Annotated in this window: 59 protein-coding genes (1 of these 59 running past the window's edge); 32 read left to right on the top strand and 27 right to left on the bottom strand. The window is 47.8% G+C overall.

Annotated elements, in window-relative coordinates; genetic code table 11:
• Positions 1–104 precede the first annotated feature (104 nt).
• The 7 genes from guaC to KNO86_RS09635 form a co-directional block, all read right to left on the bottom strand.
• A complete protein-coding gene (gene guaC / locus KNO86_RS09605; protein ID WP_074036799.1) occupies positions 105–1,088 on the bottom strand; it encodes a GMP reductase in 984 nt (327 codons plus the stop codon).
• 203 nt (positions 1,089–1,291) lie between these two features.
• Positions 1,292–3,349 carry a PAS domain S-box protein gene (locus KNO86_RS09610; RefSeq protein ID WP_214695630.1) on the bottom strand — a complete coding sequence of 686 codons (2,058 nt, stop codon included), beginning with the start codon at positions 3,347–3,349 and terminating at the stop codon, positions 1,292–1,294.
• Positions 3,350–3,461: 112 nt separating this feature from the next.
• Positions 3,462–4,646, bottom strand: coding sequence for an MFS transporter (locus KNO86_RS09615; protein WP_214695632.1), 1,185 nt, complete (start codon positions 4,644–4,646; stop codon positions 3,462–3,464).
• Positions 4,647–4,800: 154 nt separating this feature from the next.
• On the bottom strand, positions 4,801–6,810 hold the full coding sequence (locus tag KNO86_RS09620; RefSeq protein WP_214695634.1) for a catalase: 2,010 nt from the start codon (positions 6,808–6,810) through the stop codon (positions 4,801–4,803).
• Positions 6,811–6,943: 133 nt separating this feature from the next.
• On the bottom strand, positions 6,944–7,597 hold the full coding sequence (locus KNO86_RS09625; protein ID WP_214695636.1) for a hypothetical protein: 654 nt from the start codon (positions 7,595–7,597) through the stop codon (positions 6,944–6,946).
• 46 nt (positions 7,598–7,643) lie between these two features.
• Positions 7,644–8,846, bottom strand: a complete 1,203-nt coding sequence (locus tag KNO86_RS09630) for an NAD(P)/FAD-dependent oxidoreductase (RefSeq protein ID WP_214695638.1) — start codon at positions 8,844–8,846, stop codon at positions 7,644–7,646.
• A gap of 99 nt (positions 8,847–8,945) precedes the next feature.
• Positions 8,946–12,452 carry a lamin tail domain-containing protein gene (locus KNO86_RS09635; RefSeq protein WP_214695640.1) on the bottom strand — a complete coding sequence of 1,169 codons (3,507 nt, stop codon included), beginning with the start codon at positions 12,450–12,452 and terminating at the stop codon, positions 8,946–8,948.
• A gap of 376 nt (positions 12,453–12,828) precedes the next feature.
• Between KNO86_RS09635 and KNO86_RS09640 the strand changes: the two genes are divergently transcribed.
• The 6 genes from KNO86_RS09640 (at position 12,829) to KNO86_RS09665 (ending at position 17,939) form a co-directional block, all read left to right on the top strand.
• Positions 12,829–13,590: an alpha/beta hydrolase gene (locus KNO86_RS09640; RefSeq protein ID WP_214695648.1), complete on the top strand. Its 762-nt coding sequence runs from the start codon at positions 12,829–12,831 to the stop codon at positions 13,588–13,590.
• A gap of 130 nt (positions 13,591–13,720) precedes the next feature.
• On the top strand, positions 13,721–15,376 hold the full coding sequence (locus KNO86_RS09645) for a glycoside hydrolase family 13 protein (RefSeq protein WP_214696035.1): 1,656 nt from the start codon (positions 13,721–13,723) through the stop codon (positions 15,374–15,376).
• Between the two features lie 54 nt (positions 15,377–15,430).
• Complete coding sequence (locus KNO86_RS09650) at positions 15,431–15,769, top strand: hypothetical protein (protein WP_214695649.1); 339 nt, start codon at positions 15,431–15,433, stop codon at positions 15,767–15,769.
• 57 nt (positions 15,770–15,826) lie between these two features.
• On the top strand, positions 15,827–16,030 hold the full coding sequence (locus KNO86_RS09655) for a YwbE family protein (RefSeq protein ID WP_015880320.1): 204 nt from the start codon (positions 15,827–15,829) through the stop codon (positions 16,028–16,030).
• A 1-nt stretch (position 16,031) separates the two neighbouring features.
• Positions 16,032–16,199: a hypothetical protein gene (locus tag KNO86_RS09660; protein ID WP_015880321.1), complete on the top strand. Its 168-nt coding sequence runs from the start codon at positions 16,032–16,034 to the stop codon at positions 16,197–16,199.
• 267 nt (positions 16,200–16,466) lie between these two features.
• On the top strand, positions 16,467–17,939 hold the full coding sequence (locus tag KNO86_RS09665; RefSeq protein ID WP_214695651.1) for an alanine/glycine:cation symporter family protein: 1,473 nt from the start codon (positions 16,467–16,469) through the stop codon (positions 17,937–17,939).
• A 50-nt stretch (positions 17,940–17,989) separates the two neighbouring features.
• On the opposite strand, the gene KNO86_RS09670 is transcribed toward KNO86_RS09665, so the two are convergent.
• Complete coding sequence (locus tag KNO86_RS09670) at positions 17,990–18,790, bottom strand: formate/nitrite transporter family protein (RefSeq protein WP_214695653.1); 801 nt, start codon at positions 18,788–18,790, stop codon at positions 17,990–17,992.
• A gap of 93 nt (positions 18,791–18,883) precedes the next feature.
• Positions 18,884–19,273: a VOC family protein gene (locus KNO86_RS09675; RefSeq protein ID WP_214695655.1), complete on the bottom strand. Its 390-nt coding sequence runs from the start codon at positions 19,271–19,273 to the stop codon at positions 18,884–18,886.
• An 80-nt stretch (positions 19,274–19,353) separates the two neighbouring features.
• Between KNO86_RS09675 and KNO86_RS09680 the strand changes: the two genes are divergently transcribed.
• The 3 genes from KNO86_RS09680 to KNO86_RS09690 are packed head-to-tail and all read left to right on the top strand — an operon-like array spanning position 19,354 to position 22,640.
• Positions 19,354–20,472 carry a GTPase gene (locus KNO86_RS09680; RefSeq protein ID WP_214695657.1) on the top strand — a complete coding sequence of 373 codons (1,119 nt, stop codon included), beginning with the start codon at positions 19,354–19,356 and terminating at the stop codon, positions 20,470–20,472.
• A gap of 14 nt (positions 20,473–20,486) precedes the next feature.
• Positions 20,487–21,629, top strand: a complete 1,143-nt coding sequence (locus KNO86_RS09685; RefSeq protein ID WP_214695659.1) for a YcjF family protein — start codon at positions 20,487–20,489, stop codon at positions 21,627–21,629.
• Positions 21,630–21,677: 48 nt separating this feature from the next.
• Positions 21,678–22,640, top strand: a complete 963-nt coding sequence (locus KNO86_RS09690) for a 2-hydroxyacid dehydrogenase (RefSeq protein WP_214695661.1) — start codon at positions 21,678–21,680, stop codon at positions 22,638–22,640.
• A gap of 37 nt (positions 22,641–22,677) precedes the next feature.
• Here the strand turns inward: KNO86_RS09690 and KNO86_RS09695 are convergent, their stop codons facing one another.
• From KNO86_RS09695 to KNO86_RS09710, 4 genes are all read right to left on the bottom strand, one after another.
• Positions 22,678–23,283, bottom strand: a complete 606-nt coding sequence (locus KNO86_RS09695; protein WP_214695663.1) for a YflT domain-containing protein — start codon at positions 23,281–23,283, stop codon at positions 22,678–22,680.
• A 12-nt stretch (positions 23,284–23,295) separates the two neighbouring features.
• Positions 23,296–23,811: a YflT domain-containing protein gene (locus KNO86_RS09700; RefSeq protein ID WP_214695665.1), complete on the bottom strand. Its 516-nt coding sequence runs from the start codon at positions 23,809–23,811 to the stop codon at positions 23,296–23,298.
• 112 nt (positions 23,812–23,923) lie between these two features.
• The gene (locus KNO86_RS09705) at positions 23,924–24,832 is read right to left on the bottom strand and encodes a hypothetical protein (protein WP_353047395.1); all 909 of its coding nucleotides are present in this window, start codon (positions 24,830–24,832) and stop codon (positions 23,924–23,926) included.
• Positions 24,829–25,242 carry a methylglyoxal synthase gene (locus tag KNO86_RS09710; RefSeq protein ID WP_026824646.1) on the bottom strand — a complete coding sequence of 138 codons (414 nt, stop codon included), beginning with the start codon at positions 25,240–25,242 and terminating at the stop codon, positions 24,829–24,831. The genes KNO86_RS09705 and KNO86_RS09710 overlap by 4 nt, the downstream gene beginning before the upstream one ends.
• 223 nt (positions 25,243–25,465) lie before the next feature.
• Here KNO86_RS09710 and KNO86_RS09715 point away from each other — a divergent pair, with 223 nt between their 5' ends.
• Positions 25,466–27,217 (top strand): mechanosensitive ion channel, encoded by a 1,752-nt coding sequence (locus tag KNO86_RS09715; RefSeq protein ID WP_214695667.1) that lies wholly within the window; start codon positions 25,466–25,468, stop codon positions 27,215–27,217.
• A gap of 103 nt (positions 27,218–27,320) precedes the next feature.
• Positions 27,321–28,799: an HD-GYP domain-containing protein gene (locus tag KNO86_RS09720; RefSeq protein WP_214695669.1), complete on the top strand. Its 1,479-nt coding sequence runs from the start codon at positions 27,321–27,323 to the stop codon at positions 28,797–28,799.
• A 31-nt stretch (positions 28,800–28,830) separates the two neighbouring features.
• Here KNO86_RS09720 and KNO86_RS09725 read toward each other — a convergent pair whose 3' ends face one another.
• The gene (locus KNO86_RS09725; protein WP_214695671.1) at positions 28,831–29,133 is read right to left on the bottom strand and encodes an AzlD domain-containing protein; all 303 of its coding nucleotides are present in this window, start codon (positions 29,131–29,133) and stop codon (positions 28,831–28,833) included.
• Entirely contained in the window at positions 29,130–29,861 is a 732-nt protein-coding gene (locus KNO86_RS09730) for an AzlC family ABC transporter permease (protein ID WP_214695673.1), read from the bottom strand. Before KNO86_RS09730 ends, KNO86_RS09725 begins: the two co-directional genes overlap by 4 nt.
• A gap of 114 nt (positions 29,862–29,975) precedes the next feature.
• Between KNO86_RS09730 and KNO86_RS09735 the strand changes: the two genes are divergently transcribed.
• Positions 29,976–30,677: a CBS domain-containing protein gene (locus KNO86_RS09735; protein ID WP_214695680.1), complete on the top strand. Its 702-nt coding sequence runs from the start codon at positions 29,976–29,978 to the stop codon at positions 30,675–30,677.
• Here the strand turns inward: KNO86_RS09735 and KNO86_RS09740 are convergent.
• Positions 30,660–30,995, bottom strand: coding sequence for an antibiotic biosynthesis monooxygenase (locus KNO86_RS09740; protein WP_074036751.1), 336 nt, complete (start codon positions 30,993–30,995; stop codon positions 30,660–30,662). The genes KNO86_RS09735 and KNO86_RS09740 overlap by 18 nt on opposite strands.
• A 76-nt stretch (positions 30,996–31,071) precedes the next feature.
• A complete protein-coding gene (locus tag KNO86_RS09745; protein ID WP_214695682.1) occupies positions 31,072–31,911 on the bottom strand; it encodes a M15 family metallopeptidase in 840 nt (279 codons plus the stop codon).
• A 165-nt stretch (positions 31,912–32,076) separates the two neighbouring features.
• Between KNO86_RS09745 and KNO86_RS09750 the strand changes: the two genes are divergently transcribed.
• Positions 32,077–32,295, top strand: coding sequence for a hypothetical protein (locus tag KNO86_RS09750; protein WP_074036747.1), 219 nt, complete (start codon positions 32,077–32,079; stop codon positions 32,293–32,295).
• Positions 32,296–32,350: 55 nt separating this feature from the next.
• Positions 32,351–32,818, top strand: coding sequence for a hypothetical protein (locus KNO86_RS09755; RefSeq protein ID WP_214695684.1), 468 nt, complete (start codon positions 32,351–32,353; stop codon positions 32,816–32,818).
• A 17-nt stretch (positions 32,819–32,835) separates the two neighbouring features.
• On the opposite strand, the gene KNO86_RS09760 is transcribed toward KNO86_RS09755, so the two are convergent.
• Positions 32,836–33,939 (bottom strand): glycerol dehydrogenase, encoded by a 1,104-nt coding sequence (locus tag KNO86_RS09760; protein WP_214695686.1) that lies wholly within the window; start codon positions 33,937–33,939, stop codon positions 32,836–32,838.
• 373 nt (positions 33,940–34,312) lie between these two features.
• On the opposite strand from KNO86_RS09760, the gene KNO86_RS09765 reads away from it, so the two are divergent.
• From KNO86_RS09765 to KNO86_RS09780, 4 genes are all read left to right on the top strand, one after another.
• Positions 34,313–34,972 carry a type 1 glutamine amidotransferase domain-containing protein gene (locus KNO86_RS09765; RefSeq protein WP_214695688.1) on the top strand — a complete coding sequence of 220 codons (660 nt, stop codon included), beginning with the start codon at positions 34,313–34,315 and terminating at the stop codon, positions 34,970–34,972.
• 109 nt (positions 34,973–35,081) lie between these two features.
• Entirely contained in the window at positions 35,082–35,507 is a 426-nt protein-coding gene (locus KNO86_RS09770) for a DMT family transporter (protein WP_214695690.1), read from the top strand.
• A gap of 14 nt (positions 35,508–35,521) precedes the next feature.
• Entirely contained in the window at positions 35,522–36,196 is a 675-nt protein-coding gene (locus tag KNO86_RS09775) for a Crp/Fnr family transcriptional regulator (RefSeq protein WP_214695695.1), read from the top strand.
• A gap of 11 nt (positions 36,197–36,207) precedes the next feature.
• Positions 36,208–36,681, top strand: coding sequence for a DMT family transporter (locus tag KNO86_RS09780; RefSeq protein WP_214695697.1), 474 nt, complete (start codon positions 36,208–36,210; stop codon positions 36,679–36,681).
• A gap of 197 nt (positions 36,682–36,878) precedes the next feature.
• On the opposite strand, the gene tnpB is transcribed toward KNO86_RS09780, so the two are convergent.
• Entirely contained in the window at positions 36,879–37,961 is a 1,083-nt protein-coding gene (tnpB, locus tag KNO86_RS09785; protein ID WP_214695699.1) for an IS200/IS605 family element RNA-guided endonuclease TnpB, read from the bottom strand.
• Positions 37,962–38,188: 227 nt separating this feature from the next.
• On the opposite strand from tnpB, the gene KNO86_RS09790 reads away from it, so the two are divergent.
• The gene (locus KNO86_RS09790; RefSeq protein ID WP_214695701.1) at positions 38,189–39,517 is read left to right on the top strand and encodes a hemolysin family protein; all 1,329 of its coding nucleotides are present in this window, start codon (positions 38,189–38,191) and stop codon (positions 39,515–39,517) included.
• A 309-nt stretch (positions 39,518–39,826) separates the two neighbouring features.
• A complete protein-coding gene (locus tag KNO86_RS09795) occupies positions 39,827–40,519 on the top strand; it encodes a hypothetical protein (RefSeq protein WP_214695703.1) in 693 nt (230 codons plus the stop codon).
• A 163-nt stretch (positions 40,520–40,682) separates the two neighbouring features.
• Here the strand turns inward: KNO86_RS09795 and KNO86_RS09800 are convergent, their stop codons facing one another.
• Positions 40,683–41,867, bottom strand: a complete 1,185-nt coding sequence (locus tag KNO86_RS09800; RefSeq protein WP_214695705.1) for an amidohydrolase — start codon at positions 41,865–41,867, stop codon at positions 40,683–40,685.
• A 128-nt stretch (positions 41,868–41,995) separates the two neighbouring features.
• Between KNO86_RS09800 and KNO86_RS09805 the strand changes: the two genes are divergently transcribed.
• Both KNO86_RS09805 and htpX read left to right on the top strand, forming a co-directional pair.
• Positions 41,996–42,544, top strand: a complete 549-nt coding sequence (locus KNO86_RS09805) for a LemA family protein (protein WP_015880351.1) — start codon at positions 41,996–41,998, stop codon at positions 42,542–42,544.
• Between the two features lie 18 nt (positions 42,545–42,562).
• Complete coding sequence (gene htpX / locus KNO86_RS09810) at positions 42,563–43,450, top strand: zinc metalloprotease HtpX (protein ID WP_214695707.1); 888 nt, start codon at positions 42,563–42,565, stop codon at positions 43,448–43,450.
• Positions 43,451–43,735: 285 nt separating this feature from the next.
• On the opposite strand, the gene nagE is transcribed toward htpX, so the two are convergent.
• The 3 genes from nagE to KNO86_RS09825 are packed head-to-tail and all read right to left on the bottom strand — an operon-like array spanning position 43,736 to position 46,580.
• Positions 43,736–45,226, bottom strand: a complete 1,491-nt coding sequence (nagE, locus tag KNO86_RS09815; protein ID WP_214695709.1) for an N-acetylglucosamine-specific PTS transporter subunit IIBC — start codon at positions 45,224–45,226, stop codon at positions 43,736–43,738.
• Complete coding sequence (locus KNO86_RS09820) at positions 45,223–46,071, bottom strand: PRD domain-containing protein (RefSeq protein ID WP_251126982.1); 849 nt, start codon at positions 46,069–46,071, stop codon at positions 45,223–45,225. The genes nagE and KNO86_RS09820 overlap by 4 nt, the downstream gene beginning before the upstream one ends.
• Positions 46,072–46,091: 20 nt before the next feature.
• A complete protein-coding gene (locus tag KNO86_RS09825) occupies positions 46,092–46,580 on the bottom strand; it encodes a PTS sugar transporter subunit IIA (RefSeq protein WP_214695711.1) in 489 nt (162 codons plus the stop codon).
• Between the two features lie 458 nt (positions 46,581–47,038).
• Between KNO86_RS09825 and KNO86_RS09830 the strand changes: the two genes are divergently transcribed.
• Together KNO86_RS09830 and KNO86_RS09835 are read left to right on the top strand one after the other, a co-directional pair.
• On the top strand, positions 47,039–48,955 hold the full coding sequence (locus KNO86_RS09830; RefSeq protein ID WP_214695718.1) for an endonuclease MutS2: 1,917 nt from the start codon (positions 47,039–47,041) through the stop codon (positions 48,953–48,955).
• Between the two features lie 63 nt (positions 48,956–49,018).
• Positions 49,019–49,726 (top strand): hypothetical protein, encoded by a 708-nt coding sequence (locus tag KNO86_RS09835; RefSeq protein WP_214695720.1) that lies wholly within the window; start codon positions 49,019–49,021, stop codon positions 49,724–49,726.
• Between the two features lie 33 nt (positions 49,727–49,759).
• Here KNO86_RS09835 and KNO86_RS09840 read toward each other — a convergent pair whose 3' ends face one another.
• On the bottom strand, positions 49,760–50,332 hold the full coding sequence (locus KNO86_RS09840; RefSeq protein WP_214695722.1) for a hypothetical protein: 573 nt from the start codon (positions 50,330–50,332) through the stop codon (positions 49,760–49,762).
• Positions 50,333–50,475: 143 nt separating this feature from the next.
• Here KNO86_RS09840 and KNO86_RS09845 point away from each other — a divergent pair, with 143 nt between their 5' ends.
• The 4 genes from KNO86_RS09845 (at position 50,476) to KNO86_RS14830 (ending at position 53,123) form a co-directional block, all read left to right on the top strand.
• Positions 50,476–51,126, top strand: a complete 651-nt coding sequence (locus KNO86_RS09845) for a response regulator transcription factor (RefSeq protein ID WP_214695724.1) — start codon at positions 50,476–50,478, stop codon at positions 51,124–51,126.
• On the top strand, positions 51,123–52,391 hold the full coding sequence (locus KNO86_RS09850; protein ID WP_214695726.1) for a HAMP domain-containing sensor histidine kinase: 1,269 nt from the start codon (positions 51,123–51,125) through the stop codon (positions 52,389–52,391). The genes KNO86_RS09845 and KNO86_RS09850 overlap by 4 nt, the downstream gene beginning before the upstream one ends.
• Positions 52,382–52,762, top strand: a complete 381-nt coding sequence (locus KNO86_RS14825; RefSeq protein WP_353047693.1) for an AAA family ATPase — start codon at positions 52,382–52,384, stop codon at positions 52,760–52,762. Before KNO86_RS09850 ends, KNO86_RS14825 begins: the two co-directional genes overlap by 10 nt.
• Before the next feature lie 70 nt (positions 52,763–52,832).
• Positions 52,833–53,123 carry an AAA family ATPase gene (locus KNO86_RS14830; RefSeq protein ID WP_353047692.1) on the top strand — a complete coding sequence of 97 codons (291 nt, stop codon included), beginning with the start codon at positions 52,833–52,835 and terminating at the stop codon, positions 53,121–53,123.
• 112 nt (positions 53,124–53,235) lie between these two features.
• On the opposite strand, the gene KNO86_RS09860 is transcribed toward KNO86_RS14830, so the two are convergent.
• On the bottom strand, positions 53,236–53,673 hold the full coding sequence (locus tag KNO86_RS09860; protein ID WP_214695728.1) for a hypothetical protein: 438 nt from the start codon (positions 53,671–53,673) through the stop codon (positions 53,236–53,238).
• A gap of 218 nt (positions 53,674–53,891) precedes the next feature.
• On the opposite strand from KNO86_RS09860, the gene KNO86_RS09865 reads away from it, so the two are divergent.
• Genes KNO86_RS09865 through KNO86_RS09880 form a run of 4 tightly spaced genes read left to right on the top strand, consistent with a single transcriptional unit; the run spans position 53,892 to position 56,857 of the window.
• Complete coding sequence (locus tag KNO86_RS09865) at positions 53,892–54,566, top strand: ABC transporter ATP-binding protein (RefSeq protein WP_214695730.1); 675 nt, start codon at positions 53,892–53,894, stop codon at positions 54,564–54,566.
• Entirely contained in the window at positions 54,563–55,570 is a 1,008-nt protein-coding gene (locus KNO86_RS09870) for an ABC transporter permease (protein WP_214695732.1), read from the top strand. Before KNO86_RS09865 ends, KNO86_RS09870 begins: the two co-directional genes overlap by 4 nt.
• Positions 55,567–56,178 carry an SAM-dependent methyltransferase gene (locus KNO86_RS09875; RefSeq protein WP_214695734.1) on the top strand — a complete coding sequence of 204 codons (612 nt, stop codon included), beginning with the start codon at positions 55,567–55,569 and terminating at the stop codon, positions 56,176–56,178. The genes KNO86_RS09870 and KNO86_RS09875 overlap by 4 nt, the downstream gene beginning before the upstream one ends.
• A gap of 16 nt (positions 56,179–56,194) precedes the next feature.
• Positions 56,195–56,857, top strand: a complete 663-nt coding sequence (locus KNO86_RS09880) for an NAD(P)H-dependent oxidoreductase (RefSeq protein WP_015880376.1) — start codon at positions 56,195–56,197, stop codon at positions 56,855–56,857.
• A 39-nt stretch (positions 56,858–56,896) separates the two neighbouring features.
• Here KNO86_RS09880 and KNO86_RS09885 read toward each other — a convergent pair whose 3' ends face one another.
• Both KNO86_RS09885 and KNO86_RS09890 read right to left on the bottom strand, forming a co-directional pair.
• Positions 56,897–57,532, bottom strand: coding sequence for a nitroreductase family protein (locus tag KNO86_RS09885; protein WP_074036693.1), 636 nt, complete (start codon positions 57,530–57,532; stop codon positions 56,897–56,899).
• Positions 57,529–57,671, bottom strand: the end of a protein-coding gene (locus tag KNO86_RS09890) for a MarR family winged helix-turn-helix transcriptional regulator (protein ID WP_078146066.1). It continues 304 nt past the right edge of the window; only the last 143 of its 447 coding nucleotides appear in the window; its start codon lies off the right edge, out of view — the gene reads right to left on this strand; the stop codon is at positions 57,529–57,531. The genes KNO86_RS09885 and KNO86_RS09890 overlap by 4 nt, the downstream gene beginning before the upstream one ends.

Genomic DNA, 57,671 nt, shown 5'->3' on the forward strand with positions numbered 1-57,671 from the left:
TCTGGACTTTCAATGCCTTTGAATATTTGGTCATAAAAAACACCCCATAAAAGTTGGATTTTCGTGTCCAACTTTTATGGGGCAGTTCACGAGGTCGCCTTTTTTTAGTATACTTTATCCCCATTGAAGATTGAGTTTTTCACCATGACATAGTCTACCGTGCGCAATGCTTCGAGACTGTCGCCACCCGCGTAAGAAATCGCCGACTGGAGATCTTGCTCCATCTCGGTCAATGTATCTTGTAGTGCCCCTTTGTGTTCGACAAACATCTTTTTCCCCTCGACGTTTTTTCGCTCACCTTTTTGGAACTCGGAAGCAGAGCCGAAATACTCTTTTAGTTGCTTGCCGTCTTGCTCGAATGTTTCCCCTGGAGATTCGTCATGGCCAGCGAACAATGAACCGATCATGACCATCGAAGCGCCAAAACGAATCGACTTGGCGATATCCCCATGTGTACGGATTCCCCCATCCGCGATGATCGGCTTCGTCGCTGCCTTGGCACACCAGCGGAGCGCCGCCAATTGCCAGCCGCCCGTGCCGAATCCCGTTTTGATTTTCGTGATGCATACTTTCCCTGGTCCGATTCCGACTTTCGTCGCATCCGCTCCGGCATGTTCCAATTCACGAACGGCCTCTGGCGTCCCGACGTTCCCCGCGATGACAAATGAACCAGGAAGATGGTGCTTGATATGTTGAATCATTCGGATGACCGCGTTCGAGTGTCCATGTGCGATATCGATCGTAATAAATTCTGGTGTATGACCAGTCGACTGAAGCATCTCGATAAATGCATACTCCTCTTCTTTCACCCCGACGCTGATTGAGGCATAGAGACCTTTCTCATGCATGTCCTGGATAAACGCGAGACGCGTCTCAGGATTGAAGCGATGCATGATGTAAAAGTAACCGTTCTCGGCCAACATGAGCGCCACTTTCTCATCAATAATCGTTTGCATGTTAGCCGGAACGACCGGTAAACGGAACGTGAAGCCCCCGAGCTCGACGGTCGGGTCACATTCCGAACGACTGTCGACAATACATTTTGCAGGAATTAATTGAATATCTTCATAATCAAACACTTTATCCATAAGTTGCACCCCTATTCACGAACATTAACATCTTGAACTATGAAAAAACTTCGCCCATTCGGTAATATAACGTGAACAGCTCTCAAAGTCAAAGGGAAACTTCGTAAAAATAGTCTAAAAATGAATGTATTTAAATTTATGAGTATTTAATGTTCGTGTTTAGGCGTTCTACATATGTTTCACGTGAAAAAAAGGACCTTGATTCACAGGTCCTTTGCGAGTACATATTGGTTTCGACCGTCTGCTTTCGCCTCATATAAAGCGAGGTCGGCGCGTTTCAACAGCTGTTTAGTCGACAATCCTTTTGTATAACGAGCGCCACCGACGCTCGAAGTTGTGATGAATGTATGCTGGTCGATTTCCCAAGGTCGTTGTAACGCTTGGATAATCTTTTCGGCGACACGATGGAGAGAAGAAGGATCGGTGAATCGGATGAGGACGGCGAATTCATCGCCCCCGAGTCTTGCCACCATATCTTGTTTTCGGAGTACCGACGTCAATCGGCGCGCCAATTGACGCAAGAGCTCATCCCCGACATCATGGCCGAACGTGTCGTTGATTTGTTTGAAACGGTCGACATCGAGCGCGAGAACGCCTAATTGCTCTTTCTCATATCTCGTCTCTTCGATGGCTTCTTCAAGATAGGCGAGGAAGTAGCGTCGGTTCGGCAAATCAGTCAGCGTGTCGTGATATGCCAAGTGCTTTAAGCGCTTCTCAAGCGCTTTTCGCTGCATGATTTCTCGGCTGACCGTCAAGTAGTGCAGAAGATGCCCTGATTCGTCATAGATAGCTTGAATTTTTGTCTCGAGCCAGATCCAGCGTTGGTCCGCGTGAAAGTGTCGGAATTCAAGAGTCAGCGAGACGTCTTGCTCTTTCAAGTCCTTCAATTGTGAACGGACGATTTGAATGTCATCTGGATGAATATAGTCGAGCGTATTCTTCCCTTCATAGTAATCGGCTGCAAAGCCGAGAACCGTACGATGAGAAGGGGAGGCGTAACGAACCGTCCCATCCCGTTCTAATATGCAAACGAGATCACTCATGTTTTCCGTAATCAGTCTGTATTGTAACTCACTTTGTCTCAAGGCCTGTTCCATTTCTCGTTTTTCCGTGACATCGCGCAAAATCGTCAATATGGCCAGCTGTCCTTCATAGTCGATGAGGAGACTGCTTATGTCCATATGAAGCCGGTCCCCGCTAGGCGTCACAACGACCATCTCGGTATCTTGAACAGGTCCACCTAGTTCAAGGGTAGCGAGACGTGTCCGAGTGGATTGGTGATATTCTTCTGCAATGAAAGAAAAGATGGATTCACTCTCGAGATAAGTCTCTCCAATCGTTTCGAGCGCCATTGCGTTCGCATATAAAATCTTCCCATCTTGGTGAACGATGATGCCTTCCGGAATCGTTTCGATCAGTTGGCGATAGCGACGTTCACTTTCGATTGTGGCCCGTTCAGCGTTCTTCTCAGGCGTTAAATCGATGATGATGGCAAACAATCCGGTGATGTTGCCACCGACTTCGATCGGGATGTTCAATACGGACAAATCAAGCCGCTCCCCAGACTCATGAGTGGCGTAAACCGAATACTTGTGCGGAATGCCGGATAACGTGAACTGCAACCCTTTCCGTACACGAGAACGTTCGTCCTCGGGAAGCCAGTAAAGGAACGGTTGATGGAGCATCTCCTGCTCGGCATATCCAGTGATGCTCATGACGGCCGGATTGACCGATTTGATATTCAGATGATGATCAAGTACAAAAATGCCATGGGGCGAGTAACGTCTTAATGACTCATGATGATCTTTCAAAATGGACAATTCCAGTTCGCGACGCTTTCGTTCCGTCACTTCGCGGACGACCGAGACGATATGTGTACATTGTCCCTCGTCATTAAAAATAGGAGTCACCTCTGACTCGAAGTAATGAAGGGGAAGCGTCAATACATCATTTGCTTCTACCGTATCGGTGTAGAACGAGTCAGCAAGACGATAGTCTTCATAGACGACACTTTTTTTCGTTCGAATCGCTTCATCGTAATATGTTGTGATGAGCGCGGCCGTTTCAGCGGGGACGAGTTCGTCAATCTGCTTTCCGACATCTGCGTCCGACCAGTTGATCGCGCGTTTTGCGGGTTCATTCACAAAGACGTATCGATAAGCTGAACCATCGACTTCCATAAAGAACACATAGTCTGAAATTTTATCGAACGTCCGTAATAAAATCGATGCGTTGTATTGAAGTGTTTGGTCAGCTTTCATCTCGTCTCCCTCATTTCGTACATTCTATTTTTTACACGTCATTTTTATCTTAACGTATCCTTCGATAAAATGTGTGAACTTTCAAAAAAAGACAGGATGTAAGAACATCCTGTCAGGCAGCTTCTTTCAGTTGTTTCTGTTCGCTCCGGCCGTTCATGAGGTAATACAAGAAAATGGTAAAGAGAACGACGCCGGAAAGCATCAAGTATAGCGTCGAAAATCCAGTCAACGGAATGAGTAGACCGATGAAATACGGACCAAACCCGAGACCTGCATCAAGTGCGATGAAGAACGTCGAAGTAGCCATACCCATCCGGTGGGGTGGGGAAGCCTTGACGGCAATCGCTTGTGTACCCGATTGGATATTTCCAAATCCGAGCCCGATTAGAGCACCTGCGAGTAACAGCATCCAGCCGCTATTCGCTTGACTGAGCACGAGAAGACCGACGGCGAAAATCGCGATTGCTGGATACATGACGACATTCGCCCCACGCGCGTCCATCAACTTCCCGGTAATCGGACGAGACAACAGGACGGCGACGGAGTAGACGAGGAAAAAGATACTCGCCGCTTCAATCAAGTCAAGTTCACTCGCGTAAAAGTTAATATAGGACAAAACGCTCGAATAGCTGAGCGCGGCCATCCCGATGATGAGTGCGATCGGTAACGCCTTCGGTTCAACGAATGATTTCAATGAGAAACCACGAACGACTTCCGGTGCGTCTACTTCTGGTACGTTCACGAAAAACGTACTCGCCAAACTGATCAGTCCGATCACGAAACAAAGTCCGAAAATGACGGTGAAGCTCGTATATTGGCTAAGGAGCAACCCAACGAATGGCCCGATGGCTGTCGCCAAGGTAGAGCTCATACTGTAGTAGCCAATCCCTTCGCCTTTTCGTGTCGCAGGAATGACCTGTGCCACGATTGTTCCGGTTGCGGTACTCGATAATCCCATCCCGAGACCGTGTACGAAACGAGTGAGCAATAAGAACCCGACGCCCCAATGGACGAAGTACAACAAGATGGTGGCGGTGAAAAAGACGAGCCCGATATAAAGCGTCTTTTTCCGGCCGATCGAATCGATGAGTCGACCGATGAACAATCGTCCGGTCAACGTCCCGATGATAAAGATGCCGGTGACGAGCCCTGCTTGACTCGTCGTCGCCCCGTACGACTCGACGGCATGTACCCCGATGGTGACCATCAATAAGAAAAAGATGAGCGTCAGGAAGAAGTTGATGAGCGAGATAATCAAAAAGTCTCTCGTCCACAGTTTTTGGATAGGTTGTTGCATCGAACACGACGCCTCCTTTTCTTCAAATTCGAATAGTTAATAAACATAACTAAAAGAGTATACCAAATCAAAATAGGATTGTCTGAGATGATGCATTCAGTGAGTTTATGAAGCAAATAAAAACTCGACTCGTGAATCGAGTCGAGTGGTATCGTTAAGCGCGGTCCCAGAAGCGGGCGGTCGCGATTCCGTCGATGAACGTATCGAATCCATCGAGGTTATGCGTATCAAACGTGAAGACGCCAGGCTGGTCTGTCTTCACGCGACATGTTGCGAGTGCTTCTTGATGATGCACGTGCAGGGCGAGCGGTTTATAGTGCTTATACGTGTTCTCGATGAACTCGAGGACGTCATCTTCGACCGAGGTTGCGGCACTCACCAAGAAGGCGGCGTCGAAGAGGCTCGAGTCGACCGTGTCATACGTCTCTTTTACTTTCAAATCACCGAGCATATAGGCTTTCTTACCGACGAGACTATAGTTGACGTTGTGGTCGGCGAGTTGCTTCACCCATTGCTTTACTTGATTCGCATCCACGTCACCGGCGAGGAGAAGGGCGACGCTCTTCGTGTCTGGTTTTTTGATCGTGTTCGCCATCGAGAGGGCGGGGGACGTCTTGTCTGACTGGACTTCATTGTTTTCTTCAGGTACTTGCACGCCTAAATTATCCGCGACGGCCTCAGCGAGATGGCGGTCAATCCGATTTAATAAATCGACGGCGTTCTCTTTCACCATATCCGACTCACATTTCCCGAGCTCGAAACTGCAGGCGTCTTGAATGTGCTGCTTTTCGACATCGGTCATGCTGTTATAGAAGAGTTTCGCCTGTGAATAGAAGTCTAGGAAGCTGTCGCTGCGTCCTCGAATCTTATGTCCATCGACTTTCTCTTGATAATGCTCAAATCCGCCTTGGTCAGCTGGTACGGGTTCAGGCTGATTGTTATTGAGCGCATTTTTATGATAACTCGTCTGTCCTTTGTGGACGGCCATTTGATGCATGCCGTCACGCTGATTGTTGTGGAACGGACAAACGGGTTTGTTGATCGGAATCTGGTGGAAGTTTGGTCCACCGAGACGCGAGAGTTGCGTATCTGTATAAGAGAACAAGCGCCCTTGTAAGAGCGGGTCGTTTGAGAAATCGATTCCTGGAACGAGGTGTCCCGGATGGAAGGCGACTTGCTCGGTTTCAGCGAAGAAGTTATCGACGTTTCGGTTGAGTGTCATCTTCCCGACAAGTTTCACAGGGATTTCTTCCTCGGGCCACAGTTTAGTCGGGTCTAAAATGTCGAAGTCATAGTTGAACTCATCTTCTTCAGGGATGAGTTGGAGTCCGAGCTCCCATTCCGGATAATCGCCTTTGTTGATGGCTTCATACAAATCGACACGGTGGAAGTCCGCATTTTTCCCGACTGCTTTTTGAGCTTCGTCCCATACTTGTGAATGGACACCGAGCTTCGGTTTCCAATGGAATTTAACGAAATGTGCCTTTCCTTCCGCATTCACGAGACGGAACGTATGGACCCCGAACCCTTCCATCATGCGTAAACTACGTGGAATTCCCCGGTCACTCATCGCCCACATGACCATATGAGCGGTCTCATGGTTTTGTCCGACGAAGTCCCAGAACGTATCGTGCGCGCTTCCCCCTTGCGGCACTTCCGTATGCGGTTCAGGTTTTACAGCATGGACAAGGTCTGGGAATTTGATGGCATCCTGAATAAAGAAGACAGGGATGTTGTTTCCGACTAGGTCGTAGTTCCCTTCGTCTGTATAAAACTTCGTCGCAAAACCGCGTACGTCACGGACTGTATCCGCAGACCCACGCGAGCCTTGGACAGTCGAGAAACGGACAAATACCGGTGTCGTCTTTGAAGGGTCGTTCAAGAAATCAGCCTTTGTGATGTCGGCGAGTGGTTCATATACGTGAAACTCTCCGTGTGCACCAACGCCGCGAGCGTGGACAATCCGTTCTGGAATCCGCTCATGGTCAAAGTGGGTCATCTTCTCCCGGAAATGAAAATCTTCAATCAAGGTCGGACCGCGACGCCCTGCCTTCAGTGAGAATTCATCTTCCGCCATCTTCAATCCTTGGTTCGTCGTCAAGCCTGCTTGTTGTTCGTTATCAATCGTATGTTGTTTTAACTGCTCTTCTTTCTTGTTCCCCATGTGATTGCCTCCCTTAAGTATGACTGACCGTTGTAAGTCACGTTTTGACCTACTGTATCGGTGTTCCCTAACCCAAATAAAAAAATCCCTCTTTTTTCAAAAAAGAGAGATTTCACACAAATGGGCAATCGACTTATAGTGCAGCCCATACATGCTGTTTCAAGACGATTTGTTGCACCATTTTTGGGTCAAGATCATATTCACTAGAGACGATTCGCGTCACTTTTGATTTCACGTCCGGGTCGTCTGGATCCTGTTTCGTATATTGTTCCTGCCACAACGCCCAGATTTGAATCTCTTTTCCAGTCAGTTTCGTCGACCACTCTTTCTCACGAAGCTGCCAGCCGAACATCATCTCGTCTGTTTGACCAGGTTCGACCCAGTCGGCAAGCGCATAGTCGCCTTCAGGAGCGAATACGGCCTCACCGAGTGGGGGTTCTGTCCCGATATAGGCGGCGTCATCATAAAATCGTAACAAGGCGGCCTGGAATTGGTCGGACTGTTGGACGTTCTCGATGACGTCATGGCTAATGGATTGAAGTTCATCCGTACTTGGTTCACCATGCACCACAACATCATATTCATATCGAGTCACATCTTCTTCTACAATGGGTGAACGCTTTTCGATCGTGTATATTTCCTCGGAAATAGAGACTTGTTCAGACTTTAACTGCGTAGTGGGTGTCGATTCGTTTGGCCAAAACCAGATGGCGCAGCCGAGTGGAACGATAAACACGATCAGTCGGCGAAACGTGTACACCCATCTTGCTTTTCTTTTTTTCTTCAATCCAAAAACACTCCTTCAATATGTAACAACCCCCAAGATGAAGGGGTTACGTTCGGTCTAGACGAACGAGATCAGCGTCTGGATGATGCTGACCACGAACGAGGGCGCTCAGGATGCGAGAGCCGAGCATGCTGTACACCGTCCCATTTCCCCCATATCCGAGCAAATAAAACAAATTCGGTCGATTCGGGTGCTCTCCGATGAACGGGAGTTGGTCCACCGATTCTCCAAACAAGGCGACCCAGGCATAATCGACTTCGAGGTCATACATCGGGAAGAGTTCTGCAATTTTCTCCTTCACCCGTTCAGCCCGGTCGTTCATGAGTGCCTCATCGTGAGGCGTCTCTGCCTTGTCTTCGTCGAGACCACCAGCGATAATCCGACCGTCCGGAGTCGTACGTAAATATAGGTATGGTCGTTTCGTCTCCCAAATGAGTGCGCGTCCTTCCCATTCGCTGAACGCTGCAATCGGATTCGTTGCGATGGCGTATGAACGGTTCAAATCGATTCGATGAGAATCAAGTAGGGGAGCAGGACCGTAACCTGTCGCAAAAATGACTTTGTTCGCTTTGAATGTACCGTTTGAAGTGAGGACAATCCATCCTTCGCCGTCTGAAACGACTTCATCTACTGATGTTTCTTCAAAAATCGGGACGTTTTGTTTCGATAAGTGACGAATGATTTGACGGCTGAGCGTGAGCGGATTGACTTCGGCATCACCTTTTGTGATCAAGGCCGCCGGTTTGTCGAATGGGAAACGTTCACGCAATGCATCGCGATCAAGCCATTCCACTTCAAAACCATGCTTCGAAAGCATCTCATACTCAAGTTTCAATTTGGCAACATCGGCCTCTTCACTCGCAAAACAAAGGCTATCCCGGCGAATATAAATATCGGATGCCCCGACATCTTCCGCTACCTGATCAAGTGATTCGACGGCATCGAGACAAAGACGATAGAAGCGTACCGCCGCGTCTTCTCCGATTTTTTCGACGAGTTCATGTAACATAATGTCATTTGAATATTGAATAAGACCGGTGTTGGCCGACGTGCTGCCTGTTCCGACTTTTCGTCCGTCGAGCACCGCAAAATCCACACCATCCTGTTGCAACGTATAAGCTGTCAGTGTTCCAGACATTCCGGCTCCGATGACGAGCACGTCATACTGCTCTTTTTTCTCAGGTTGTTGCAACACCACGTCATCTGATTCGGTCGTTGGCCAATATAAATCTCCGTTATACAATTCCATCAGTTTCATCCTCCATGATTCAGCATCTTCCTTTTTATCCCCGCTTCAAGGGAGCTGAAACCAAAAAAAACGCAGACGATGTGTCTGCGTTTCAACATGTTATTTCTTGATGATGATGGATGATGGAGAAGCACCTTTCGCATACGTGATGCGCTGGACATTTTTCGCCCCGCGAATCTCGGCAAGGTTTTTTCCGTCAACGATCACTTCTTTCACTGTTGCGCCTTTGAAGTCGATGATGGAACCGGCTTCTTTCGGTTTCACTTGAACGACGACATTTTTCAACGCATCACCCGTCAATTCCGTGTAAGCGCCACGGACAAAGATTCCGTTTTTAAAGTTTGTTCCTTTTCCAATCGTCACACCGATAAAGTCCTCTTGAAGGACGAGACGAGCGGCTGGATGATTTTCTACCGTGTAACGCGTCAATTCCACTTCAGGTTCTGGAGTGAAGTCGATTTGTGCGAGAACCGGATCATGGTCACTCGCGCGACCTGACATCTCGGTGAAGTCCGCATTGACGTGAATCATGTCAATCTTCGTAGAAGCGGCCAAGCGGTTCGACACAAGGATGTGGTCGAGTACTTGTGAGTTTCCTTGATAGACATATGAGTAGCGGTCAACAGCAGGGACTTTCTCGACCATGTTCGTCATCAAGTCACCTTTAAAGATTTGAAGTGCATCCGAGAATTCGAAATCGTTAAAGTCTCCGAGTGCGACAACGTTCGCTTCAGGGTTCTTCGTCTTCACGTCCGCCACGAAGTTGTGGACGACTTGTGCAATCTTCTTACGTTGTACTTCACTTCCGAGCACGACCGGCTGTTGTGAACCGAAGAATCCAGTATCGCCGCCTTTTGAGTTCCAGTGGTTCGCGATGACAATCACGTTCTCACCTTGGAAATCAAATTGAGCTGCCAACGGTTTACGTGAGCGATTGAACGCTTCGTTCGTCGGGTCGATACGTCCCGGGTTGTGCGTCAACTTCCCGTCAACGTATCCGACTGCCGTCGTCGCGTCACCAGCAGGCATTCCATCCGTCAACGATACACGCGCAGGGTCATACAAGAAACCGACACGAATGTTAGCATCCGGTGCACCACCGTCTTGGTTGTTCTCAGGGTCGATGTTGACGTATTTATACGTTTTCCCGCCGACAGCAACGATGTTGTCGATCAAGCGTTGATAGCTTTGATCAGCGGCAGAACCCGCACCTTTGTCTTGTCCATCGTTGTCTTGTACTTCTGTTACGCCGATGATGTCAGGACTGTTCAATTCATTGACGAATGCTTTTGCCAATTTGAGCGCCTTCTCATCTGATGTTTCTTTAATGTTGTTCGAGAAGTTTTCTAAGTTGTAAGACGCAATCGTCAATTGATCTTCTTCTGCTTCGATGAACGTCTTCTCACGCTGCGCATCCCCTTTGACGAAGGCAGCTTTCATGTCTTCGAGCGACGCTTGAATCTTGTAGTTTCCGAATGAGTAGCCGACGACACCAACGATTGGTCCGTTGAAACGGTCGCCTGTCGCCACATCGAAGTCACGCGCTTCTGCGTTCGGTTCGAGACGGAATTGAATGCGCTCCGGGTTTGCGTCGTTCTTTTTCAATAAGACACCACCATTGTAAGTCTCCGTTGGCGTATCTTCGAGCACGGTCACGAGGTCACCGTATTCTTGTGGTCCGACTGATTTCAAGTTGTTCGTTTGAACGCGCATGCCTTCGAGGCTTTCCCAGAAGTCAATCGCATCTTTCTCCGGGTTGAAGACAGCGAGGTTATCACTATCGATAAACTCTGTCGGTAGGTTTGAAGCATCGATTGTAATCGGAGTCGGGAGTGTCACACCGCTCGCGACGACTTCTACTTTTCCGTTACGTGTATCGATTTGCGTCATTTTCATGTCTGTCTGTTGACGATCGCTATATCCTTCAATCGCGTATTCGCTCACTTTTCCATTCACCTTGACGAGATCACCGACTTGAATGCCAGCGATTGAACGTCCGCCGTAAAGGACGATTCCTTCAGATGTGCGTGCATCGTCGTCGGCTTCAGCATCCGGTGTCTGGATGAAGTAATATGTCGTCCCGCTCGAGATGAAAGTAGACGTGACGATTCCTTCGATGCCCTCAACCGTCTGTCCGTTCATTGGAGCCGTATGGTTCGCTCCTTGGATGTCGTGAATGCGAATCTTATCTGTGATCTTGTATGAGAACGTCGAGACCGCGCTGAACGTGTCACCTGTTTTCACGACCGTCTTCAACGGAGTCGAGTTTTCGATACGAATCGAACCTTCGTAACGAGTCCCGTTCTCTTTCGGATCTGAACCGTCGAGCGTATAGAAAATTTCAGCATCTGCCGTCGTCGTTGAGAGTGTGACGTCTTGCGGTCCGACAAACGTGCCGGCACCTGGTTTTGCGACGGCCGGGCGAAGGACCGACGTATCGATGACCGTGTCCGCTGGGTCACGCGGGATGATTTGATAAGCATCGTCAAACTGCTGAACGATTCCTGTGATGGATGAATAGTTCACATCCGTCTGTAAATCGAGGATGCCCCGTTCGTCACGAACGATGAACTCTTTCGTTCCGTCTGTTGCCGTCAAGTTTTGACCGCTCCCTGTGAGCGTGACATTGTTGACGGTTACGAGTTCTGATTCGACGTTTTCATTGATTTGTTCTCCCGTCACTACTTGTGCAGTAGGAAGCGTCGCTGCTTGTTTCGAGACGACGACCGCGCTGTTCAATTGCAAGAGTTCACGATACGAACCGACGACGCCTGTGACGACGACTTCATCTCCAACGTTGACCGCAAGTGACGTCGGGCGGATAGAAAGACCGCCTGTCGCATCTTGAATCGAGATCGTGTTCGCGAGTTTTCCAGTGACGACTCCTTTTACAGTGACCGTCTCATTTTCTGCTTTTGTCCGTGCGTCTGCGATTGAAATCGGTGTGACCGGTGCAGGTGGTTCTGTCGTACCGCCATCGCCGTACTCGACGCCTTGGAACGTATGCACCCCGAGGTTATCGAATGAGTCTTGTGGTGTCGATGTCCATTCGACAGCAGGATCGAAAGCATCGCTTCCGTCACTGTCGCCACGCGTGACCGTATCTTTTCGGATGAGTGACTGGTCGGCAGTCGCGACGGTCGTTCCCCATTTCGTACCTGGGTCGACACCGAGTTGACCGAAGACGTCGAGAACAGTGTCTCCTTTTTTCAAGACAATCGTGTCATCTCCGTTGAAGTTCGTCACAGCGCTCGTCGTATCCGATTTCGCTTTCAATGCGTCTGACGCACTACCGTTCACAATGACATATGTAGCTCCTGGTGCGAGTGTTCCCGTCAAATTCAATGTGTTTCCGGCAGTCGTGCCACCGTTTGAATAGAGTTCAATCTTGTAGGCAGAAAGGTCAATCGTCGCGTTCGTTCCGTTAAACAACTCGATGGCTTTATTGTTGCTTGAGCCTTCTACATACTCTGAGATGAAAAGGTCTGAAGCATTCAACGTCTCGGCATGTACATTTGCCGCGATCGGCGTCATGCTACTGACGATGAGTCCTGCCGATAAAGCGAGGCCAGTGACTGTCTTAAATGATTGTGTTGGTTTCCCCATGTGTAAGTCTCCCTTGGATGTAATTATGTAACCCGATTTCCCCATCGTGCGCCATCATAAATTGAGTATAAATTACCCTCCTTTATGTCAAAAAACAACATGATAGCGCTTACATTACTTCCCTTTTAACGAATCACTTGAAAAATTATTCGTGTATTGTCAAAAGTGACAAACACATTTCCCAAGTTTTTAACTACATGTTAAACATAACCAAGCAGACGTCAGAACTCAATCCACTAAATACGAAGTTATGATTACAGTTTGATGACAAGGTAAACGAAACATGAAGAACTTGACGGTTGGGTCGATAACTTTTACACTCTTCTAATACGAATTAATTGTATCGGTTAAGTGGGAATTAAAAAAGGAGGCAGTAATGAGAACGATCAACTATCCAGTCATTCCTGGAGCAGGCGCATTTTATTATGAAGGAAACGAAATTGGTATTTTGCTTTGTCACGGATTCAATGGAACGCCTCAGAGTGTGCAAGACGTCGGGATCGAGCTGATGAAACAAGGGTTTACGGTGTATGCTCCACGTTTGAAAGGGCATGGGACAGATCCAGAAGATTTTCGATGTTCAACGCATCGATGTTGGTACAAAAGTGTCATCGAAGGCATCGAACGATTGCGCGAGTCGTGTCGGACGGTCATCGTCGTCGGTCAGTCGATGGGTGGGACGCTAGCGCTCAAAGCTGCACTTGAGGAAAAGGCAGATGCAGTTGTCACAATCAATGCAGCCTTATCCGTACCTGGGTATGCGTGTCATGCGTCAGGTACCGAATGTCGATTCATCGATGAAGACGCTCCCGATATTTTAGCAGAGGGTGTATATGAGATTGTCTATGACCGTGTGCCGACAAAGGCGATTCGGGAATTGCTGGCGTTAATTGACGAGGTACGCCCGCACGTCGGGTCGGTTGATGTGCCGACATATGTCATCCATTCGGCAGTCGACAACGTCGTGCCACCAATCGATTCGATTTGGTTGTTCGATCAATTGCAAGGTACAAAAGAATATGCGGTGCTCCCGAACTCGTATCACGTCGCGACGATGGATCATGATTGGAAACATTTATCGAAGCTCATCTCCACTTTTTGTGAACAAGTTGGGACGCTTCATTCGAATGCAGTGTAAACTGCATTTTTTTTGCGAGTTGATTCTTTGCAAACGCTTGCACTAGTGCTATGGTAGATGTGAATCATACCTTATTGTAGGAGGCACGTGCCGTATGGAGACGTTGTTCAGCCAAACAAAACAAACAGAAGTGAGTCGCGTATGGTGGAAAGAGGCGATTGCCTATCAAATCTATCCACGAAGTTTCAAAGATTCGAATGGGGATGGAATCGGAGATTTACGTGGGATTATCGAAAAGCTCGATTACTTAGAAGACCTTGGCATTGACGTGATTTGGATTTGTCCGATGTATAAGTCGCCAAACGATGACAACGGATATGATATTAGTGACTATCAAGACATTATGGAAGAGTTCGGAACAATGGAAGATTTCGATGCGCTATTAGCGGCCGTACATGCACGTGGCATGAAACTGTTGCTCGACCTCGTCGTCAACCATACATCGGATGAGCATCCGTGGTTCCTCGAGTCGAAAAGCTCAACAGACAACCCAAAACGGGATTGGTACATTTGGCGAGACGGAAAAGATGGCGCGCCACCGAGCAACTGGGCAAGTATCTTTGGCGGCTCTGCTTGGGAATACGATCAACAGACCGATCAATACTACTTACACGTCTTTTCGAAGAAGCAACCGGACTTGAACTGGGAGAACCGTGAAGTTCGGACGGCCATCTATGACATGATCAACTGGTGGCTCGATAAAGGGGTGGACGGATTCCGCGTCGATGCGATCAGTCACATTAAAAAGATGCCAACGGGAACGATGCTCCCATCGCCGGACGGCAAACCGGTCGTCACGGCGTTCTCGATGTACTCGAACATCGACGGCATTCATGACTATCTTCAAGAGATGAAACGGGAAACATTCTCGAAATACGATATTATGACGGTTGGTGAAACGAACGGGATAGAGCCGGAAGCAGCGGATCTTTGGATGGGTCCAGAAAACGGCGCGATGAATATGGCGTTTCATTTTGACCATGTCGACATTATGCGGCGGTCACGTCTGGCCCCACTCGATGTCGTCGAATTGAAACGAATCTTCGATAAGTGGCAACAAGGTTTACGTGAGACGGGTTGGAACGCGCTATATATTGAAAACCATGACATGGTGCGGGCGGTCTCGCTCGTTGGGGATGAGCATCATTATTGGCGGGAGAGTGCGACCGCGCTCGCGATGATGTACTTCTTTATGCACGGGACACCGTTTATTTACCAGGGACAAGAGATTGGGATGAAGAACGTACCGCTTCCATCCATCCATGATTACGATGACGTCGCGACGAAGAATGAATACTTCGAACGGATTGCGAACGGGATGAGTGAAGTCGACTCGATGCAGCAAGTATGGGGCACATCCCGTGATAACGTGCGAACGCCGATTCAATGGGATGCGTCACCGCATGCCGGTTTCTCGACGACAACCCCATGGATGCCGATTCACGAAGAGTATGAGACACTCAACGTCGAGGCACAGCGAAACGATCAGCACTCGATTCTCTCGTTCTACAAGGAAATGATTCGTCTTCGCCGGGCCGAAGATACGTTTACGTACGGTCGTTATCGTGATGTCTTGCCAGAGCATAAGCAGGCTTTCGTCTATGAACGTACATTTGAGAACAATCGATTCTACGTGGTTGTCAACTTGACCGCGAATCCGGCAGAAGTGACCATCCCGGAGATTGCGGGTGCGACGCTTGTCATGACGAATGAAATCGATCCGGAGACGATTGATACCGAGACATTCATGCTGCGACCATTCGCAGCGCGGTTATATCGTTTATGATAGAGGGGTACCTTCCTAGGAGGGTACCTTTTTTGAATGAGAGGTGGAGTGAGGATGCATACGATTGAATTTTCGGATGGGAATGATACCGTACACGTCGTAATCGAAAGTGCCACTCGTGAACGATTAACCTTAAAGATTGATCAAAGCCGTATGGCGACATCCGTGACAGCATATCTCAGCTTTGCGGAAGCGTTCGCGGAAGCTTTTCATGCTCTTCGAGGAACAGCGACACTTTGCGATATAGACGGAAACGAGGTCATTGATGTCATCTTCTCACATCGGGGAGTACGTATTGTGTTTCATGATTCTCTTCCAGAGAAGGTGCTACAGACCGATCAAAGTTATATGACGGAGCCGATGCGACAAATCGGGATCTGGAATAGGCTGTGACAAATAAGGGAAAAGAGCATATGATAGAGATTGACTAAATGGAAAGGGGTGTCGGGTATGGATGGAACGAAACGTGCTGACATTCGCCCAGGGCTCCATGTCCAAATCGTTTTGAAACAAGATCAACGAAGCGGGAAGCTGACGAAAGGCGTCGTTCAAGATATATTGACGAACTCGCCACGTCATCCGCACGGAATCAAAGTGCGTTTGAGCGATGGACAGGTCGGTCGTGTGAAAGTGATCGAAGCTGGAGGTGAGTAAGATGAGTGAGAAAAAACTATCTTTTCAAGAAGCGATGAAACAAAAGCTGGCAGAAAAGAAACAGAACCAGACAAAGGTTCCGACAGGTTTACATGGTACAAAACAAAAACCGTTGACGAGCCAATTGACGAAAAAACCAAATAACCAGAAGAAACGTACTGGTATTTAAGACGGCAGCTACTCGAAAAGAGTGGCTGTTTTTTTGAATATGCGTTTCATCATCAATGAATATAATCATGATTTAATATTTCTAAACATTTTTATGTAAGCGCTTTAATTACTTATAAATAAGGAATCTTGCTTAAAACATGTGAAAAAATAGTGAAATCACCTATAAAAAAATTATTGCTAATTGTCAGAATCTTTGTATAATTCAGAACTAAGACATCATAAAAATTCTCAACTTCAGATTCACACAACAGGGAGGAACTTATTCATGGAAGCGATTCAAGGTATGTTACAGGGAAGCGTCGACTTTTTGAACAACATCTTATGGTCGTACGTATTGATCGCCGTGCTCGTCGGAGCCGGGATCTACTTCACGGTCAGAACACGATTTATGCAGTTCCGTTACTTAAAAGAAATGTTCCGTACGATTACAGATAAATCGGACGTGACGCCAGCAAAAGATGGAAAGAGTATCACACCAATGAAATCATTCTTCATCGGTGCTGCGACTCGTATCGGTACAGGTAACCTTGCAGGGGTTACGGTAGCCGTCACACTCGGTGGACCGGGAGCGGTCTTCTGGATGTGGATCGTTGCCCTTCTCGGTGGAGCAACGGCTATGATCGAAAGTACATTGGCTCAAGTATACAAAGTGAAAGACGATGTTGCGTACCGCGGTGGTCCGGCTTACTACATCGAAAAAGGATTGAACAACCGTGCACTCGGAATCGTATTCGCGGTTCTCATCGCCGTCACATTTGGTCTCATCTTCAACTCAGTTCAATCGAACACAATCGCTGCAGCATTCGATAACGCGTTCGGCGTCGATGCAGTCATCGGTGGAGCTGTCTTAGTTGTCCTTACAGGTCTCGTTATTTTTGGTGGTGTACAACGTGTCGCGAACTTCTCAGCAATCGTCGTACCTGTCATGGCTGTCTTGTACCTTGCAATCGCACTTTACGTTGTTGTTGTAAACTTCGCTGAACTTCCAGCTGTGTTCGCGATGATCTTCCAAAGCGCATTCGGTTTAGACGAAGCGGTCGGTGGTTCAATCGGTGCTGCAATCTCAATGGGTGTCCGTCGTGGACTCTTCTCGAACGAAGCTGGTATGGGTTCTGCACCAAACGCAGCAGCAGCTGCTGAAGTATCGCACCCAGCGAAACAAGGTTTCCTTCAAGCTCTCGGTGTATTCTTGGATACATTGATCGTTTGTACGGCAACTGCAGCAATCATCCTTCTCTCAGACAGCTATGCTTCAGGGAACGGTGAAGGGATCGTCCTTCTTCAAAACGCTTTGACTGAACAAATCGGGGCACTTGCTCCAGCATTCATCGCCGTCAGCGTCTTCTTGTTCGCGTTCAGTTCAATCGCAGGAAGCTACTACTACGGTGAAACGAACATCGAATTCATCAAGAAGAGCAAAGGTGCAGTCCTCGGATTCCGTCTTGCAACAATGGCATTCGTCTTCATCGGAGCGGTCGCAAGCCTTGGATTCGTATGGAGCCTCGCTGACCTCTTCATGGCAGGAATGACATTGATCAACATCGCGGCCATCACATTGCTCGGTGGCGTTGCCTTCAAAGTTCTTAAAGACTACGAAGAGCAACGTGCTCAAGGTCTCAACCCACGCTTCTCTGCTCGTAAACTCGGCATCGAGAACACAGAGTGCTGGGACGTGGAAGAAGACGAAGTGGCACAAGGTTCTGTTCAAGCAGCCGCTGCTGACTCTTCAAAATCTTAATAAACATGACAAAACAAACAGGGACCCTGCTGATCGGGGTCCCTGTCTTTTTATGCGCGTTGGCGAATCGGTTTGACGGCTTGCTCTGTTTCTGATTTGTTCAAATATAAGTAACTTCCGGCAACGAACAATGCACCACCGACAATATTACCTAGTGTAGCGAAGAACAGATTGTAAAGGGCACCGCTAAAGTTAATGAGGTCCGATGGTACATAATGTAGCGCAAGCGCGAAGACGCCCATGTTCGCAATCGAGTGTTCGAACCCAGCAGCAAAGAATACGACGACGGGAATCATCGTCAGCATGATCTTCGCAACATCGTTGTTCGTTTTGAGCGGCATAAAGATGGCCAAACAGACGAGTACGTTACATAAGATACCTTTCAGGAAAATCGCAAAGGCATCTCCACCGATTTTTTTCGCTGCGACGACAGCGAGTAAATGGTCACCCGTCACTTCTCCCATGCTGTGGGCACCGATGACGAGCAGCGACAAAATGATGGCACCGATCAAGTTACCGAACCAACTGAGTCCCCATATTTTTGCTAAGTCTAACCAGTCGACACGACCCCGTTTCGCCCCGGTGTAGAGATACATCGTGTTACTCGTAAATAGTTCTCCACCCATCCAGACGATGAAGACGAGCGCGACCGAGAAGCTCGCACCGGCGATGAGCATCGTGCCGGGTACATCGATGAACATGTTTCCGACCGTGAACGAGAAGACGACCCCGATCCCAATCAAAAAACCAGCGATAATCGAACGTAACATGTATTGCGAAAATGATTGCTGAAGCAATGACGTTTTTTTAAATGCGGCTTCTTCCATATAGTCGATGACTTGTTTTTCCATGAGAAGACCTCCTTTAGACATTTTCAGTCTAGGAGGTTGGTCAAAAGTTTGCAATTGTTTTCACAAACTTTCAAGAAGTTCTCACGAAACCGTTCACATCGTTGCCACGAGTTCGACTTTGATGCGGTCCGGGTCTTCAAAAAACAGTGCTGTATAGTTCGGACCACCTGCGTGAGGAAAGCGGTCAGCATACAACTCACGAAAACCGTGTGACGCGAGCTGTTGTCGGATTTCTTCTAATTGTGTGAGCGATGAGGCATGAAACGCCAAGTGATTGAGTCCGGTCTTTTTTCGATGGTAGGGCGGAGTGAGGTGGTCTTCCTCTGTTTGAACGAACACGAGATATGTATCGCCGTAACGATAGCTTCGACCTTCTGGCCACGACTGATAGAGCGTGTACGCTAGCTGGTCACAGAGGAGCCATTCCCAAGCACGTATACTGTCATTTAGGTTGGATACGTATAGTTCAACATGGTGTAGCATGAGAATCATCCTTTCGATGGACGTTTGAAGTTGCCCCATTCGGTATAATTGAACTATACAACGAATAGGGGAGGAAGCATATGGATCGGACAGGGCTCGTCTCGAATATTTTGATTGCCGGGAAAACTGGCGTCGGAAAGAGTGCGTTCATCAATTATATATATGGACATGACGTCGCCGAATCGCGTGCCGGAAGTCCGGTCACTGCAGAAGGGCTTCATGAATATGAGTATTACGATTTAGAGCGGGGGATCTTGTTTCGTTTCTTTGATACGTGGGGGCTCGAGGCAGACCGTTCCGAAGAGTGGCATCAAGCCATCCTATCCATCGTTCATCAGCGCGAAGGGGCGCTCGATATCGCAGAATGGTTTCACACCATTTACTACTTGTTGTCCGTGCAGTCAGGACGTGTCGAGGCATACGAGCTTGAGGCGATTTTAAAGCCGTTATATGAACGGGGGAGCAACGTCACCCTCATTCTGACCAACTTCAATGAAGAAGACCCGATGAGTGTGCAGAAGGCAGAAGCGATGGAACGGGTATTGTTACGTGAACTGCCAATCGATGAAGGGGACATCATTCGTGTCAACAGTGTCGAGAAGAAGTTACTGACCGGGAAACGTGTTCCGGTAAGAGGCTACGAAGACGTATGGAAACGGAATCGGACGAACCTTTGGAAAGACATCGAACGAAAACTTCCCATCAATCTGACGAATCATCTTTTAGAAGAGTTGGAAGATTGGAGGATTCGAAGTATCGATTCGGCAGAAAAAATCCGTATGCTCACCCCACAGGCGATGATCAGTTGGAAAGCCCGTCACATTGAAAAGGATTTAGAGAAAACACTTGAGCAGGCGGCCGTGACGACAGAAGATGCGATGGCTGAAGGGGTACGTCACTATATCCAACTCATGCAACGGTACCCATTAGTCGGTGAACAAGCAGACCACTTGTTTAGAACGAGACGAGTCGAACTCGGATTTGACTATTCATTTGGAAAAACGGTAAGGAAGATGGTTCTCGGAATGATTCCCGGAGTGCATTTCATTTACTGGGCATTCAAGCGCCGAACGGCAGAACGAGGCATCAAAAAGGCCATCGATCAGCAATACACATCTGTGAAACAAACGATTGAAGAAGAGATTCGACGTGGCTTTGAGCGCGAGATGCGTCAGCTAGGGCAAACGCTCAACTCATAAAGGGGGAAACGAGAATGGAATCGACAAAGCGGTTTGATTTTAAAGACTATGATTTAAAAGCAGAGCTCGAGCGACTTCGTGGAAATGTAAAAAAACCAAACATCCTCATCGCAGGGGCGACGGGCGCGGGGAAAAGTTCGGTCGTGAACCATGTGTTCGGTCGGGATTTGACAAAGGTGGCGGCAGGGGAGCCCGTCACTCGGGGAATCCATCAATATAAGAGTGACGATATCGCGGTCACGTTGTTTGATAGCGAAGGGTACGAGATCGGGAGTGCACGCCAACAACATTACGAGGAAGAAGTCATCGGGTTTGTGGAGAACGCAAAGCAACAAGAAGCATCCGAACGAATCCATCTCGTTTGGTACACAATCAACGCCGCGACAAAACGTGTCACGCCACTCGACAAGGCGCTCATTCGTCGTCTTCGTGAATCGACTGCTGTCGCTGTCTTATTTACACAAATCGATCAGGTCGATTTAGATGAACTGACAGCATTGCGAAATGAACTGGATGGGGTCGTATCGGAGGAATCCGTGTTTCAGGTCAGTATCGCCTCGGAAATACTGAACGATGAAACGTTACGACAAGTTGTCGATTGGGAACGATTGATTGTATGGTCGGTTGAACAGCTAGACGCTTCTTTGCAGGAAGGACTCCTGATGGAGATTCAAGCAGAGAGTGAGACGATGCTCAAGTTGAAACGGAAGAAGGCCAATCGAATCATTTCAGGGTATGTGGCGAGCGCAGGAACGGCCGCTGCAGTCCCGCTTCCGTTTGCAGATGCCGTGGCCTTGACACCGATTCAAGTGACGATGAGCGTCCATCTGTTTCGCTATTGGGGCGTGAAGGCGAGTGATGATTTACTGAAGACGCTCATTGGAAGCACGATTATCCCACAAATCGGACGTACGTTATCGAAAACGATTCTATTGAATGTCATGAAGTTCTTCCCGGGAGCGAATGCGGCAGCCGGTGTCATCAATGCGACAGTTGCCTCAGGGATCACGTGGGCGATCGGACTCGCCATCAACGAAATTGCCTATCGAAATGCGATGGACTCCTCAAAAACAATCGAGCAGTTGTTGAATCAAGAGTTCGGTTCGTTGTTTGAACAGTTCTTGAAACAAAATCCGAAGTCGAATCAACCATCCTGACGACTCCCTTTTGTTAGACTACAAGTAATCGTAGAGAGGGGGAGAAAGATGAAAAAACGAATCTATATTACGCGACGCTTGCCGGAAGAAGCGGTCGCGCCGCTTCGTGAACACTATGACGTGCGTATGTGGGAACATGAGGGGCAGAGTGTTCCTCGTGAGGTGCTTCTAGAAGAAGTCTCATCTGCGCATGCGCTCTGGACGATGCTTAGTGACACGATTGACCATGAAGTGCTTGAGCGTGCACCGCATTTAGAGGTCGTTTCCAACTTGGCTGTCGGCTATAACAACATCGACTTGAAGGCAGCGAAAGAGAAGAGTGTCATCGTGACCAATACACCGGACGTCTTGACGGAAACGACAGCGGACCTGACGTTTGGACTCATGATGATGACGGCGCGACGTCTCGGAGAGGCCGAGCGTGATTTACGTGCCGGTGAGTGGAAATCGTGGCTTCCGATGGGATATGTCGGGATGGACCTCTATCAAGCGAAACTTGGGATCATCGGAATGGGACGAATCGGTGAAGCGGTCGCACGACGGGCGCGAGGATTTGACATGGACGTCTTGTATCATAATCGGACGCGTCGTCACGAGTCGGAGTCGATGTATGGCTTCACCTATGCGGAGCTCGATGAACTGTTAACGCAATCTGATTTCGTCGTCGTTCTCGCACCACTCACGGACGAGACGCGTGGAATGCTTGGGGCAGATGAGTTTGCCAAGATGAAAGAAACAGCGATCTTCATCAACGTGGCTCGTGGAGAAATCATTGACGAACAGGCATTGTATGAGGCGCTCAAGGCGAAAAAGATTTGGGGGGCTGGCCTCGACGTGTTCACGAAAGAACCGATCGACTTGAATCATCCACTATTGACCCTTCCGAACGTGACGACACTACCACATATCGGGAGTGCCTCGATTCGGACACGTCTCGCGATGATGGCGTTAAACCGGGACGCTATCGTGAACGTGCTTGAAGGAAAAGAACCAAAGAATCGTTTGACATAACAAAGAGCCTGACGCGCGCGTCAGGCTCTATTTACAATTAAAAGCGTCGGATGTTGTCTGGGTCTTCGACGTCATTTCGATACGCACGATCATCGAGACCACGTAGTTTTTCTTCTCGGTCAGGTTTCTTCGTTTCTTCATCTAGTTTATCTTGCTCCGGATCTACCGGATGACTTGGATCGACGGTCTGGGCCTCGTGATATGGTTTTGAGTCGATTTCCAAACCATCGTTCGTGTGATTCCCGAGATGGGTAGATGATGCGTCTTGATACGGTTTCGCATCGACCGTCACCCCATCTTGATGGCGACGCTCGAAGTCTTCATCGACATAGACAAGAATCTTACCGGCTTCAACGTCGTCATAGTGACGTTTTACTTCCTCTTCGCTGAGTCCCATGTTTCGTAAGCCGGCATGAACATCTTCATGACCACTCAAGAAGGCGCGAACTTTATCGAACCAACTTGCATGATGTGCAGCTTCTGTATGAACATCTGTGTCCCGTCTCAAAATCGATACGTTGTCTTCATGCTTCGTGACGACGTAAATGTGTGAGTCTTCGTACCCTTTTGCCCGCAACTCTTCGATTTTTCCAAGCGCTGCATCTTGTGTATCGTGCATACTGATGAATCGTTTCTCGTTCATAGTAGTTCCTCCTTATAGTCGTCGATGGTCTTCTAAACCAGAATGTCCACGAACAATCGGGTCATCCTTTGTCCCTTTTGGTTCCTCGTCATGATCATTGAACGGCTTTGCATCAAACGCGATCCCATCTGCCTTCTCACCTTTGTCATGATCGAGTTCACTATCTTTTTTGTACATATTCGGGTAACGATCATAAGAATGACGATCGACATAGAGTAAGATTTGACCTTCGTCGATGGCATCATAGTATTGCTCTGCCTCAGCGTCGCTGAGCCCCATGTTGCGAAGTTCATCGCGGATACGGTCACTTCCATGTAGGAATGCTTTCACGCGATCGAGCAAATTTACGTCTCGAACTCCAGCCTCGGCGTTTACATCCGTATGGTCACGCAATGCGGAGATTTCCCCATCTCGCTTGGCAACGACATGCATATTCTTTTCGGCTTCCCCTGCAGCCCTCAACTCGTCTACTTTATGCATGACTTCCTGTTCCGTTTGAAACAGACCAATCATTTTACGTTCTGACATCGAATACCCCCTTAAATTTGGCCAACCTTCAATTAGCGTCACAATAGGAGTAATTTCCGTTCTATCCGCAATTGAAACAAAAAACGCCATCTCCTGATAGGAGCGGCGCAGATTAATAATAAAGCATGAGCGTGTCGTCACCGAGTGAACAACGTGTACTCTTCCAGACGAACTCAATCAACGTCCAAATGGCCATAAAGCCACTGATCGCCAACAAAATGAGCGCATAAAGTGGAGTCAATTGAATGATGAACGACCAACCAAGTGTCATGAGGAGCGGTTGAATCAAAAAGATGGACGTGACATAGACGACCACGATGAGTAAAGCGAAGGCGATCCGTCGTCCGAGCGTATGAATGTGGTGCCGAAAACGGGTCAATATACCAAAGATCGCACCGGTCACGAGGACAGGTAACAGGAAGGCTAGATAGTCGATTGGATATGTCGAAATCGGTGCAGTGAACAACCGTCCGCTGAACACATCGTCGATGACGAGCAGTAAGTTGGCGTATGAAAATGCCAAAATCATACCGAGCAACCAGCCGAAACGGTTCCAAATCGTCCGTGATGATTTGAGCGCTTCGATTTTCGTATAAGCGAGGAATGCAAGATCACGAACTTCAATCTCTTTCAATGAGAGTTTGGCTTCGTCCAGTTGATTGACCGCCCAATCGAAATCTCGATTCGCTTGAGCTTTTTCATGAGGTTTTAATTCATCCGAGGCATCGATCAAGACGTGGTAGCGACGGCGATATTCTTCATTTGTTTCTGGTTGTTCGATAAGGAAACGAGCGTACTCATGCGGATCTTGGTTTAAGAGACTGTCTAACGACTGTCCACTTTTCTCCGCATGGCGGATATAGCCGGCGAGAGCCAGCAAGAGGCGGTCCGCTTCCGCCTCATCTCCAATCAGTTCGATCAGGCGATGACGTACTTCGTTAAAGAACTGTTGAACGTTCGGGTCATGAATCATATTCGGTTCCAGGGAGATTCCTCTCCTTTCTTGGTTTGTGATGGTCACGCAGGTGGTTCGTCATTATGAGAAAGTTTAAGCGACTCGAAATCACCTTGTTCGATGCTTCGAATCAAAATCTCGCTTCCTCCCATATTTGTCGAAAGGGGGATGGAATACACGTCACAAAGACGCATCAATGCGCTCACGTCTGGTTCGTGAGGTTGGGCAGTCAATGGATCCCGGAAGAAGATAATCATATCCATCTCTCCGCGTGCGACGGCAGCTCCAATTTCTTGGTCCCCTCCAAGCGGTCCTGAGCGGAAACAATGAACGGGTAATCCGGTCGCTTCCGCAATTCGCTTACCTGTTGTACCCGTTGCGAACAATTGATGTTTCTCTAGAATATGTGCATACGTTTTAATGAGAACAATTAAATCGTCTTTCTTTTTGTCGTGAGCCACTAAAGCGATGTTCATTTTAATTCCTCCTAAAATGACTTCTCATGTTATTCGTATCATATCTCACATGATTTGACACGATTTCTCTCTTAACTTACGTACCCATTTCCAGTGAATCGTAATAGTGATGTAAACGAGTTGTCATGTGCATAATGTTTGATGATTTTGAAATATAGGTATTTAAAGAAGTAGCACTGTTAAAGAAAAACAATCATTTTATAAAAAAAAGGAGGAAGATTCGATGAACAATACAACGTATAACTTCAATTCGTTCATGTCATGGCTACCAGAGCTTTTGTTAGCAATTGTTATTCTTGTAGTCGGTTACATCTTGGCGAAAGTATTGGAAAACGTGACACGAAAAGCATTGAAGAAGGCACGACTCGATGAGCGGGCCGGTATCAAAAAAGAGGGGGAAAAAGGAGATAAGTGGACACCTGAACGCATTATTGCAAAAGTGGTGTTCTTTGGGGTGTTACTTCTCGCATTCCTAATCATCTTTGAATTCATGAATGTCCCTGCAATCACAGAGCCGTTCAGTCAGATTTATGAAGGATTCTCTGGGTTGATTATTGGTGTCATTAAAGCAGGTTTGATTTTACTCGTTGCGTGGGTCATCGCTACCCTTTTGAAAAAAGGGATTCAAATGGCGGGGCACCGCTTGAATTTGAGCAAGTTGATGGAAAAGACGGGGCAAGAGTCGACAAGTGTCAACCAGACGAAATGGGTCGATACGGTCGCAAACATCGTCTTCTATCTCGTTCTATTGCTTGCATTGCCGGCTGTGCTTGACGCACTTGGACTTCGTGGGGTCAGCGGACCATTCGAAGACTTGTTGAATAGTTTCCTTGGATTCATTCCGAAACTTGTGGCGGCAGCGCTTATCTTCGCAATCGGTTATGTCGTCGCGAAGATTGTACGTGACATTTTGACGAAGTTCCTTGAAGCGGCAGGATTAGATCGATTGGCAGAGCGATTCCATCTTTCTGACTATGTGAAGGGATCGAGTCTTGCGAAAGCAATCGGTACAATTGTCTTCATCTTCATCATGATTCCGGTCACGATTTCGGCACTTGAAGCGCTTGATATTCGAGGCATCTCGGAACCAGCGATTGCGATGCTTAATGATGTCCTTGTCATGATTCCAGACATCCTTGTCGCAATCGTCCTCGTCCTCGTTGGTGTGTTCGTGGCAAGATGGTTGAAAGGTGTCGTTGTATCGCTCCTTGAAAACCTTGGCGTCAATTCATTGGCTCATAAAATGGGCTTCGGGGAACGAGCATCTTCGATGTCAATCGCCCAAGTGGTCGGTGTCGTTGTACAAGTGATCGTCATCTTACTCTTCGTATCTGAAGCACTTCAGGTGGCGAATCTCGAGTTCATGGCGTCTCTCGCCACTGCGATCTTCGCTTACTTGCCAATGGTGATTGCGGCACTCATCATCTTGGCAGTTGGCTTCTGGTTAGCTAATATGGCAGAACGTTTGGTCGGAAGTGTACTTGTCGATGGAGCAGGACAACCGAGCGCGCTTCGCTACGTAGCGAAATATGCGATTCTCGGACTCGTCTTCTTCATGGCCATCAGTCAGCTCGGCATCGCACCGATGATTGTCAATACGGCCTTCCTCCTTATTCTTGGAGCCGTTGCCCTTGCCTTCGGTCTTGCTTTCGGTCTTGGCGGTCGCGAGACGGCAGCACGCTACTTGAAAAAAGCGGAGCACCGTATTGATGAGACGGAAGTTTCAAAAGAAGGACTCGAGAAAGAAAAGGAACAGATGAGTCGTGAAGCGGAAGCTGCGAAACAGCAAGCCAAACAAGGTGTTGAGCAGTCGAAGCAGGAAGCGGAACAATCGAAGAACGAAGTGAAGCGAGACGTTCATGATTCAACGGGAGATCACGTAGACGGGCCGGAACCAAATCCGTTCCACGACAATATCACTCCAGATCAAGACAATCGTTCACTTGACGACAACGATGGTCCGTTACGACCTTAATTGATTCTTTCACGGATCTCCCATGTGGAGGTCCGTTTTTTGTGTTCAACTTTGAAAGGAATCTGGTCGATAGATAAAGAAAAGAGTGACAGAGGTGAGAGGGATGTTTGAACGATTTCAACGAACACTCGTTGTGAACTATGTGATTGGCTCAGGATTAGCGGTTTTTGGTGTGGGGGGCGTTTTCATTTTTCAGACGCTTGATTTGTCAGTTCGTGAAATCGGACTACTTCTGGCCATTATGTTCGGTTCGGGAATTGTCATGATTACGTCAGAACTTCTTTTGTATCGTAAACATATTCGACCGATTCGACGGTTTTTTGCAACTGAGTCTCCAACGAACCAAGAATTGACGTCAGCGTTCGAACAGGCGAGTCGCTTCCCAACTTTAACAGTACAGCGAATTTTGGGTCCTCATTTATTTGGACTATCCATTCCGTCAATCGCTTTGACGACACTCTGTATTTATCAAGGCTGGATTGATTTACCGTATCGTTTGATTGGTTTCGCTGCCATCGGTGCCGTCATGATTGCCGTGTTGCACGCGTTGATTGAATACTTTTTAACGGTACGGTCAGTGGAACCGCTACTCGTGTATATGAAAGAAAGATACTATGAACTGTATCATCAGCCTATCCATGCAACGTATCGGTCATTCAGTGTCCGAACTAAATTATTGATCAGCATGCTCATTACGGGTGTCTTTCCCATCATGCTGTTTATGTTGGCCTCGAGCGTTCAACTGTCGACCTCGACTCGAACGGATACATATTGGAATTGGGCGTTTGTGATTCTTGTCATCATTGTCGGCATTGCAGTGTTATGTAGTTTCTTACTCTATGACAATATCAAACGTCCAATTGGGCTCTTGACGTCAGGCATCGAGCAGATGGAATCAGGACGACTCCAAAAAATCGAAAACCCCTATTTAGATGAGTTCGCTCAATTGATTGGGGGCTTCAACCAAATGGTCGAGACGGTGAACGCTCGGGAACAAGAGAATGCGCAACTGCTGGACAGCCTCTTCATCTTATTCGCGGCAACCCTCGATGCACGTGACCCTTATACGGCCGGTCATTCAGAACGTGTGGCAATGTACTCGGTAGAGCTTGCCCGTGCGCTTCATTTGCCAAAGGAACAAATCGATTTACTCAATAAGTCTGCACTTCTTCACGACATCGGGAAAATCGGGATTCGTGATGATGTCTTGCTGAAGGAAGGAAAATTGACAGACGAAGAGTTCTCAAAAATTCAGGAACATCCGACGATTGGCATTCATATATTGAGTCAAATTCATTTACCGGCATCCCTTCAACCGATTTTGGCTGGGGTTCGGTCGCACCATGAACGAATCGACGGAAAAGGGTATCCGGACCGCTTAAGTGAGGTCGACATTCCGTTGTTCGGAAGAATCATGGCGATTGCCGATGCTTATGACGCCATGACGTCTGATCGACCTTATCGCTCTGGGATGCCGATGGAAAAGGCACTCTCTATTTTAGAGAGCGGTCGTGGCACGCAATGGGACACCGAATTTGTAGACGTATTTGTAAGGCTTCGTCGACAAGCGATATCTGCATAAAAAAGGAGCGGCACTTCGTGTGCGGCTCCTTTTAGGATAGGGTTTGGAATGCGTACACACCGAATACGGCTCCGATGACGACAACGACGAGATTGACGCGGAGTAGCGCAAGCGTCGTAGCAACCACTCCTCCGAACAAGGCGGACGTCGTAGTGGTCGTCGAAGATAAGATTCCCGGAAAAATTAAACTAGCCAATACCGCATACGGGATGAAAGAAAGAAATCGTTTCATATATGCCGGTAACGCCAATTCTTTTAACCAGAGTAGCGGGACGAGGCGAGGGAGGTACGTGACAAGCGCCAACCCTAGGACGAGCAAAAATAAGGACATCATGAGACCTCACCCTCCTTAAATAGAAAAGCACCGATTCCGGCTGCGACGACAGTCGCGATGATGATTCGAATTCCATCTGAAATCGGAAAGAACGGTGTGATCATCCAATGAAGCACCGCTTGCATGATGATGGCGAAACTCGCAACAACGAAGACAGGGCGATTCGTCAAGGACGGGACGAGTAACCCGATGAACATCGCATATAGCGCAATGCCCATGCTCGCCTGTAACGTGCCGGGAAGACCGAAAGCGAGAAAGACACCAATCCATGTACCAATATTCCAGGCGAGAAAGGCAATCGTATTCAATCCGAGAACGAACAGACCAGAACGTGCTTCTTTTCGGGTGGATGCGATACTGAACGTTTCATCGGTGACACCGAACGCAATGGCAGCCAGTAGTTTTCTAGATGTACTCTCAATCCGTTGGGATAGCGAGGCAGACATTAAGAAATGCCGAGAGTTTAGAATGAACGTCGTCAGAATGATTTCCCAATACATCGAACCGGTCATCAGCAATTGTACGGTGATGAACTGACTAGCACCGGCAAAAATGAAAAACGACATGGATAACGTGATTGCGTTTGGCAAATCAAACGATTTTGCCAAAAGACCGAAGGCGATGGCAATCGGAATATATCCAATGGCAACAGGAATACCTGCTCGAAGTCCCGCACGGAATGTCGACTGTTGTGAAGACGGGGATGTGGATTGAACTGAAGTCGCCATGACAGCCCTCCTTGATGATCAAGATGATTTCTATGTCATTCGGGATGAATGGACGGTTTCCTGCTGAAACGATGAAAAAGAGGGTATACATGTATCGTTAAGGAGGGTGGTCACATGAGTCGTGCTGAAGAATTTTTGGCATCCTACCATCGAATCGAGGACTACTTGAGTCGAGAGATGGGAGATGGCCAGCATTTCAGTTTTAGCAACATGGTGAATCGGTTAGCGAAACAAAATCCAATCATCGATCGATATAAAGAAGATTTACATCAGATGAGTCAACTGCGAAATGCCATCGTTCATGAGCGTCGTGAACCTGATTTCATTATCGCGGAACCCCACGAGTCGCTCGTTGAATTGATTTTAGAGGTGGAGCGTGAACTGCTTCATCCACGTCTCGTCATCCCATTGTTTGCGAAATCAGTGGTGACGTTTCAGTCCGAAGATTTTTTGACAGAGGTGCTCCGAGAGATTCGCGATAAAAACTACTCGCAGTTTCCCGTGTATCACGACAACGGCTCTTGGCGTGGTCTTCTGACGAAAAAAGGAGTGACCAGTTGGTTGGCCGAGACGATCGACGGAACCAACTTATCACTCAAAGGAGTTCGCGTGAAGCATGTTCTTCATCATGATTCGCATATGCATCGGTATCGATTCATTCGAAAAGATGCGACGGTGATCGAGGCACAACATTGCTTCACGCAAATGAAAGAGGGCGCCCGATACGACGCCCTCCTGATCACGGAGACTGGTAGTCCAGATGAAAAGCTACTCGGAATCATCCGTCCTCAAGATTTATTAAACGCGCTCCGTTGAGGCGAGGTGTTCAATCGCGACCTCATATTGGGTCACGGTGTTGCCGAGGACGATCGGTTTTACTTCCGACGTCCCGTCATCTCGTTTCTTATGGGCGTGCTTGTAGGCATTGCTGTCGCGCCAATTTTCAAAGCTGGCCGCATCCCGCCATGTGGTCATGATGACCACATGGTCCATTGCTGCATCGGACGTATCCGTCAACACTTGCATCCGGACAAAGCCATCCATCGCTTCGATTCCTTTTGTCGTCTCGAAACGCGCTTTGACCGCATCGACTTTTCCTTTTTCAACGTCTAGTTTATTCATGACAATCCACATCCCGCATGTCCCCCTATACGAATAAGATGATTCCATTATACCGTGAACAGGGAAATGCCTGAAAAAGGATGCTCACTCAACGTTTGCTCCACCATTCTTCAAACGCCCAGTTCTTCTGCTTCATCATCGTAGCTTCGGTTACCCCGACATAGCGCAAGTGCCATGGTTCATAATTATATCCAGTGATTTTTTCTTTTCCTTTCGGATAACGGACAATAAAGCCGTAACGATGGGCGTTTTGAATCATCCACTTTCCTTCAGGAGATTGGTCAAAGGAGGCATATAACCCTAGTCGCATACGTTGACTTGTCATATCCACCGCTAGACCGGTTTGATGTTCACTATGTCCGGGACGGGCGACATATTTTGAAGCGTATGCGACCCCGCGTGTATTGACCCAGTAAGTATATAGGGATTTTTGAGTCGAATAGGAACGATAGGCGCTCAGTGCGTATAACGTATGGCCTTGCTTTCGACCTGCGTAATACAGTTTCGCTAGTGCGTAAGCGGCTTCCGCTGTCATCAGTGTCCGTTCGCTCCCTTTTTGATAAACAGTTGGGACGGTTAAGGTCACAAGTTGAGGGGAACGATAAGTGGACGGGAGCCCATAGGTTTTATTGACGAGTCGTAACCGATCGGCCGTTGGCATTTTCGGGATACCGGCTTTCAGGTTCGCGGTCGGAGTGAAGTACTTTGTACTCCCGATATAGACATTGGACCAACTTCGGTTATACATGGTGTAACGGACAGGGACATTCGTTCGTAACGTCTTCAAAACAGCAGAAGATTGCATCGCACGACCGTATAGATAGGTTGTTTTGATGGTGTAACCTGGTTGTGGGGACGATGATGCCGCTGTCACCGGCGAGGCTTGCAACAAGAGAAGACAAATAATCAAGATACGCAGGGACTTCATGGCAAAACGCCTCCTCGTGGGTTAGATGATGTTCCTTTTCCCCTTTTCTTGATGATTTTATCCATCCTCAGGTCGGATGAGGATACAGCTTGGGTCCGATGAAGCGAGGAGTCAAAATCCGATACAATAAACATAACGAATGAGATCGTGGAAAGGAGTGAGCGAATGGAAGTCTTATTTGGATTACCACTGTTGTTGCTCGTCCTGTTCTTTGCCTTTTTATACTTTAATATTAAAGGGCTATCGAATATGTGGAAGGACTACAATCGAACGAAATCGATGATTCCGCTCGGATTCTTCATCGTCGGGATTATCGGAATTTTTACAGGAGTGTGGACGTGGCTCGTCATTTTGATTTACTACGTCGTCCGCCCGAAAGACTAAACACTGTATGCAGACGCATACGGTGTTTTTGCTATACTAAGGACGAGGTGTTGAGATGGAGAAGTTAATAAAAGCATGGTTTATCGTGACGTTGATCGCATTTGTAATCTTTAAGCTTGGTGAAGTGATGACGACCCCGTATTCGGAAATGCCGAATGAAGGGAATGTATACTGGATCGTGCTCTTGATTGGGTGGCCGTTTTTGTTATTATTCATTTGGATTACAGTCCGTATGACACGTCGGGTCACAGCATCCGTGCGACCGATCGGGAGAGTCGTATTAGGTTTGGGTAGTCTCATCATGGCCGGGATTGCCTGGATGACCAATCAATCGCAAGCGACGTCTCTTCGGGAAGGAATTCGTTTATCTACGAACGAGTCTTTCGCAGAAGGATGGAACCAGTTCACGAATATCATCTATATGAACCAGTTGACTTTCTTTTTCCTGACAGTCAGTTGCATGGGGGTGGGGATTGTCCTTTCGTTCATCCCGACCAAAAAACAGCGAGAAGAAGCCGTGTGAGCTTCCTCTCGCTATTTTTATAACCGCTCTTGATAAAGACGGGCATATCGATCGGCTGCGATGATGGCGTCTGCAACTTCTTCTGGCGTGACATCAAAACCGCTATGAATCGTTTCGCCTTCTGCCGTGGCGGCTTTTCCGACTTTCAAGATATCTTCTCGAGACGCATCTTTCAATTTGATATCTTCGAGTGTGACCGGCAAGTCGAGTGCCATATAAAAGGCAACGTACTGCTCGAATTCTTCTTGAGGACGTCCTTCGAGTGCGAGTTGCACAAGTGTTCCAAATGCAACTTTTTCACCGTGCGTCAAATGGTGGATGTCCCCTTCTAACGCGGTAAATCCATTGTGAATGGCATGGGCTGCAGCCAAACCACCACTTTCAAAGCCGAGACCGCTCAATAGGGTGTTGGCTTCAACGATGGCTTCGAGCGCAGGTGTGACGACTTTTGCTTTGACGGCTTCATACGCTTGAATACCATATGTGAACAATACTTCTTCACAACGTTCGGCAATCGCTTCCGCCGCAAGTGTTGGGACACCACCGGCCATCGTCTTTCCTCCGAATGAAAGGACACTTCGTACTTCGACCCACGTCGCCAAAGCATCGGCAATGCCTGATGCAAGGAAGCGCGGCGGTGCCTGTGCAATCAACTCGGTGTCCACCAGAACGAGATCTGGATTCTTTTTATAAAAACGGTAACTTTCGAAATTGCCTTCATCTGTGTAAATAACTGAAAGTGCGCTCGTCGGTGCATCTGTCGAGGCGATCGTCGGTACAATGACGATGCGCGCATTCAATTCATCTGCGACCGCTTTTGCCGTATCGAGCGTCTTACCACCACCGAGACCGATCACGAACGCGGTGCCGCTCTCCTTAGCGTCTGTGGCGATTCGGGAAATCTCATGTTTCGATGCTTCTCCGACAAAATCTGCTTTCTTTGCCTCAACATTGCTCGCCTGCAGTGAATGTGTCACACGCGAACCTACCAATTCCCAGACGACGTCATCCGCGATGAGTAAAGCGTTTGAACCGAAGTGAGCGACATACTCTCCGATGCGATCAATCGTTTGTTTCCCTTGCACATACTTAGCCGGACTGATGAAAATACGTTCTGACATAGTGAACTTCATCCTTTCATATCGGTTTTAGTGTAAGTGCTTACAACGCCATCATACTACAGTTTGTGAAGGAATGTCCGTGAAGATTACATGAAGATTGGCGACTGACCGAGCACGAGCAAAAAGATGATGATGGCGACAACAATGAGAACCCCCCAGTCATTCATTCGTTTCGTCATACGAGATATCCCCTTCATAGGTCTAAGTGTCGATTCATCTACAGTATAAAAGGATGTGGAAAAAAGGCAGGACGAATAAATCACCAGGTCAAAAAAAGAACTACCTGATGACGGTGAGGCAGTTCATCAGGTTTACCGGATGATGAATCGGGAACAATAGTGTCGTATGTTCATTATTGAAGGAGGAATTGAGTATGTCGAAACATGTACTGATTGTCACGACGTCAGCGAATCAATTATCAAATGGTCACGCAACGGGACTTTGGCTTGAAGAGTTTGCCGTGCCTTACTTGTTATTTGAAAAAGAAGGATACAAAGTGACGGTCGCGAGTATCGAAGGTGGAGACGTGCCAATCGATGCGAATAGTTTAGAAGATGGTTTGTCAGAAGACATTCTAAATACGCGCGAGTTGCTCAAAGACACAGCGCGACTTGATCAAGTCGCAGACGAGTCGTATGACGCAATTTATTTGCCAGGTGGTCATGGGACAGTCGTCGATTTCCCAGAAAATGAAACGCTACAACGCGTTATTCGTAACGTTTATGAGAGTGGAAATATTGTCGGTGCGGTGTGCCACGGACCAGTTGGATTGGTCAATGTGAAACTGAGCAACGATGAACCGCTCGTCAAAGATAAACAAGTGACAGGATTCACGGATGCAGAAGAAAAAGAAATGCAACTCGATTCTGCTGTACCGTTCTTACTTGAGACGGGACTACGCAATCAAGGTGGCCAGTTCAAAGGAGCCGACAACTGGGCAGTGAATGTGGCAGTCGACGAGCGACTCGTCACAGGTCAAAACCCGCAGTCTTCTGAAGCGGTCGGAAAAGAACTTGTCAAATTGCTAGGATAAACACATGAAGCAACTTCGGTTATTCGAAGTTGCTTTTTATTTTTGGACATATGTCCTATTCAAGCGGTCATTCTTTTTGTACAGTCAGACGAAGAGAGAGGGGAATGACATGGGAATTATATTTGCCATACTATCTGGCACGTTTATAGCTTTACAAGGAATCTTTAACGCCAAACTAGGAGATGCGGTAGGGGCATGGATGTCTGTCACAATCGTCCATTTTGTCGGACTTCTGTTGGCGCTCATCATTTACTTTTTCAAACGAGATGCAGACATGACGGCCTTCAAACGTGTGCCTTGGTATTATAGTCTAGGTGGACTATTCGGTGTATTCGTCGTCTTCGGCGAACTGACAGCGATTCAACAACTTGGTGTAACATGGGCAATCTGCGTGTTGCTTGTGGCGCAATTGATAGGAGCCTTTATCATCGATTTGAATGGCTGGTTTGGTGTCAAACGGAAGCCGATGAATACGGGACAGGTCATGGGACTCGTCTTAATGGTCGTCGGGATCGGAATTTATACATTCGCGTAAGGAGTTCAATTCTCATGATGAATATGATGGATGCACTGACACGATTGCAGTGGAATCACCTTTTTTCTAACGAAACGCTTGAAGCTTCTTCTTTAGTCACTTATGAATCTGGTACAATGCTTTGTTCGAACAATCAACATATTGAATCCTTGTTCGTCGTGCTCGAAGGACGCGTCAAAATCTATACACTCAGTGAAGAAGGGAAGTTGCGCTTGCTTCGTTTGAAAGCTGCGCCGACGCTCATTGGAGACATCGAATATGCGAGTGGTCGTAACGTATTGCATACTGTCGAGGCGGTTGGTTCGGTAACCTGCTTACGGATTCCGTTTGAGGCACTTCGTCGTCATAATCGTACGGTCGAATTCACGGAACACCTATTGCGTGGGGTGTCCGAAAAGCTGTTCATCGAGGCGAATGCCTCATCCAACCATCTCATGTCGACACTTGAAGAACGATTGGCGGGCTATTTGATTTCCCTTAGTGAATCGGGTAACGAGCTGTTTCAAGCTGAAATGAGTCAACTGAAGCGTAAAGAAGTCGCCGAATGGCTTGGAACGAGTTATCGTCATTTGAATCGGACGTTGCAGGCGTTCGTCGATGAAGGATTGGTCACGCGAACGAGAAAAGAAGTTGTCATATTAAATAGTGAGCGATTGAAGGAACGTGCGAACGGCATGTTTTATGAGTGAGGAGAGATTATATGGTTTTTGGCATCATCTGTTCAGCGGTGGCTGGAGCATTCATTAGTGTCCAGGCAGCGGTCAATGCAAAAATGAATACCAATTTAGGAGCCTGGGCGACGACAGTGTTGGTCTTTATCGTTGGATTAATCGGATCCATCATTCCGTTACTGTTATTCGGAGGCAATCTTTCCGGATTACGTGATGTGTCACCCATCTATTGGCTCGGTGGATTGCTTGGCGTCGGTGTCGTGTATTGTGTCATGCGGAGCATCCAGCTGCTTGGACCGACTTTGTCCGTGTCACTCATCCTCGTTTCACAACTCATTTGGGCGTTACTCGTCGATTTGTATGGCGCTTTCGGGATGCCTCAAATTACATTATCAGCTGGACAAGTCGTTGGGCTTACGGTCCTGCTCGTCGGAGTTATTCTCTTTAAACAGTCTCAGACCGCAGCCGTCGCCAAACAAGCTGTCAACGAAGCCACTTCATAAGGAGTGGCTATTTTTTCGAGCAAAACGGGTACAGGTTGGTAACGATTTTTTGTTAAAATGAAGCAGTATGGTGTGAACTACTCGCCACTTATTTGCTTCGCAAATTGAAGTGGGAGCTTCTTGGGAAGATCGTACTTTTATTAGCCACGGTTGTTTACCAAGCTCGTCGGGTGGTTCCCACCCTGAAGGAATTCGTTTTAGTTTGCCAACATCAACAGGTTGAGGCTCGCGTTGATGTCACGGTCATGATGCGCGCCACAGGCACACGTCCATTCACGGACATCCATCGCCTTCTTCTCGCCTTTTACGCCGCAAGTGGAACAGATTTGAGTGGATGCGAACCATTGATCCGCCTTGATGAGCGTCCGTCCGTAGAATTTTGATTTGTATTCGAGTTGCCGGACGAACTCGTACCAACTGACATCTCCGATGGACTTCGCCACCTTGTGATCCTTAATCATGTCCTTCGACTTCAATGTCTCCACGACGATGACTTGGTTCTTGTCAACGATTCGTCTCGACAGCTTGTGAAGGAAGTCCTTGCGTTGGTTGGCAATCTTTTCATGTTTCTTGGCCACAAGTAATTTGGCTTTTTCACGATTCTTGCTCCCGATCTTCTTGCGTGACAAAGCGCGCTGCGCCTTCTTGACCTTCGCTTCGGATTGTCGAAGGAAACGTGGGTTTGCGATTTTCTCCGAGACCCTCGCGTCGTTCGTCATGACCGCGAAGTGTTCCAGGCCGAGGTCGATCCCGACCTTGTTCTCGGCTGGGATCCATGGTGCATCGTCCTGTTCGACGAGGATGGAGATGAAGAACTTGCCCGTCCTCGTCATCGACACCGTCGCCGACCGGATGACGCCCTCGAACGGGCGATGTTGGGTGAAGCGCACGAACCCGACCTTCGGCAGCCGGACCTTGCCCGCCTCGATGCGGATCGTGCCGTGCTGGTTGTTCGTCGTGTAGGAGGCGCGCGCCTTTCGTCTCGACTTGAACACCGGGAAGCCGGCCGTCCCGGCGAAGAACTTCGTGAACGCGGTGTCGAGGTTCAGCTTTGCGTTCGCGAGGCTGTCCGCCTCGGCGAGGAACGGGAACAGGGGCTTGTAGGAGGCGGGTGTCGCCGGTTTCCGTCTCGTTCCGCTCCCCGTTTTCGCCTCCTCGCGGATGGCGATCCGGTCCTCGAGCAGCTTGTTGTAGATGAACCGGGCGCAGCCGATCGTCTTGATGAGGAACTCGGCCTGTGCCGCCGTCGGGTGGAGCCGGTATGTGTAGCCTTTCAGCATGTCTGTCCCTCCTCCCCTCAGAAGATTGTGATGTGTCTTCCTCATCCGATACCCGTGGAGGGGGAAGGAGAATCTGACGGAATGACGAACTTTTGTTCGTCATATCTGTCACAGGGAGAGCAAACTGTTGGACCGGGCGATTCATCTCCCACCTACGCCGGGCTACGCCCCGAGACGCTTAGAGGAGGGAGAATTCTCGCCTGATTTAGTTAAAAATAGCTGAGGTGATGAAAAAAGTGGATTCTTCCATAGTGATTGATTTGTTGATTGTTTTGTTTTTGATTGTGTTGAACGGGATTTTTGCGATGACAGAAATTGCGCTCATCTCATCGAAACCTGCAAAACTTGAGGTTGAAGCAAATCGAGGGAAACGAAGTGCCAAGATTGCGCTTCATTATTCGAAAGACCCGACAGATTTGTTGTCGACCGTTCAAGTCGGAATCACATTGATTGGGATTATTAACGGGGCATACGGGGGCGCACGCTTCTCGGCACCGCTCGCATCGGCATTTGAACAAGCCGGAATGAGTACGCAGTATGCCGGAACCGTTGCTTATGTGGCCGTCGTTACGATTATTACGTATCTGTCGCTCATCATTGGTGAATTGGTCCCGAAACGGATTGCGCTCGTCTCGCCTGAAAAAGTCACGATGGCAATCATTCCGTCGCTCGATCTATTTAGCAAGTTGATGCGCCCATTCATTTGGATTTTATCGAAATCAACGCTCTTCTTATTCAAACTCCTTGGATTAAAGGCAGAACAAACGAGTGGAGAGACTGAGCTTGAGATTAAACAGCTTCTCTTTGAGGGGGCTCAGCAAGGTCAGTTCGCCCATGAAGAAGTGCAACAAGTCGAACGCGTCTTTGCGTTCCATGATCAATTGATTTATGAGCTCATGCAACCACGGACGACGCTTGAATGGGTCGATTTAGAGGATGACATGGACGACATGAAAAAATCGATTTACGAGAGTAAGCATAACAAGTTACCAGTCGGTCGCGACTCACTCGACGACTTTGTCGGATATATCGATGTGCGTGACATTTTGACGTTACCGACATTGCGTGAACCGTCACAAATTTTAAAGCGCATCAAGCAACCGCTGATCGTGCCAAAACAACGTGAAGCGAGCCAAGTGCTTCAGATGATGCAGAAAAATGGTGTCGAGATCGCATTCGTCTTAGATGAATACGGTGGATTCCTTGGGATGGTCACGCTGTTCGATATTTTGGAAGAAATCGTCGGAGAAGTCATGATTGAAGAAGATACACCGGAAGTGGTTCGTCGTGAGGATGGATCTTATTTAGCGGACGGGTTACTCGGGATCGAGGACTTGAAACGAACGTTCGAGATTCGGGACGATCGCTTCGATGAGGGACGCAACTCGTATCATACGCTCGCCGGACTTGTCATTTACGCATTAGGTGATTTTCCGAAGCGGGGTGACGTGGTCGAAGCGTACGGTCTTCGTTTCGAAGTCGTCGATATGGACGGCAAACGAGTTGACCAAGTGCTCGTTTCTGAATTAACAGAACCAGTCAAAGAAGAGGATTGATGCGAATTGCTAATCCTAAAGCTGAAAGATGGATTTAATATGCCGATGATTACGTTGAGAAAGGCATACTAGAGCAAAAAGACGCCCTATCGAAGGGTGTCTTTTTTTCATGAGATGGTCAAAAACAAAAAATTCCAAAAAAGCATTTTAAAAAAGGTAAATAATTGATAAGATATACAATAGTGAAAGGGAAGCGAGGAGGGGAATTAATGCTAGATATAATTTGGCAAACAATTAATGTTGCTGCTGCTGCTACAATTGTATTTTTCGTTTATAAAATTATTTTCAGAAAAAAAGGAGAACGTAAAATTGAAGCTAAATAAAGTAATTCTATCGACTGTTCTAGCAACAACTTTAATGTTTGGAGGAACAGTATTACCAAAAGCTGAAAGCGAGCCTAAAGAAGTTCTAGATCATATGACGTCTGCCGAATATGAATTTATTGAGGCGCAAGAAGCAATAGCCACTTCAAAGACTTTATCTGAAGAAAAAGAAATTCAATCAATTTTATCTTCAAATAACCTACAACCAATCAGTGAAGAAGAAATTTCAGCAGATACAATCGTTATGAATTTTGATTCGATCGAAGAGTTTGAACAGTTTATTGCTGAAGCTCAATCGCCTTTAGAGGTATCTCTTGATAATAAATCAAACAATAACTTATTAGATTTATTTAATCCACAGACTGTCAATGCAGCAACTACTACATTTTCAAAGAGCCAATGGCATGGTGCATCTAAATTAAACTTGTATGTCACGGCTACTAAAGGGTCTAACGGACTAATTACCAAAACAAAAGTGTGGACATCTCACACTGGAGTAACTCTTGGTTTCCACTGGAAGCAAAACCAAGCATACGCTACATTGAGCTCTACAAAAAAGAGTGGAAAGGCTTATGGACATGGGACTTTTTCATGGGTTGTGTTTGTTAAGGGGATTGGAACTCTGTTCTCTCGGGATATTACAATGACGCGTTCGTTTCACTCTCAATACATCAAGTAAATTTATTCAGAAAGTTACATAGAAATAAAAAAGAGATGTTTGATGTTTTTAACATTTTCCATCTTTTGGTTGCTTGACTTTTCTAATTAGAAAATAAAGAAAACGAATCAGGTCGTGCAACGAATCTGGTTCGTCAACAACTTGAGGATTGATGCTAATTGCATCAATCCTCTTTTTCATGTGTCATCCAAGTACGCTGTAAAGCGCCTAGCAAAATGTGAGCCGTGTGTAACATCGCTCGTTCATCCACATCGAAACGAGGATGGTGGTGAGGGAAAATCGCTGAGAGTTCAGGGTTCCCAGCTCCTGTAAAAAAGAAGCTGCCCGGTACTTGTTCTAAATAGTAAGCGAAGTCTTCTCCGACCATGAGTGGTGCCATCTCGATGACACCGTCTTCGCCGACGGTGTCTTTCGCACTTTGGCGGACGAATTCTGTTTCTCTCATATGGTTGACGACGGCTGGATAGCCTTTTATATAGTCAAGCGCGTACTCGGCACCGCTCGCAGCGCAGACAGAACGGATCATACGTTCCATATCCGTGATGATTTTTTCTTGCGTCTCTGAAGTGAATGTACGCACGGTTCCAGACAACTTGGCCTCTTCGGCAATCACATTGAACGCTTGACCGGAATGGAGAGTCCCGATGGTGAGAACGGCTGGTTCCAGCGGATCGATGCGTCGACTGACCATTTGTTGGAGATGGTTCGCCACGTTCACGGCAACCATGAGGGCATCGACTGTATGTTGCGGAATCGCACCATGTCCACCTTGTCCTGTGATGGTTAATTCAAAGCGATCGGCTGCCGCCATGACGGGACCTGTTTTGACGCCGATCGTTCCGAATGGGAGAGGTGTCCAGATGTGCGCACCGTAGATATAATCCACGTTGTCGAGACAGCCGTCCTCAATCATCGGCTTAGCGCCACCAGGAGCCAATTCTTCGGCGAACTGGTGAATAAGCACAACATCTCCCGGGAGGTCCATCTCGGTCAATACTTTCGCGAGGACGAGAAGCGTCGCTGTATGGGCATCGTGTCCACAAGCATGCATGACCCCGTTTACTTTTGAACGATACGGGACGTCTTTCACATCTTGGATGGGAAGCGCGTCAAAGTCGGCCCGTAACGCGATGGTCGGGCCGTCACCGCCTTTGATTCGACCGACGACCCCATTACCGCCAACGTGTTCACGCACTTCAATCCCAAGTTCGCGGAGATAAGAGGCGATCATCTTCGGAGTTTCGACTTCTTGAAAAGATAGCTCTGGATATTGATGAAAATGGCGTCTTAGTGACACCATCTCTTCGAACAATTCGGTCAAACGTACTTCGGCATTCGTGACAACCATTGCGTACACTCCTTTGTGATCAACGCATTAAGAATTGCAACCATTTGCTAATTTTTATGAAAGTTAAGCTTATCTTATACGAGTAAAGGGAATTAATACAGGAGAAAATGAAGAAATGAGGTGCCAACATGGGGTGGATTATTGCGATTGTAGCGGTTGTCGTGCTCGTACTCATCTATTTTTCGATGTACAACGGACTCGTCAAATATCGAAACTGGGTCGATGAAGCATGGGCTCAAATCGATGTACAGTTAAAGCGGCGGTATGACTTGATTCCAAACTTGGTCGAGACGGTGAAAGGGTATGCGAAACACGAGCAGGAGACGCTCGCGAAGGTCGTCGAACTGAGAAATCAGCTCGGGGAGAAGTCAAATCGCCAAGATCAGATGGCGGTGAATGATCAACTGAGCGGGGCGTTGAAAAATCTATTCGCGCTTCGTGAAGCGTATCCGGATTTGAAGGCAAACGAGAACTTCAAGATGTTGCAAGAAGAATTGACGCAGACGGAAAACAAGGTCGCATACTCGCGTCAGCTCTATAACAACACGGTCATGAAGTACAACACAAAAATCGAATCGGTACCGACGAACATCATTGCCTCTGTACACCATTTTGAAAAGCGCGACATGCTCGAGGCGCGTGCCGAAGAGCGCGAGAACGTTCGCGTCTCGTTTTGATGAATCGAGGTGGCAAGTATGCTCCTCTATGAACAGATTCGAAAGAATAAAGTGAAGACGGTCTTCATCGTCACAGGGTTTGTCTTATTTGTCCTTCTCGTCGGGGCAGCCATTTCCTATGTGAACTATGGAGACGCAATCCCAGGTTTGATTTTCACACCAGTGTTCTCCTTGTTTTATGTCGGCATCGTCATCATGTCGAGCACGAATATCGTCATGAAGATGAATCGGGCGCAAGAGGTGACATCGGTGGAAGAACACCGCTTTTTATGGCATACGGTCGAAAACATGGCGATGGTCGCGCGAGTGCCAATGCCCCGTATCTTTATCATCAACGATCCGTCACCGAACGCATTTGCGACCGGACTGAAGCCGGAAAAGGCGGCCGTCGCCGTCACGACGGGGCTACTAGAGCGATTGTCTCGTGAAGAAGTGGAAGGTGTGATTGCGCATGAGGTCGCACACATTAAAAACTATGACGTGCGACTCTCGACGGTCACACTCGCACTCGTCTCGGTCATCGCCATTATGAGTGATATCGGCTCACGGATGTTATTTTTCCGAAGCATCAGTGGGGGACGACGTGACCAAAATCAGAATCCGATCTTCCTCATCATCGGACTTGTTTTATTAGTGTTGGCTCCGCTCATCGCGATGCTGATCAATATGGCGATCTCACGTAATCGTGAGTTTCTAGCAGATGCGAGTGGAGCGGAACTGACCCGAAACCCGGATGCTCTCGCTTCAGCGCTTGAGAAGATTGCCAATGTCGAAACGCCGGTCGAGCAAGCGTCGAGTGCCTCTGCACCACTGTACTTCTCCGATCCACTTAAGAAGAAAGTGAGCGGTTTGTTCTCGACGCACCCTGATCCCGTCGAGCGGATTTCCCGACTTCGTCAAATGTGATTAGAGCCTGTCCGATTGCGGCAGGCTCTTTGTGTTACACTGAACTGGGAAAATAAGGGGGTGTATGAGTTGAGTAAAAAGATATACATAGGTTTAGGAGTCGCTTTACTAGTCGTATTATTTTTATTTGGGCTAGGACCATATATTGTGCATACAGTACTTAAGGTCTTCATGTGGCTCACACAATATATTTTGCCATGGATTTTCCTCTACTATTTCGTTCAATTTTATAAACACTATGCACAAAAACAAGAAAAGCCACCTGAATGAGGTGGCTTTCGACGTTTATCCGGCGCGGTGGCTACGGATTTTTTCAATCTCATCGAGAACGAACTGAACGTTTGTACCGACGATGACTTGGATATGATTCGGGCTGACGACTTTAACGCCAGGGATGCCGGCTTTTTTGATTTGATCTTGGTTGACGGTATCCATGTCTTTGACATCAACGCGTAGGCGTGTGATACAAGACTCGATTCCTGTGACGTTGCTGTCACCGCCGAGACCATCATAGATCATATTCGCCATCGCTGAGAATTCGTTACCTGAAGCAGATGCGACCGGCGCCACTTTCGTTTCGCCGTCTGTCGTTTCACTTGCGACTGCATCAACGACTTCATCCGGTTCACGACCTGGCGTTGCCAAATTGAGCTTCACGATCATGAAGCGGAAGATTGCATAGTAGATGACTGCAAACACGAGACCTTGAACGAGTAACATGTACGGTTGGTTCGCGAGTGGCAAGCGTGAGCTTAACACGAAGTCAACCAATCCTGCACTGAACCCGAAACCGGCTGTCCACTGGAACGTTGCCGCGATAAAGAGCGAGATTCCTGTAAGGACTGCGTGTACAAGGTAAAGAACTGGTGCGAGGAACATGAACGAGAACTCGAGTGGTTCAGTTACCCCTGTAAAGAATGAAGCGAATGCAGCTGCGAGAAGAAGTGAAGCTGCTTGTTTCTTACGCTTTGTCTTCGCTGTATGGTACATCGCAAGTGCTGCGGCCGGGAGACCGAACATCATGATTGGGAAGTAACCTGCTTGGTACATTCCCGTTACACCTTTCTCACCTTCACCAGACCAGAAATTCCCGATGTCGTTAATGCCTGCAACGTCGAACCAGAAGACCGAGTTGAGGGCGTGATGAAGCCCGGTTGGGATCAAGAGACGGTTGAAGAATCCGTAAAGTCCGGCACCGAATGCGCCAAGTTTAGAAATCGATTCCCCGAATCCAACGAGGCCTGTGTAAACGACCGGCCAGATGAAGTAGAGCGCGACCGATACGAGAATCATCGAGAATGCCGTCATGATTGGAACGAGACGCTTCCCACTAAAGAACGCGAGGGCATCCGGTAATTTGACGTGACTAAAGCGGTTGTACATCGAAGCAGCGACGAGACCAGAAAGAATCCCGACGAACGCGTTGGCAATCTTCCCGAATGCTGGGTTGACGGCTTCGACATCCACACCTTGGAACAACGCGACCGTGCCAGCAGAGAGAAGTGTTGTGACGGTCAAGAAGGCGACGAGTCCGCTGAGTGCTGCAGAACCATCGCGGTTTTTAGCCATTCCGAGAGCGACCCCGACTGCGAAAAGAATTGGAATGTTATCGATAATCGCCGCACCCGCTTTGATTAAGAATGCAGCTGCAATGTTTTCAGATCCCCAGCCGACTGGGTCAATCCAATAACCAATCCCCATGAGAATCGCGGCAGCCGGAAGTACGGCAACCGGTAACATGAGGGAACGTCCGAGACGTTGGAAAAAGTTCATCATTTTTGATTTCCTCCTTTTTGATGGTGTTGATCTTGTAGGCGTTGAATGTGGAGCGTAATATAGCCAAGTTCTGACTCGGGCAAGACGATGCCATATGTCTCTTCCATTTCTGTTGCGACATCAGATGCGCACGCATAAGCAGACGTGAATTTCGTCTGAATCATGCGGAGCATGTCTTCATCAATCGTGTGATGATCGTAATGGTTGACCCGATCCATGACGAACCGTAAATGTGTTAATAATCGTTGATAGGATAAGTCATCTTCTTCAATGGATACATCGAGTCGTCGTGAAATCGATTGAATCATGTCGCGGACAATCGTTGTCTGTTTGACCGTCTTGCGTAAATCACCTCCTTTCACTTTCATCGTATGGATATGAAGCGCGATGAACGCGGCTTCGTCTTTCGGCATTTGGACGTTCAATTTTTCTGCGATATGTTCAATCGCCCATAGTCCAATCTCGTACTCATTCCGATAAAGGATTTTAATCTCATTCAACAGTTTGTTCCGCAGTGAGATGCCTTCCATCTCCCGCTCAATGGCAAATGAGATATGGTCGGTCAGGACGATGTGGATATGTTCATTAAATGATGTCTCAAGCCGTTTTTCTGCGTACGAAATAATGTCCTCGGAAACGGTAAAGTGTTCAACGGGAATCCGACTCAACAACTGTTGGAACTTATCGTTTTCCGGCATGATGAACAATTTTTCGATTTTATGGGGATTGACGATGTCGTTCTTCGTCTTTTTAAAGGCGACACCAGGACCAATCGCAATCTTTTCTTCCCCATCGTCCGAGACGATGACCGCATTGTTGTTCAAAATCTTTTTGATCTTAATCATGTGTCCTCCTTGTTCCGGAGTCACGCTTCCACTCGGGCGACAATCGTCTTACCCGGGACGGCTTCCTTCGTGAATGTGAAGGCGTAATGATGGGCAAGCGCGCCACCATTCGTCACGACCATTGGCGTGACCGTGTCTTTACCAGCTTGATGGATTTGGGACAAGTCGGCTGTCATTAACAGCTGTCCTGTTTTCACGTGGTCACCTACATCTACACGGAGATTGAACGGTCGACCTTCGAGTTCGACGGTGTCGAGTCCGACGTGAATCAAAATCTCAGCACCATCCTCGGTCCGAATACCGATGGCGTGCTTGGTCGGAGCGATTTGTACAATTTCTCCGTCAGCTGGTGAGACGACTGCTCCGTCTGTCGGTGTGATGGCAATGCCATCCCCCATCATCTTTTCACTGAAGACCGGGTCCGCTACTTGATCGAGTGGAATAACGTCTCCTTCCATTGGCGAGTGCAGTGTCGGTTTGTGTCGATTCATTAACTTATTCCATAACATATCTTCTACATCCTTTCTTAACTCAAAACGAGGAAAAACAAAACAGGCATGGAGTATAGACGGGTGGCATGCACCGTACGTCTTACCCCATGCCTGATCGAATCAGTCACATGTGATCGCTATTCGTTTCTTCACGTTCAACATAACATGTGTTGATTTGAGACACAAGTCTTTTTTTGAAAGCGTTCTCTAAAATTTTACAAGGTAGTGAATTTATTGTATAGTAAGGGCGAATCTATTGAAGAAAGGTGTTGCATGTTGATGAGTGAGGTTGTATCTGCCTAACGAACTGAAAAATGTCGGATGACACGTGTTTTTGTCATGCCGTCATGTTCCGTTACAGATACCGCCCATCAAAAACTGCCAGACACCAGTCTGTCTTTTTGCGTTGGTCGTCATCGACCGACGCTTTTTTGTTTGCGCGGTATCTCGAATCTACAATTTGAGGAGAGAGACACATGAACGAACAAACATTTGAAAAGTTACAATACAATGAATTGATGACAAAAGTAGAGCGTTTCTGCATCAGCGGATTCGGAAGACGACTACTCAGGCAGCAACGTCCGACGAGCCATATTGCGACGGTGAAGAAACGTCTGCAGGAAACGTCTGAAGCACGAGCGATTTTAGATGCGACGTCACACGTGCCATTCATCGGCGTGTCTGATATGGAGACGATCATCGGCAAACTACAACGCGGAATTCAACTCGAAGCAAACGAGCTCGAAGCGGTCGCCGAGTTTTTACGTGGCGCTCGCAAGCTGAAGCGATTCATGCTCGAACATGAATTTTTCGCACCGCTTTTGTCCGCATATGCTGCCGGAATGGGCGAATGGCGAACGCTCGAAGAAGACATCACGCAAGCGATTCGAGCCGGTCAGGTCGTCGATGAGGCGTCGAAAGAGTTGAAGCGGATTCGAAAACAAGTCGATATTCTCGAAGGACGGATCGAGGAACGGTTGGCCAAGTTTTTGAAGAGCGCCGCCAATCGCGAGATGATTCAAGACGGGTTCGTCACGAAAAAACAGGACCGCTTCACCATTCCAATCAAAGCTTCATATAAGCATAAAGTAGCAGGTACGATTGTGGACACATCGAATCGCGGCACGACGGTCTTTATTGAACCGGAAGCCATTTCGAAGTTGAACGCCGAACTCGTCGTCAAACGTACAGAAGAAGCGGTAGAAGTGTATCAAGTACTAGCGACGTTGACGGGAGCGGTGGCAGAAGTTCTTCCTGAAATCGAGGCGACGCTCGACGTCATCGCCCAGTACGATATGGTCTTCGCCAAAGGGAAGTACAGTCAGTCGATTGATGGCGTGACACCGCATGTGAATTCGACCGGGCGCATCCAATTGAAACGAGTACGCCATCCGCTCTTAGAAAGCGCTGTGCCACTCGATTTTGCCATCGGTACGGACTATCGCGGCTTGATTATCACGGGACCGAACGCCGGCGGAAAGACTGTCGTATTGAAAACGATTGGACTCCTCAGTCTCATGACGATGACGGGTCTGCATATTCCTGCCCATCCCGATACGGTCATCTCGACATTCGATGAGGTGTTCGTCGATATCGGAGACAATCAGGATTTGGAGTCGGCGCTCAGTACGTTCTCGGCACATATGCACAATGTGGCGAAAATCATGCAAACCGCTGGAAAACGGTCGCTCTTGTTATTCGACGAAATCGGAAGTGGGACGGAACCAAATGAAGGGGCTGCTCTTGCGATTGCGATTTTAGAAGCGGCATATAAACGGGGCGCGATCGTTGTGGCGTCGACGCATTATGGAGAAATCAAATCGTATTCTGAAGCGCATCCGGATTTCATGAACGCTGCGATGCAGTTTGACCCGGAAACGCTCGAACCGAAATACAGACTCCTTATGGGGCAGTCTGGCGATAGCAACGCCTTGTTTATCGCTCGCAAGATGAAGTTACCGGAAGCGATTCTCAAACAGGCATCTCGTTACATGAACGAGAAAACGTATGACACTACGAAAGTCGATGAATCTAAAATAACGCGAGAAGTGGAAGTGGTACCACTTGAAGAAGCAGAGCGTTTTGAAAAAGGTGACCGTGTCCGTCTACTGGAGACGAATCAAGTCGGTCTTGTCTATTCGTTTGATGCATCGCGTCGGCATGTACGAGTGTTCGTGGATGCAGAGTATATAGAGTTGCCGAGTCGTCGTGTCCGGTTAGAAGCACGGGCAACGGAACTTTATCCGGCTGACTATGATTTGGATACGTTGTTTACGACGTATCAAGAACGAAAGGAAGCGCACGACTTTGCACGAGGATCGAAAAAAGCGTTACGACGAGTGGAGAAAGAGATTCGAGAAAGAAAGAAACAAGAGCAATCTAATCGGAAATGAATGTAGCATATGGTGAAAGGGTAAGAGCACATAGAGAGAAGTCTTAATGTGGGAGGGGCTCATGTGTTCGAGTTAAGCTTTTGGTTTGCACTCGGTTTTGCCGTGATTCACTTTTTTTCAGGAAAGCTCATTCAAGTACGTGAAGTGCCGAGGAGCCGTTTTTTATCAGTGGCTGGCGGGATTGCCGTTGCTTATGTATTTCTTCATCTGTTGCCAGAGTTAAATGAATATCAACGCGAACTTGAAGGAGAGATTGGGAATAACGTCTTCGCTTCCCTTGAAAACCATATCTTGATTATCAGTATGTTAGGACTAGCTGTCTTTTATGGACTCGAACGTTTCGCGACGGCCAATAAACGCAAACAAAAACCGTATGTATTTTGGATTCACATCGGTTCGTTCACGCTATATACGTTTAGCATCGGTTATGTACTCGCAGAAAGTGAGTTTCAATCGAATGGCATGATGTTCCTTTACTTTGTGGCGCTCGGTATACACTTTGTAACGGTTGATCAAGGATTGCGTCAGCATCATCAGCAACTTTATGATCGACAAGGGCGGATTTTCTTAGCGCTTGCCGTGCTTATAGGATGGGGAGTCGGTACATTTGCAGAAGTAAATGAACTCGGCTTGTCCATCGTTGTCGCTTTTTTGGCAGGAGGGGTGATTTTGAACGTCATGAAAGAAGAGTTGCCTGCTGAACGTGAAAGTAGTTTTGGTGCGTTTTTGATCGGATTGTTGGGTTATGCGTTGTTATTACTCGTCATATGAAAAGGCAGCCACATGCGGTGGCTGCCTTTTGACTTACAAGTTGTTGCTTTGATTTTCTACGTTGCTGTCGCTCTCTGTTGAAGCATCGTCATCTGAAGAGGATGAATCGTCATGATGTGGACCGTGCCCATGCCCATGGCGACCCCCTTCACGTCCGCCGCGCATGCCGCGAGCATCTTCTAAGTCATCGTAACTCGTCACATCGGCAAAACGTTCTTCGTGGTCCGCAAGGATTTGATCGGCTTCTTCTTGCGTCAAGTTTCCTTCTTCCACAGCGGTTGCCAGTTTTTCTTCATGCGATGTCATGATGGCATCGATGAACGCTTCGATTGAGATCCCTTTTTCTTCTGCAAGTTCAGGAAGTGATTGTCCGTTTTCGCGAGCAGCTTCCACTTCTTCTTCCGTTAAACCGAGCGCTTCGATGAGAGCGGCATGTCCTGCTTCTCGGTCACCGAACATACCGGGACCCCGTTCACCACGTTCGCATTGTGTGGATGCTGTCGTTGTCGATTCATCTGTCGTCGTGTCATTCGTCGCGGCATATACGCCTGTGCCCGAGACGGCTAAAAGACCCGCCAAGGCGATTGCAAGTTTTGTTGATTTCATGTGTATCTCCTCCTTTGTTACTTCAAGTGTAGAACTGAAGGCGTTAGAAGTTGTGAGGGAGTTGCAAGATTTCTGCAAATTGTCTTTGGGAAACGGTGGGACGTTCGATGTGTGCGATATAATGGATGTGGAGGCGATATGAGATGAACGTACTCGTTGTGGAAGATGAACAAAAACTGGCGGACGGCATGTCCCGTTTTTTAACCTATGCCGGGTTTGAGGTGACCGTGGCGATGACTTTGAATGAGGCGAAACAACAGCTGCACCAACGGTTTGATGCGATCTTATTGGATGTTCGCTTACCGGACGGAGAAGGATGGACCTTGATTCCGACATTGAAAGCGCAACAGCCCGCCCCTGCCATCATCTTGACGACGGCACGAGGCGAGGCAGATGATCGCGTATTCGGATTGGAGCTCGGGGCAGACGATTACTTGGTCAAACCGATTGTCTTGAAAGAGCTAGAGATTCGTCTGAAACGTCTCGTCAAACAGACCGATTTGATTCAATTCGGAGCGCTCACTATCGACATCAAATCGAGAATGGTACAAGAGAACGGACATCCGCTTCGACTTACGAACAAGGAGTATGAACTACTTTTGTATCTATGGAAGCACGTCGGGGAGGCGTTGGACCGGAATCGCCTGCTCGACGACGTATGGGACTACACGTTTGTCGGAGATACGCGTACGGTCGACACTCATATTAAACAATTACGTGATAAATCACCCACACTGAAAGAACAGTTGAAGACCGTTCATCGGGTCGGTTATCGCTTAGAGGGACTGTCATGAATCGATTGATGAAGAAATTACTGTGGACGGCTGTTCTACCACTTGCTGTGATGGCACTCTTAACTTTCGGACTCACGTCATTATTGATCGGGCGCTTCGCAGAAGACGAAACATATGCACAGTTAGAGCGCGAGGCAGTGATTGCGTATGAGGCCATACAAGAAGGACGTGGGATTCCAGGTCAACTAGACGTGCTACTATTTCAGAACGGGCAACGGATCGAGCTAGAACGTGGTGGACGGATGCATCGCATGATGCCGATCAGCCTCGACCCGGATGACTTAGCGGTTCAGGACGAAGTGAGTGTGAACGGCACCCGCTTCTTGACGTATTTACAAGAAGAAGGGGATATTCAAATCGTGACGTACAGCCCCGTACCGTTCTCGAATCCACAGTTTCAGCAAATTTATCTCATCCTAGCAGGCGGGTTTATCCTGGCACTGTTGGTTGCCATCGGCGTCACATTTTGGATGAGTCGTCGACTCACGCAGCCGCTCGTGGAGTTGAAACAAGCGACCGCATCGATCATGGAGGGACGACACGACATCACTCTACCGAATGTGACGAATGACGAGATTGGAGATTTGACTGTCACGGTTGGTCGTATGAATGAATCGCTTCAAGAAAAAGAGGCGCTTCAAAAATCATTTATATCCGGGGTGACGCATGATGTGCGTACACCACTCGCCATCGTTCGGAACGAGGCGGAGATGCTGGAGCTAGGTGTTGTGGAGACATCGGATATTTCGATGACCGGGAAAAGTATTACCGAGGAAGTGGACCGGATTGACCGACTCGTCAACCAGATGCTCGAATATTCAAAGTTGTCGTCCGGTACGATTCCGCTTGAAATAGAGTCGCTTCAACTAGATGACTTGATTCGTCGACTGACTTCACGCATGTCCGAGTGGTTCCGACAAAAAGACGTGACGCTCGATTTACAATTGGAGTCTGTAATGATTCAAGCTGACCGTCTAGCGATGGAACGGGTTCTCTCGAACTTCTTGAGAAATGCGTATGAAGCGAGTCCTCCTGGGGGATGCATCACCATCAGACTGACGCCAAATCGATTAGAAGTGACAGATGAAGGGAAGGGAATTGACCCTACCATCCAGCATTCCATTTGGGATATGTATGTGAAAGGAGACCGCTCGAACGGACATGGCCTAGGTCTCGCCATCACGAAATTACTTCTTGAAGCACAAGGGCTTTCTTACGGGGTTGATTCAGAGAAGGGGGCGACATTTTGGATCGAATGGACATGACTTTGTTTTTGCGTGGGGTACGGTTAGAGAGGAAACGAATCCGTTCGACAGGATATCCGTATACGTTACCGATTTTTCAGACGCTCGATGAACTATTGTTTCATCATCCTGTCACGTTTCTTGTCGGAGAGAATGGGAGTGGGAAATCGACATTGATTGAGGGGATGGCCGTGGCGGCCGGATTCAATCCAGAAGGCGGAGCACATTCCTTCCAATTTGAAACAGAGTCGACGCATAGTTCCTTGTTTGAAGCGCTTCGTCCGATTCGAGGCCCGTATCGTCCGAAAGATGGCTTTTTCTTACGTGCCGAGACGGCATATCAGCTATCAAGTTATGTGGACGAGATGGCGAAATCTGCCCCCCAATCTTGAACGATTTTATGAGTCGTATGGCGGGCGTTCCCTTCATGAACAATCACACGGGGAAGCGTTTCTCTCCCTCATGCTACATCGATTTCGTGGAGACGGTCTCTACATTTTAGATGAGCCAGAGGCCGCATTGTCACCGATGCGTCAACTGACGATGCTCGCGCGCATGCATGAACTCGTACAAGCGGGAAGTCAATTCATCATTGCGAGTCACTCCCCTATCTTGATGTCGTATCCAGGTGCGATGATTTTGCAAGTGGAGACGGGGCTTACTCCGACAGCGTTTGATGATCTGGAACATGTAAAGGTCATGCGCGACTATTTGGATGCGCCAGAGCGGATGCAGCGGGTCTTGTTCGACTAAAAAAGCGGCCTCGGCCGCTTTTTTCATGCTTTCGTAATCTTTCGCAATAAGATGATTGCGAGGCTAACGCCCCCGGCAATCAACATATACAAAACAATCTCCGTCCATGTACTCATTCATCGTCTCCATCTGCAAAGATAGCAAGTTCACCTTGCGGCATCGCGACCAACAAATAGGCGTCTCCGCCGAGCGGTCGTGCGTCACCTGCTTGCCAACATTCAAATTGTTCTTGAAATCCATTGATGAATAGGAGAGAACCTGATTCAAATTCAAGTTCGAGATGGGGATGTTCGTCACCGAGTCGTACGTGATGGATGCGCTCACGACGAAGCCGCATAAGTTGTTCAAGTTGTTCACCTTCGTCAAACGTGCTTTGTGTAGCGTGGACATGCCACGGTCCCTCAATCGAGATCCAGGATTCTAGTCCCTGGCGACTGAAATAAAGGAGATGGTGATTTGGGCCAGAACCAAAATCGATTCCGACAAAAGAAGAGGCGGTAAAGAGGTGATGCAAAATAGATGTCGCTTGTTCGTACTCCGTGGTAGACACACCGTCACCTCACTTTAAAGAGTTGGTATCATTATCATTTCACGTTACCACGCTAAAGTAAACGAATCGCACTCAATATTCAGAAAAAATAATTGTGGGTGTTCTATCACGAAACCGCTTCAACCGGAGCGTTTCCCAATTGCTCAGAATGTTTAGGTTATACTGGGATAAAATAAAGGAGAATACATTCGATTTCGTTTTGGATAGGGGGACAAGAGATGATTGTATCAATCGACAAAGCAGGATATGAGGTAAACGAGCCAGTCATTCGAGGCATTTCGTTTGATGTGCGATCAGGTGAAATTTTAGGGGTGATTGGGTCGAACGGTGCAGGAAAAACGACTACGGTCGCCTGTCTGACAGGAACGATTCCATGGATGAAAGGGAACGTCGAGATGGAACGCTATGCGTACATCCCGGAGCAACCCGTTTACTACGATTATTTGACACTATCGGAACATATTGCGCTCGTTCAAGAATTGACGGGTGTCGAGTCGACAGAAAAGACGGAGGAGTTGCTGAAGCTTTTCCGACTCAATCATGTGACAGACCGGTATCTCTCCTCTTTTTCAAAAGGGATGAAACAAAAAGCGATGATTTTATTGGCGCTCATTCAAGAAACGCATGTATTGATTGTCGATGAACCGTTTATCGGATTAGATGCAACGACCACCATCCAATTACTTCGATTGTTAGAAGCGGAGCGCACGAGGGGAGCCGCTGTTTTACTAGTCACACACGTTCTTGATACGGCCGAGCGGTTGTGTGACCGGTTCGTATGGATTGATGACGGGGAACTCTTGGCGAGTGGGACGAAAGCAGAGATTCGTGAAGCACTCGAAACAGAGGGGATGACCTTGTTCGATATGATGGAAGATGTGGCGCTCCGATGATTGCGAAACGATTGTTTTGGATGCGTGTCTCCCGTTATATGAAACAACAGTGGAAGACGGTCCGACTGATTGTCGACTGGACGATTTTTTTATACGGCGTCATTCCTCTTCTCATATGGGCAGGGTATTCTTACTGGCTCGTATGGGAAGGGAATATCGATTGGTTGCGTGATGTGCCTTATCTGTTATGGGCAATCCTGTTCGGATGGGTGATGTGGCAGGACCGCATGTTTGTCTGGGTGGAACGCGCCGACCTCATCCTTGTGGCAGATCGTCATCTCATTCGACAGTTGAAATGGTACTCCGTCGTATATCAGATGACTCAACATCTGATTCAATACGGATTCTATCTTCTATTGATCGCACCGATTCTACATGTGAAGGGAAAGACCACTGTCGAGATACTCGCATTCGGAGCCGCGCTTTTCTTACTCTCTTGGTGCCATGCATGGATCCAGTATCAACTTCGCCTCCGACACGTCCATCTCATGAAACGTTTATTGATCGTGCTGATTGCTTTTGTAGGCGTGTATGCGCTATTGATTGAGTCGGTGTTACTCGGTGTGTTGATCGGAAGCATGATGGTCACATTTGCGTTATACGTAGGGGAAGGATGGGTGTCGAAACATCCGAATATCGGTCGCGAGATTGAAATCGGGGAACGTGAGCGTGCCTCATTCGACCGAGTCCTGCTGACAACCTCAGGTGCCATCGAGAAGACGAGTGTGCGGACACGTCCACTATATCGACCGAAACCGAATCGCTTTGGCACCGTCAGACGGACGATGGCAATTCTAATCTATTTCAGGACGCCGACCCACCGAAATTTGTGGTTTCGACTCATTCCACTTGGCGTGACAAGCTTCATTTTACTTCCAAGCTGGTTTAAAGTGTTGGTTCCGATTTATGTCATGTATGTCGCCTATCAGGAACAGACGTCATTTACGAGAGAGATGGAGCGGCATCCATTCTTCCAATCTATTCAAGAAAGAGGTTCATCATGAACGAACAGCAATATGAGCAACTGTTACAAATCGAGACGGCCAAACCACAGCAAGGATTTCCAACCTCGGCGGAATATCATCGTTATGAACCGACACCTTATGAGGCACTCGATTTGCTTCGGGATGCGTATCCGTTAGAGTCCGCAGATACCATCATTGATTTTGGTTCGGGCAAAGGACGTCTCCCGTTCTATTTAGCGTATACGTTTCGCGTGCGGGCGATCGGTGTCGAGATGGACGGTGGGTTTCACGAGGAGGCACTTCAAAATTGGGCGTGCTATACGAAGAAACATCGAAATCGGGGAAGTGTTCAATTAGAACAGGGACTTGCGGAGGAATTCACGATTCCACCGGATGCGAATCGATTCTACTTCTTTAATCCGTTCTCAGTGAACGTCTTCCGCCAAGTGATTGCCAACATCATCGAATCTGTTGAAACGGATCTTCGCCCGGTCGATGTGATTTTATATTATCCGGCGGATGAGTACCTCCATTATTTGAACGACGAGACGCCTTTTCAGTACGTACAAACGGTGCGATTGCCGCTGAAGAATCTTCATGAGCGATTTTTGATTTATCGGTTTGATATGATGGAGTCATCTTGGTAATGGAGGAGTGAGCACGATGAAAAAGAAAGACATTTTAGAGGCGTATCGTTGGCGTCAAGCGACGAAAGCATTCGATGCGGATCGTAAAATCAAAGAAGAGGACATGGAGTTCATTTTAGAGACAGGACGTCTTTCACCGAGTTCATTCGGATTTGAGCCATGGCAATTCGTCGTGGTTCGTCGGGAAGATTTGCTCCAAAAAATTAAAGATCACGCATGGGGGGCGCAAGGTCAGGCTTTGACTGCGAGCCACTTCGTGTTGATTCTCGCAAGAACACCGAAAGCCATGCGTTACGATGCGGACTATATTCGTCATATCGTGACGGGCGTGCAAGGTCGGACGGAAGAAGAATACGCGCAACGCGTGAAACGGGTACAGGAGTTCCAGGAGAACGACTATCGTCTCTTGGATGATGAACGTGTCTTCCAGGAATGGATCAAGCGTCAGACATACATTCCACTCGGGAATATGATGACAGCTGCCGCGCAAATCGAAATCGATTCATGCCCGATTGAAGGGTTCAATCAAGAGGAAATCGATGAGTTGCTCATCTCAGAAGGTGTGATGGAACGGGGCGAATGGTCACTTTCGGTCATGGTCGCATTTGGATATCGGGCGCGTGATTTCGCACCGAAAACACGTCGTGACTTCAACGAAGTCGTCAAATATATCGGATGAAAAAAAGGTTCAATCGCTGAGGCGATTGAACCTTTTGAATTATTTCCAGTCTGTGATGCGGTCGACTGGGAAGCGTACTGATGGGTACCCTTCTTCTGCTGCTTTCCCGATTGAGAGAAGCATGACTGGAAGGTAACGTTCTTTGTCGAGACCGAACGCTTCAGCGATGTTCGCTTTGTCGTATCCGCCGATTGGGTTTGTATCATACCCGTGTGCACGTGCGACGAGCATGAGTTGCATCGCAACAAGACCTGAATCGAGCATGATGCTGTCTTTGACCATTTCTTTCGGTGCATCTTTGAAGATACCTTTAATCATGTCGACTTGACGGTCGCGGACCTCAGCCGGCATCATACCGCGCTCTACCGCTGTATCGAAAATCTCTTCTGTGTAATCTGCCATTTGATAGTCGGCGAAGAGTGCGATGACAGCTGAAGATGTTTCCACTTGGCGTTTGTTAAAGCTTGCGAGTGGAAGGAGCGTTTCTTTTCCTTCTGCGCTATCGATGACGACGAAGCGCCATGGCTGTAAGTTAAGTGATGAAGGAGCTGTTGTCGCTTCTTCAAGGATTTGTGTCATTTCTTCTTTTGAGATCTTCACGTTCTCATCGTATACACGAATCGAGCGGCGTCCTTTGACAATCTCCATAAAGTCTTTTTGTGTAGCAGTGTTCATATTGTAGTCTTCCTTTCATGGTCAATAGTATCTTGTAACATCGTTAGGGATGCTAGTAACTGTTGTTGATCCTCTACCTTCATGTTGACAAAAAGTCGGTCCGTTAAGCACTCTTTTTGCTCAGTCCAATGTGCAATTT

Source organism: Exiguobacterium sp. s160 (genome assembly GCF_018617575.1).
Taxonomy (GTDB): Bacteria; Bacillota; Bacilli; order Exiguobacteriales; family Exiguobacteriaceae; genus Exiguobacterium; species Exiguobacterium aestuarii_A.

Bases quoted from the DNA above. Each gene is read 5' to 3' on its own strand.
- guaC (WP_074036799.1), bottom strand. From the start codon at position 1,088: ATGGATAAAGTGTTTGATTATGAAGATATTCAATTAATTCCTGCAAAA.
- KNO86_RS09610 (WP_214695630.1), bottom strand. From the start codon at position 3,349: ATGAAAGCTGACCAAACACTTCAATACAACGCATCGATTTTATTACGG.
- KNO86_RS09615 (WP_214695632.1), bottom strand. From the start codon at position 4,646: ATGCAACAACCTATCCAAAAACTGTGGACGAGAGACTTTTTGATTATC.
- KNO86_RS09620 (WP_214695634.1), bottom strand. From the start codon at position 6,810: ATGGGGAACAAGAAAGAAGAGCAGTTAAAACAACATACGATTGATAAC.
- KNO86_RS09630 (WP_214695638.1), bottom strand. From the start codon at position 8,846: ATGGAATTGTATAACGGAGATTTATATTGGCCAACGACCGAATCAGAT.
- KNO86_RS09635 (WP_214695640.1), bottom strand. From the start codon at position 12,452: ATGGGGAAACCAACACAATCATTTAAGACAGTCACTGGCCTCGCTTTA.
- KNO86_RS09640 (WP_214695648.1), top strand. From the start codon at position 12,829: ATGAGAACGATCAACTATCCAGTCATTCCTGGAGCAGGCGCATTTTAT.
- KNO86_RS09650 (WP_214695649.1), top strand. From the start codon at position 15,431: ATGCATACGATTGAATTTTCGGATGGGAATGATACCGTACACGTCGTA.
- KNO86_RS09655 (WP_015880320.1), top strand. From the start codon at position 15,827: ATGGATGGAACGAAACGTGCTGACATTCGCCCAGGGCTCCATGTCCAA.
- KNO86_RS09660 (WP_015880321.1), top strand. From the start codon at position 16,032: ATGAGTGAGAAAAAACTATCTTTTCAAGAAGCGATGAAACAAAAGCTG.
- KNO86_RS09665 (WP_214695651.1), top strand. From the start codon at position 16,467: ATGGAAGCGATTCAAGGTATGTTACAGGGAAGCGTCGACTTTTTGAAC.
- KNO86_RS09670 (WP_214695653.1), bottom strand. From the start codon at position 18,790: ATGGAAAAACAAGTCATCGACTATATGGAAGAAGCCGCATTTAAAAAA.
- KNO86_RS09675 (WP_214695655.1), bottom strand. From the start codon at position 19,273: ATGCTACACCATGTTGAACTATACGTATCCAACCTAAATGACAGTATA.
- KNO86_RS09680 (WP_214695657.1), top strand. From the start codon at position 19,354: ATGGATCGGACAGGGCTCGTCTCGAATATTTTGATTGCCGGGAAAACT.
- KNO86_RS09685 (WP_214695659.1), top strand. From the start codon at position 20,487: ATGGAATCGACAAAGCGGTTTGATTTTAAAGACTATGATTTAAAAGCA.
- KNO86_RS09690 (WP_214695661.1), top strand. From the start codon at position 21,678: ATGAAAAAACGAATCTATATTACGCGACGCTTGCCGGAAGAAGCGGTC.
- KNO86_RS09695 (WP_214695663.1), bottom strand. From the start codon at position 23,283: ATGAACGAGAAACGATTCATCAGTATGCACGATACACAAGATGCAGCG.
- KNO86_RS09700 (WP_214695665.1), bottom strand. From the start codon at position 23,811: ATGTCAGAACGTAAAATGATTGGTCTGTTTCAAACGGAACAGGAAGTC.
- KNO86_RS09710 (WP_026824646.1), bottom strand. From the start codon at position 25,242: ATGAACATCGCTTTAGTGGCTCACGACAAAAAGAAAGACGATTTAATT.
- KNO86_RS09715 (WP_214695667.1), top strand. From the start codon at position 25,466: ATGAACAATACAACGTATAACTTCAATTCGTTCATGTCATGGCTACCA.
- KNO86_RS09720 (WP_214695669.1), top strand. From the start codon at position 27,321: ATGTTTGAACGATTTCAACGAACACTCGTTGTGAACTATGTGATTGGC.
- KNO86_RS09725 (WP_214695671.1), bottom strand. From the start codon at position 29,133: ATGATGTCCTTATTTTTGCTCGTCCTAGGGTTGGCGCTTGTCACGTAC.
- KNO86_RS09730 (WP_214695673.1), bottom strand. From the start codon at position 29,861: ATGGCGACTTCAGTTCAATCCACATCCCCGTCTTCACAACAGTCGACA.
- KNO86_RS09735 (WP_214695680.1), top strand. From the start codon at position 29,976: ATGAGTCGTGCTGAAGAATTTTTGGCATCCTACCATCGAATCGAGGAC.
- KNO86_RS09740 (WP_074036751.1), bottom strand. From the start codon at position 30,995: ATGTGGATTGTCATGAATAAACTAGACGTTGAAAAAGGAAAAGTCGAT.
- KNO86_RS09745 (WP_214695682.1), bottom strand. From the start codon at position 31,911: ATGAAGTCCCTGCGTATCTTGATTATTTGTCTTCTCTTGTTGCAAGCC.
- KNO86_RS09750 (WP_074036747.1), top strand. From the start codon at position 32,077: ATGGAAGTCTTATTTGGATTACCACTGTTGTTGCTCGTCCTGTTCTTT.
- KNO86_RS09755 (WP_214695684.1), top strand. From the start codon at position 32,351: ATGGAGAAGTTAATAAAAGCATGGTTTATCGTGACGTTGATCGCATTT.
- KNO86_RS09760 (WP_214695686.1), bottom strand. From the start codon at position 33,939: ATGTCAGAACGTATTTTCATCAGTCCGGCTAAGTATGTGCAAGGGAAA.
- KNO86_RS09765 (WP_214695688.1), top strand. From the start codon at position 34,313: ATGTCGAAACATGTACTGATTGTCACGACGTCAGCGAATCAATTATCA.
- KNO86_RS09770 (WP_214695690.1), top strand. From the start codon at position 35,082: ATGGGAATTATATTTGCCATACTATCTGGCACGTTTATAGCTTTACAA.
- KNO86_RS09775 (WP_214695695.1), top strand. From the start codon at position 35,522: ATGATGAATATGATGGATGCACTGACACGATTGCAGTGGAATCACCTT.
- KNO86_RS09780 (WP_214695697.1), top strand. From the start codon at position 36,208: ATGGTTTTTGGCATCATCTGTTCAGCGGTGGCTGGAGCATTCATTAGT.
- tnpB (WP_214695699.1), bottom strand. From the start codon at position 37,961: ATGCTGAAAGGCTACACATACCGGCTCCACCCGACGGCGGCACAGGCC.
- KNO86_RS09790 (WP_214695701.1), top strand. From the start codon at position 38,189: ATGAAAAAAGTGGATTCTTCCATAGTGATTGATTTGTTGATTGTTTTG.
- KNO86_RS09800 (WP_214695705.1), bottom strand. From the start codon at position 41,867: ATGGTTGTCACGAATGCCGAAGTACGTTTGACCGAATTGTTCGAAGAG.
- KNO86_RS09805 (WP_015880351.1), top strand. From the start codon at position 41,996: ATGGGGTGGATTATTGCGATTGTAGCGGTTGTCGTGCTCGTACTCATC.
- htpX (WP_214695707.1), top strand. From the start codon at position 42,563: ATGCTCCTCTATGAACAGATTCGAAAGAATAAAGTGAAGACGGTCTTC.
- nagE (WP_214695709.1), bottom strand. From the start codon at position 45,226: ATGATGAACTTTTTCCAACGTCTCGGACGTTCCCTCATGTTACCGGTT.
- KNO86_RS09820 (WP_251126982.1), bottom strand. From the start codon at position 46,071: ATGATTAAGATCAAAAAGATTTTGAACAACAATGCGGTCATCGTCTCG.
- KNO86_RS09825 (WP_214695711.1), bottom strand. From the start codon at position 46,580: ATGTTATGGAATAAGTTAATGAATCGACACAAACCGACACTGCACTCG.
- KNO86_RS09830 (WP_214695718.1), top strand. From the start codon at position 47,039: ATGAACGAACAAACATTTGAAAAGTTACAATACAATGAATTGATGACA.
- KNO86_RS09840 (WP_214695722.1), bottom strand. From the start codon at position 50,332: ATGAAATCAACAAAACTTGCAATCGCCTTGGCGGGTCTTTTAGCCGTC.
- KNO86_RS09845 (WP_214695724.1), top strand. From the start codon at position 50,476: ATGAACGTACTCGTTGTGGAAGATGAACAAAAACTGGCGGACGGCATG.
- KNO86_RS09850 (WP_214695726.1), top strand. From the start codon at position 51,123: ATGAATCGATTGATGAAGAAATTACTGTGGACGGCTGTTCTACCACTT.
- KNO86_RS14825 (WP_353047693.1), top strand. From the start codon at position 52,382: ATGGACATGACTTTGTTTTTGCGTGGGGTACGGTTAGAGAGGAAACGA.
- KNO86_RS14830 (WP_353047692.1), top strand. From the start codon at position 52,833: ATGCTACATCGATTTCGTGGAGACGGTCTCTACATTTTAGATGAGCCA.
- KNO86_RS09865 (WP_214695730.1), top strand. From the start codon at position 53,892: ATGATTGTATCAATCGACAAAGCAGGATATGAGGTAAACGAGCCAGTC.
- KNO86_RS09870 (WP_214695732.1), top strand. From the start codon at position 54,563: ATGATTGCGAAACGATTGTTTTGGATGCGTGTCTCCCGTTATATGAAA.
- KNO86_RS09875 (WP_214695734.1), top strand. From the start codon at position 55,567: ATGAACGAACAGCAATATGAGCAACTGTTACAAATCGAGACGGCCAAA.
- KNO86_RS09880 (WP_015880376.1), top strand. From the start codon at position 56,195: ATGAAAAAGAAAGACATTTTAGAGGCGTATCGTTGGCGTCAAGCGACG.
- KNO86_RS09885 (WP_074036693.1), bottom strand. From the start codon at position 57,532: ATGAACACTGCTACACAAAAAGACTTTATGGAGATTGTCAAAGGACGC.